General features: G+C 35.0%; 48 protein-coding genes, 1 tRNA gene, 2 pseudogenes and 2 riboswitches (2 of these 53 running past the window's edge). Of the genes and pseudogenes, 17 read left to right on the top strand and 34 right to left on the bottom strand.

What is annotated here, in order from left to right:
* From metH to AABM59_RS02710, 10 genes are all read right to left on the bottom strand, one after another.
* Window positions 1-1,815: the 5' portion of a methionine synthase gene (metH, locus tag AABM59_RS02755; protein WP_338407444.1), read on the bottom strand. The gene continues 864 nt to the left of window position 1, outside the view; 1,815 of the gene's 2,679 nt are visible here — the first part of the coding sequence; it begins with the start codon at window positions 1,813-1,815; its stop codon lies beyond the left edge, outside the window.
* Window positions 1,815-2,852: a homocysteine S-methyltransferase family protein gene (locus tag AABM59_RS02750; protein WP_338407443.1), complete on the bottom strand. Its 1,038-nt coding sequence runs from the start codon at window positions 2,850-2,852 to the stop codon at window positions 1,815-1,817. Before AABM59_RS02750 ends, metH begins: the two co-directional genes overlap by 1 nt.
* A 214-nt stretch (window positions 2,853-3,066) precedes the next feature.
* Window positions 3,067-3,171, bottom strand: a riboswitch (SAM riboswitch).
* 158 nt (window positions 3,172-3,329) lie between these two features.
* Window positions 3,330-3,662: a ferredoxin gene (locus AABM59_RS02745; protein WP_338407442.1), complete on the bottom strand. Its 333-nt coding sequence runs from the start codon at window positions 3,660-3,662 to the stop codon at window positions 3,330-3,332.
* A gap of 49 nt (window positions 3,663-3,711) precedes the next feature.
* Entirely contained in the window at window positions 3,712-4,764 is a 1,053-nt protein-coding gene (locus AABM59_RS02740; protein WP_338407441.1) for an NAD(P)/FAD-dependent oxidoreductase, read from the bottom strand.
* A gap of 3 nt (window positions 4,765-4,767) precedes the next feature.
* Window positions 4,768-5,349, bottom strand: coding sequence for a bifunctional precorrin-2 dehydrogenase/sirohydrochlorin ferrochelatase (locus AABM59_RS02735; RefSeq protein WP_338407440.1), 582 nt, complete (start codon window positions 5,347-5,349; stop codon window positions 4,768-4,770).
* Window positions 5,349-6,131 (bottom strand): uroporphyrinogen-III C-methyltransferase, encoded by a 783-nt coding sequence (cobA, locus tag AABM59_RS02730; protein ID WP_338407439.1) that lies wholly within the window; start codon window positions 6,129-6,131, stop codon window positions 5,349-5,351. Before cobA ends, AABM59_RS02735 begins: the two co-directional genes overlap by 1 nt.
* Entirely contained in the window at window positions 6,124-8,214 is a 2,091-nt protein-coding gene (locus AABM59_RS02725) for a nitrite reductase (protein WP_338407438.1), read from the bottom strand. The genes cobA and AABM59_RS02725 overlap by 8 nt, the downstream gene beginning before the upstream one ends.
* Before the next feature lie 88 nt (window positions 8,215-8,302).
* Window positions 8,303-9,547, bottom strand: coding sequence for a GTP-binding protein (locus AABM59_RS02720; protein ID WP_338407437.1), 1,245 nt, complete (start codon window positions 9,545-9,547; stop codon window positions 8,303-8,305).
* A 105-nt stretch (window positions 9,548-9,652) separates the two neighbouring features.
* Complete coding sequence (gene cysD / locus AABM59_RS02715; protein WP_338407436.1) at window positions 9,653-10,552, bottom strand: sulfate adenylyltransferase subunit CysD; 900 nt, start codon at window positions 10,550-10,552, stop codon at window positions 9,653-9,655.
* A gap of 58 nt (window positions 10,553-10,610) precedes the next feature.
* Window positions 10,611-11,348 carry a phosphoadenylyl-sulfate reductase gene (locus tag AABM59_RS02710; protein ID WP_338407435.1) on the bottom strand — a complete coding sequence of 246 codons (738 nt, stop codon included), beginning with the start codon at window positions 11,346-11,348 and terminating at the stop codon, window positions 10,611-10,613.
* Between the two features lie 199 nt (window positions 11,349-11,547).
* On the opposite strand from AABM59_RS02710, the gene AABM59_RS02705 reads away from it, so the two are divergent.
* Window positions 11,548-12,330, top strand: coding sequence for a sulfite exporter TauE/SafE family protein (locus AABM59_RS02705; protein ID WP_338407434.1), 783 nt, complete (start codon window positions 11,548-11,550; stop codon window positions 12,328-12,330).
* A 76-nt stretch (window positions 12,331-12,406) separates the two neighbouring features.
* On the opposite strand, the gene AABM59_RS02700 is transcribed toward AABM59_RS02705, so the two are convergent.
* From AABM59_RS02700 to thrA, 5 genes are all read right to left on the bottom strand, one after another.
* Entirely contained in the window at window positions 12,407-12,817 is a 411-nt protein-coding gene (locus AABM59_RS02700) for an Rrf2 family transcriptional regulator (RefSeq protein ID WP_338407433.1), read from the bottom strand.
* A gap of 117 nt (window positions 12,818-12,934) precedes the next feature.
* The gene (locus AABM59_RS02695; protein WP_338407432.1) at window positions 12,935-14,107 is read right to left on the bottom strand and encodes an aminotransferase class I/II-fold pyridoxal phosphate-dependent enzyme; all 1,173 of its coding nucleotides are present in this window, start codon (window positions 14,105-14,107) and stop codon (window positions 12,935-12,937) included.
* A gap of 67 nt (window positions 14,108-14,174) precedes the next feature.
* A complete protein-coding gene (locus tag AABM59_RS02690) occupies window positions 14,175-14,636 on the bottom strand; it encodes an OsmC family protein (RefSeq protein ID WP_338407431.1) in 462 nt (153 codons plus the stop codon).
* Between the two features lie 49 nt (window positions 14,637-14,685).
* Window positions 14,686-15,111 carry a hypothetical protein gene (locus AABM59_RS02685; RefSeq protein ID WP_338407430.1) on the bottom strand — a complete coding sequence of 142 codons (426 nt, stop codon included), beginning with the start codon at window positions 15,109-15,111 and terminating at the stop codon, window positions 14,686-14,688.
* A gap of 76 nt (window positions 15,112-15,187) precedes the next feature.
* The gene (gene thrA, locus AABM59_RS02680; protein ID WP_338407429.1) at window positions 15,188-18,577 is read right to left on the bottom strand and encodes a bifunctional aspartate kinase/homoserine dehydrogenase I; all 3,390 of its coding nucleotides are present in this window, start codon (window positions 18,575-18,577) and stop codon (window positions 15,188-15,190) included.
* Window positions 18,578-18,656: 79 nt separating this feature from the next.
* Window positions 18,657-18,763, bottom strand: a riboswitch (SAM riboswitch).
* A gap of 581 nt (window positions 18,764-19,344) precedes the next feature.
* Between thrA and metK the strand changes: the two genes are divergently transcribed.
* On the top strand, window positions 19,345-20,595 hold the full coding sequence (metK, locus tag AABM59_RS02675; RefSeq protein WP_338407428.1) for a methionine adenosyltransferase: 1,251 nt from the start codon (window positions 19,345-19,347) through the stop codon (window positions 20,593-20,595).
* A 71-nt stretch (window positions 20,596-20,666) separates the two neighbouring features.
* On the opposite strand, the gene AABM59_RS02670 is transcribed toward metK, so the two are convergent.
* Complete coding sequence (locus AABM59_RS02670) at window positions 20,667-23,339, bottom strand: carboxypeptidase-like regulatory domain-containing protein (protein WP_338407427.1); 2,673 nt, start codon at window positions 23,337-23,339, stop codon at window positions 20,667-20,669.
* Between the two features lie 140 nt (window positions 23,340-23,479).
* Window positions 23,480-24,379, bottom strand: coding sequence for a GLPGLI family protein (locus AABM59_RS02665; RefSeq protein WP_338407426.1), 900 nt, complete (start codon window positions 24,377-24,379; stop codon window positions 23,480-23,482).
* Between the two features lie 126 nt (window positions 24,380-24,505).
* On the opposite strand from AABM59_RS02665, the gene AABM59_RS02660 reads away from it, so the two are divergent.
* Both AABM59_RS02660 and AABM59_RS02655 read left to right on the top strand, forming a co-directional pair.
* Entirely contained in the window at window positions 24,506-25,297 is a 792-nt protein-coding gene (locus AABM59_RS02660; protein ID WP_338407425.1) for a hypothetical protein, read from the top strand.
* The gene (locus AABM59_RS02655; protein WP_338407424.1) at window positions 25,297-25,911 is read left to right on the top strand and encodes a deoxynucleoside kinase; all 615 of its coding nucleotides are present in this window, start codon (window positions 25,297-25,299) and stop codon (window positions 25,909-25,911) included. The genes AABM59_RS02660 and AABM59_RS02655 overlap by 1 nt, the downstream gene beginning before the upstream one ends.
* Window positions 25,912-26,166: 255 nt before the next feature.
* Here AABM59_RS02655 and infB read toward each other — a convergent pair whose 3' ends face one another.
* From infB to AABM59_RS02635, 4 genes are all read right to left on the bottom strand, one after another.
* Complete coding sequence (gene infB, locus AABM59_RS02650; protein WP_338407423.1) at window positions 26,167-29,025, bottom strand: translation initiation factor IF-2; 2,859 nt, start codon at window positions 29,023-29,025, stop codon at window positions 26,167-26,169.
* A gap of 90 nt (window positions 29,026-29,115) precedes the next feature.
* Window positions 29,116-30,369: a transcription termination factor NusA gene (gene nusA / locus AABM59_RS02645; protein WP_338407422.1), complete on the bottom strand. Its 1,254-nt coding sequence runs from the start codon at window positions 30,367-30,369 to the stop codon at window positions 29,116-29,118.
* Between the two features lie 13 nt (window positions 30,370-30,382).
* Window positions 30,383-30,847 (bottom strand): ribosome assembly cofactor RimP, encoded by a 465-nt coding sequence (gene rimP / locus AABM59_RS02640; protein WP_338407421.1) that lies wholly within the window; start codon window positions 30,845-30,847, stop codon window positions 30,383-30,385.
* Between the two features lie 198 nt (window positions 30,848-31,045).
* A tRNA-Gln gene (locus tag AABM59_RS02635) sits at window positions 31,046-31,116 on the bottom strand.
* Window positions 31,117-31,351: 235 nt separating this feature from the next.
* On the opposite strand from AABM59_RS02635, the gene AABM59_RS02630 reads away from it, so the two are divergent.
* Together AABM59_RS02630 and AABM59_RS02625 are read left to right on the top strand one after the other, a co-directional pair.
* On the top strand, window positions 31,352-34,627 hold the full coding sequence (locus tag AABM59_RS02630) for a DUF2723 domain-containing protein (protein ID WP_338407420.1): 3,276 nt from the start codon (window positions 31,352-31,354) through the stop codon (window positions 34,625-34,627).
* A gap of 81 nt (window positions 34,628-34,708) precedes the next feature.
* Window positions 34,709-35,333: pseudogene (locus AABM59_RS02625) on the top strand (polysaccharide deacetylase family protein).
* Here AABM59_RS02625 and AABM59_RS02620 read toward each other — a convergent pair.
* Together AABM59_RS02620 and AABM59_RS02615 are read right to left on the bottom strand one after the other, a co-directional pair.
* Complete coding sequence (locus tag AABM59_RS02620; RefSeq protein ID WP_338407419.1) at window positions 35,330-35,626, bottom strand: thioredoxin family protein; 297 nt, start codon at window positions 35,624-35,626, stop codon at window positions 35,330-35,332. The pseudogene AABM59_RS02625 and the gene AABM59_RS02620 sit on opposite strands and share 4 nt — an antisense overlap.
* Before the next feature lie 74 nt (window positions 35,627-35,700).
* Window positions 35,701-36,936: a metallophosphoesterase gene (locus AABM59_RS02615; RefSeq protein ID WP_338407418.1), complete on the bottom strand. Its 1,236-nt coding sequence runs from the start codon at window positions 36,934-36,936 to the stop codon at window positions 35,701-35,703.
* A gap of 238 nt (window positions 36,937-37,174) precedes the next feature.
* On the opposite strand from AABM59_RS02615, the gene polA reads away from it, so the two are divergent.
* Window positions 37,175-40,015 (top strand): DNA polymerase I, encoded by a 2,841-nt coding sequence (gene polA, locus AABM59_RS02610; RefSeq protein ID WP_338407487.1) that lies wholly within the window; start codon window positions 37,175-37,177, stop codon window positions 40,013-40,015.
* Window positions 40,016-40,073: 58 nt separating this feature from the next.
* Here the strand turns inward: polA and AABM59_RS02605 are convergent, their stop codons facing one another.
* Window positions 40,074-41,099 (bottom strand): LacI family DNA-binding transcriptional regulator, encoded by a 1,026-nt coding sequence (locus tag AABM59_RS02605; RefSeq protein WP_338407417.1) that lies wholly within the window; start codon window positions 41,097-41,099, stop codon window positions 40,074-40,076.
* A 303-nt stretch (window positions 41,100-41,402) separates the two neighbouring features.
* Here AABM59_RS02605 and rplM point away from each other — a divergent pair, with 303 nt between their 5' ends.
* The 5 genes from rplM (at window position 41,403) to AABM59_RS02580 (ending at window position 44,895) form a co-directional block, all read left to right on the top strand.
* Entirely contained in the window at window positions 41,403-41,858 is a 456-nt protein-coding gene (gene rplM / locus AABM59_RS02600; RefSeq protein WP_338407416.1) for a 50S ribosomal protein L13, read from the top strand.
* Entirely contained in the window at window positions 41,858-42,244 is a 387-nt protein-coding gene (gene rpsI, locus AABM59_RS02595) for a 30S ribosomal protein S9 (RefSeq protein WP_132005716.1), read from the top strand. Before rplM ends, rpsI begins: the two co-directional genes overlap by 1 nt.
* 167 nt (window positions 42,245-42,411) lie before the next feature.
* Window positions 42,412-43,311 (top strand): 30S ribosomal protein S2, encoded by a 900-nt coding sequence (gene rpsB, locus AABM59_RS02590; RefSeq protein WP_338407415.1) that lies wholly within the window; start codon window positions 42,412-42,414, stop codon window positions 43,309-43,311.
* Window positions 43,312-43,420: 109 nt separating this feature from the next.
* On the top strand, window positions 43,421-44,245 hold the full coding sequence (gene tsf / locus AABM59_RS02585) for a translation elongation factor Ts (RefSeq protein ID WP_338407414.1): 825 nt from the start codon (window positions 43,421-43,423) through the stop codon (window positions 44,243-44,245).
* Window positions 44,246-44,331: 86 nt separating this feature from the next.
* The gene (locus tag AABM59_RS02580; protein WP_338407413.1) at window positions 44,332-44,895 is read left to right on the top strand and encodes a DNA-3-methyladenine glycosylase I; all 564 of its coding nucleotides are present in this window, start codon (window positions 44,332-44,334) and stop codon (window positions 44,893-44,895) included.
* Here AABM59_RS02580 and aat read toward each other — a convergent pair.
* Complete coding sequence (gene aat / locus AABM59_RS02575) at window positions 44,892-45,533, bottom strand: leucyl/phenylalanyl-tRNA--protein transferase (RefSeq protein ID WP_338407412.1); 642 nt, start codon at window positions 45,531-45,533, stop codon at window positions 44,892-44,894. The genes AABM59_RS02580 and aat overlap by 4 nt on opposite strands.
* Before the next feature lie 101 nt (window positions 45,534-45,634).
* On the opposite strand from aat, the gene AABM59_RS02570 reads away from it, so the two are divergent.
* Window positions 45,635-46,372 carry a phosphatase PAP2 family protein gene (locus tag AABM59_RS02570; protein ID WP_338407411.1) on the top strand — a complete coding sequence of 246 codons (738 nt, stop codon included), beginning with the start codon at window positions 45,635-45,637 and terminating at the stop codon, window positions 46,370-46,372.
* Window positions 46,373-46,495: 123 nt separating this feature from the next.
* On the opposite strand, the gene AABM59_RS02565 is transcribed toward AABM59_RS02570, so the two are convergent.
* From AABM59_RS02565 to AABM59_RS02550, 4 genes and pseudogenes are all read right to left on the bottom strand, one after another.
* Window positions 46,496-47,674: an acyl-CoA dehydrogenase family protein gene (locus AABM59_RS02565; RefSeq protein WP_338407410.1), complete on the bottom strand. Its 1,179-nt coding sequence runs from the start codon at window positions 47,672-47,674 to the stop codon at window positions 46,496-46,498.
* A gap of 184 nt (window positions 47,675-47,858) precedes the next feature.
* Window positions 47,859-48,572: a methyltransferase gene (locus AABM59_RS02560; protein WP_338407409.1), complete on the bottom strand. Its 714-nt coding sequence runs from the start codon at window positions 48,570-48,572 to the stop codon at window positions 47,859-47,861.
* Between the two features lie 44 nt (window positions 48,573-48,616).
* On the bottom strand, window positions 48,617-49,141 hold the full coding sequence (rimM, locus tag AABM59_RS02555) for a ribosome maturation factor RimM (protein WP_338407408.1): 525 nt from the start codon (window positions 49,139-49,141) through the stop codon (window positions 48,617-48,619).
* Window positions 49,142-49,284: 143 nt separating this feature from the next.
* A pseudogene (locus tag AABM59_RS02550) lies at window positions 49,285-49,890 on the bottom strand (30S ribosomal protein S16); the annotation flags it as partial.
* Between the two features lie 198 nt (window positions 49,891-50,088).
* Between AABM59_RS02550 and AABM59_RS02545 the strand changes: the two are divergent.
* The 3 genes from AABM59_RS02545 (at window position 50,089) to AABM59_RS02535 (ending at window position 51,080) form a co-directional block, all read left to right on the top strand.
* On the top strand, window positions 50,089-50,283 hold the full coding sequence (locus AABM59_RS02545) for a DUF6252 family protein (protein ID WP_338407407.1): 195 nt from the start codon (window positions 50,089-50,091) through the stop codon (window positions 50,281-50,283).
* Window positions 50,280-50,558, top strand: a complete 279-nt coding sequence (locus AABM59_RS02540) for a DUF6252 family protein (RefSeq protein WP_338407486.1) — start codon at window positions 50,280-50,282, stop codon at window positions 50,556-50,558. Before AABM59_RS02545 ends, AABM59_RS02540 begins: the two co-directional genes overlap by 4 nt.
* Before the next feature lie 159 nt (window positions 50,559-50,717).
* Complete coding sequence (locus AABM59_RS02535; RefSeq protein WP_338407406.1) at window positions 50,718-51,080, top strand: RNA-binding protein; 363 nt, start codon at window positions 50,718-50,720, stop codon at window positions 51,078-51,080.
* A gap of 73 nt (window positions 51,081-51,153) precedes the next feature.
* Here the strand turns inward: AABM59_RS02535 and leuB are convergent, their stop codons facing one another.
* From leuB to leuC, 5 genes are all read right to left on the bottom strand, one after another.
* Entirely contained in the window at window positions 51,154-52,215 is a 1,062-nt protein-coding gene (gene leuB / locus AABM59_RS02530) for a 3-isopropylmalate dehydrogenase (RefSeq protein WP_338407405.1), read from the bottom strand.
* Between the two features lie 42 nt (window positions 52,216-52,257).
* Complete coding sequence (locus AABM59_RS02525; protein ID WP_338407404.1) at window positions 52,258-53,781, bottom strand: alpha-isopropylmalate synthase regulatory domain-containing protein; 1,524 nt, start codon at window positions 53,779-53,781, stop codon at window positions 52,258-52,260.
* Between the two features lie 51 nt (window positions 53,782-53,832).
* Complete coding sequence (locus AABM59_RS02520; protein ID WP_338407403.1) at window positions 53,833-54,342, bottom strand: GNAT family N-acetyltransferase; 510 nt, start codon at window positions 54,340-54,342, stop codon at window positions 53,833-53,835.
* 99 nt (window positions 54,343-54,441) lie between these two features.
* Window positions 54,442-55,038 (bottom strand): 3-isopropylmalate dehydratase small subunit, encoded by a 597-nt coding sequence (gene leuD / locus AABM59_RS02515; RefSeq protein WP_338407402.1) that lies wholly within the window; start codon window positions 55,036-55,038, stop codon window positions 54,442-54,444.
* Between the two features lie 111 nt (window positions 55,039-55,149).
* Window positions 55,150-56,544 (bottom strand): 3-isopropylmalate dehydratase large subunit, encoded by a 1,395-nt coding sequence (leuC, locus tag AABM59_RS02510; RefSeq protein ID WP_338407401.1) that lies wholly within the window; start codon window positions 56,542-56,544, stop codon window positions 55,150-55,152.
* Between the two features lie 604 nt (window positions 56,545-57,148).
* Here leuC and dnaE point away from each other — a divergent pair.
* Window positions 57,149-57,671: the beginning of a DNA polymerase III subunit alpha gene (gene dnaE, locus AABM59_RS02505; protein ID WP_338407400.1), read on the top strand. 4,016 nt of this gene lie beyond the right edge of the window; only the first 523 of its 4,539 coding nucleotides appear in the window; the start codon lies at window positions 57,149-57,151; the stop codon falls past the right edge of the window.

Raw genomic sequence — 57,671 nt, 5'->3', positions numbered from 1 at the left:
ATCGACTTCGATAGTTTTTGTACCAATAAAATTGGGTTTCATTGGATTGTAATTTTTCCAATCTAATTTTAATTTATTGACACGCGCTTGCTCAATTGTCAAGAAATTCTTGTCACGAGAACGGTTCAAAAAAGTTTCTCTGAAAGCATCATATTCGGCACGAATATAACTTGCATATATTTTTCGATTCTGATCCAATAAATTTCCCGCAACAGTAACAGCTCTCGAAGCATCGTTTACGTGAATTACGGTTTCTCTATATTGAGGTGCGATTTTCACGGCTGTATGCGCACGAGAAGTGGTTGCGCCACCAATCATTATTGGAATTTTAATATTTTGCTTGTCTAATTCTTTGGCCAAATAAACCATTTCGTCTAAGGATGGCGTGATTAATCCGCTTAATCCAATGATATCTACGTTGTGTTCTATTGCGGCTGCAATGATTTTCTCTGGAGCAACCATTACGCCAAGGTCAATGATTTCATAATTGTTGCAAGCCAAAACAACTGAAACGATATTTTTTCCAATATCGTGAACATCTCCTTTAACGGTTGCCATCAGGATTTTTCCATTCCCTTGCTTGTCGCCAACTTCTTTAGAAGCTTCAATATAAGGCAACAAATAAGCCACGGCTTTTTTCATAACACGTGCTGATTTCACTACTTGTGGTAAAAACATTTTCCCGCTTCCGAATAAATCGCCAACGACATTCATTCCCGCCATCAAGTTGATTTCGATAACTTCGATTGGTTTATCCGCAGCTAATCGGGCTTCTTCAATGTCTAATTCTATAAATTCGTCAATTCCTCTTACCAAGGAATGCGTTAATCGTTCTTGAATCGTACCTGAACGCCATTCCTGAATTGCTTTTTCATTGACTTTAAAATCACCTTTTACATTTTCGGCGAAGTCTAATAATCGTTCAGTGGCATCTTCTCTTCTGTTTAATAAAACATCTTCAACGTGTTCTAAAAGATCTTTTGGAATTTCATCATAAATAGACAACATTTCGGGATTTACAATTCCCATTGTCATTCCGTTTTTGATGGCGTGATATAAGAAAGCCGAATGCATTGCTTCACGAACTGTGTCATTTCCTCTAAAAGAGAACGAAACATTACTCACACCGCCACTTACGTGTGCATAAGCAAGATTTTCTCTAATCCATTTTGTAGCTCGGAAGAAATCTAAAGCGTTTAATTTATGTTCGTCCATTCCTGTGGCAACAGGAAAAATATTTGGGTCAAATATGATGTCTTCGGCTGGAAAACCAACCACGTTTACCAAAATATCATAAGAGCGTTTGCAAATTTCGATACGTCTTTCGTAGTTATCAGCTTGCCCTTTTTCGTCGAAAGCCATAACAATTACAGCAGCTCCATAACGTTTTACCAATTTGGCGTGATGAATAAATAGTTCTTCTCCTTCTTTCAAAGAAATAGAATTCACTACACTTTTACCTTGAGCCACTTTCAAACCGGCTTCGATAATTTCCCATTTCGAGCTGTCGATCATCAAAGGAACTCGAGAAATATCCGGTTCCGAAGCGATTAAATTCAAGAAAGTGGTCATTGCATAAACGCCGTCAAGCATTCCTTCATCCATATTAATATCGATGATTTGTGCGCCACCTTCTACTTGATCACGAGCCACAGCAAGTGCTTCGGCATATTTCTCCTCTTTGATAAGACGTAAAAATTTTCGCGAACCAGTTACATTCGTTCTTTCACCAACGTTTACGAAGTTGGTTTCCGGCGTAATGATTAACGGTTCAAGACCTGATAATTTTAAATATTTATGTTTTGCTTCTGCCATTATATCGTTTCTGTAATTTTTCTCGGTTTATAATCCTTCGCCACTTCTGCAATTAATCGGATGTGATCCGGATTTGTACCGCAACAACCGCCAATAATATTGATTAAATTTTCGTCTAAATATTCCTTGATTTGCCCTTGCATTTCTTTTGGTGTTTCGTCGTATTGCCCAAAAGCGTTTGGCAATCCAGCATTGGGATGCGCCGAAATATTGAAAGATGTATTTTGTGATAATTGTTTCAAATACGGTTTCAGTTGGTGCGCTCCAAGAGCACAATTGAAACCTACACTCAACAACGGAATATGCGAAATCGAAATCAAGAAAGCTTCCACGGTTTGTCCTGAAAGTGTTCTTCCTGAAGCATCAGTAATCGTTCCTGAAACCATTATTGGAATGTCGATTTTGCGTTCGTCTTTGACTTCTTCGATGGCGAAAAGTGCTGCTTTTGCATTTAATGTATCAAAAATAGTTTCGACCAAAAGTAAATCTACGCCACCATCAAGTAGCGCTTCGACTTGTTGTTTGTATGCAATCCGTAAATCGTCGAAAGTTACGGCTCTGTAACCCGGATCGTTTACGTCCGGCGACATACTTGCCGTACGGTTTGTTGGCCCGATAGAACCGGCAACAAAACGGGGCTTTTCTGGATTTCGTGCGGTAAATTCATCGGCTACTTCGCGAGCGATTTTTGCCGATTGAAAGTTTAATTCGTAAACAATATCTTCGAGATGATAATCCGCCATTCCGATTGTGGTGCTTGAAAAAGTATTGGTTTCGACAATATCAGCTCCCGCTTCGAAATATTGTGCGTGAATAGCTGCAATGGCTTGTGGTTGTGTTATGGACAACAAATCGTTATTCCCTTTTAAGGAATAGGGAAAATCTTTGAAACGTACCCCTCGGAAATCTTCTTCGGAAAAATTATAGCGTTGCAACATCGTTCCCATTGCTCCGTCGAGTACGAGAATTCGTTTTTGAATAGCCCCCCTAACCCCCGGAGGGGGAGTTGTTGCAATATCTTTTGTGTTGTTTGACATTTTAGTTTTTTAAAATTATAAATGTTCATCGTGTTTCCTGATTAGCCCTGATTACTTCACTTCGCTTTTATTTTAATCGGAGTTCAGTGAACTTCGTTTGCAGCGGTATCCCACGCTTTTGGGCGTGGATAAAGCGAATAGCAGGAATTAGCTCCTAAAAAAGTACTGTTTCAAAAAATTGTAATGTTATCGTAAAAAGGGAGAGGATTTCTCGTGGTTATCTTTTCCCGATAATCGGGATAGAATGTAGCACCTTCTTTACAGATAAAGGGTTGCTAAGGTTTCATTGGGTCTTTCCCTCCGCCTTTCGTGATAACAATCAATAAATATAGGAACACTGCAAATGTAATACTAAAAACTATAATATGAAATAATTTCTAATCTTGCTTTAATTTAAAATTAGAATCAACACCAAGAACAGCTCAAAAGCGAGGACATATTTGCTGTTTAGTCAAAATCAAAAAAGAATTGTGCTCTTTAAGATTCTGGTGCTAGCGCAATTTCTAAACCTTCTAAAGCATTTGTTATATAAATTTGGCAACCCAATCGGCTGTTGTCTTTTACATAAAAAGCTTCTGAAAGCATGGCTTCTTCATCGTCGTTCCTTTCCGGCAAAGTCACTTCGTTTAAAACATAACATTGGCAAGATGCACACATCGCCATACCACCGCAAGTTCCAATAGTTCCTTCGGGAGCTAATTCATAGGCTCGTACGAGTTCCATGATATTCATATTCATGTCGGTAGGTGCTTGAACAATATGAATTATCCCGTCTCTATCGGTAATTTTTAGGGTAACATCTTGTGCCATATTAAATAATTTATAGGAATATTGAGGGCTTATCGAATCAACACATGTTCTAGGTTATCGCTTTTACCACTGTTTTTGGAGCTTCTTTACGAGTGCCATCAAATCCATCTACTCCTGAAACCGTAGTATATTTCATAACATATTTTTTGCCTGGATTGATAATTTGATACGCTGCTTGACACATCATCGTAGCTTCGTGGAAACCACAAAGTATCAATTTTAATTTTCCAGGATAGGTGTTTACGTCCCCAATAGCGAAGATTCCGGGAATATTAGTTTGATAATCTAAAGCATTATTTACTTTGATCGCGTTTTTCTCGATTTCCAAACCCCAAGTTCCAATGGGACCTAATTTTGGTGTAAGTCCAAAAAGTGGAATAAAATAATCCGTTGGAATATTTCGATGTGCACCATCGATATCAACATCTACAGATTCTAAATGTTCGGCACCATTCAAACCTACTACTTCGCCTGGAGTGATCATTTTGATCTTTCCTGCATTTTTCAATTCTTGTACTTTTTCTACCGAATCTAAAGCGCCACGGAATTCATTTCTGCGGTGAATCAAAGTTACCTCTGAAGCTATGTTAGACAGAAAAATACTCCAGTCCAAAGCAGAATCTCCACCTCCAGAAATTACAACTCTTTTGTCTCTGAATTTCTCGGGATTTTTGATAAAGTACTTTATTCCTTTGTCTTCGTAGAATTCGATATCTTCTATTAATGGTTTTCTTGGTTCGAAACTTCCTAAACCACCAGCAATAGCTACAACTAGAGCGTGGAATTTTTCCCCTTTATTAGACGTTACAATAAAACTTCCGTCTTCTTGTTTTGCTATCGTTTCTGCGCGTTCGCCAAGTGTAAATCCAGGTTGAAATTGCTTAATCTGCTCCATCAGATTATCGACCAAATCTCCTGCCAATACTTCTGGAAATCCAGGGATATCATAGATCGGTTTTTTGGGATACAATTCTGATAATTGCCCTCCAGCTTGTGGCAAGGCATCAAGAATATGACATTTCAATTTTAACAATCCTGCTTCGAATACAGTAAATAAACCTGTTGGTCCTGCGCCTATTATAAGTATGTCTGTTTTAATCATTTTTTATTCTTTATTTTTTAATGCTTCTGTAATTTCATTCATCTTTTGAACTTTTTCTTCGAAATCTCCTTTTAGGGTTTTTCGGTATTCGTTCAAGTTCTTTAACATCTCGTTTATGTCGGCTGGAATCACTTCTTCAAAAAACTCCCGCAATCGTTTGGCAGTTGTAGGTGATTTCCCGTTGGTGGAAATGGCGATTTTAACGTTTCCTTTGGTCACAATTCCACCCAAATAATAATCACATAATGGCGGTGTATCAGCAATATTACAAATCAGGTATTTTCTTCGACACAAATCATAGATTCGTTTATTGACTTTCAAATCATCTGTACAAGCAATAACCATGTGACGTTTGCGAAGTATCCAGCGATTGAATTTTTTGTAAGTCAGTTTTACCGAAGGATGTTTTTGTGCTAAAGCTTCTAATTCTGGGAGAAACTTTGGGGCAACTACCTCAACATTCGCATTGGGACTGGACTTGAGCATAAACGACAATTTTTCTAAACCTACATTTCCTCCGCCTACAATGAGTACATTGAGGTTGTGTAATTTTAGGAAAATGGGGTATAATTCATTTCTTTCCATTATTCTCTGGCGTAGACTCTATTCGACGCAAATTCATTGTAAAATCCTTTCAAGTTGTTTCGTTCTCTAACCACTTCACCAATGACAATTATTGCTGGATTGCTTAATTTATTCTCGGCAACAACTTCTTGAATGGTATTTATGGTTCCAATACCAACTGTTTCATTTTCCAAAGTTCCGTTTTGAATAATCGCAATGGGAGTTTCTCCCTTGGATTCTTTTTGGAATAAGGAAACTATTTGCGAAAGTTTACTCATTCCCATCAAAATCACTACGGTTGCTGTTGACTTTGCCGCAAGTGCAATATCAGCAGATAAATTCCTTTCCGAAGTTGTTCCGGTGATTACCCAAAAACTTTCGGAAACTCCTCTTTTTGTCAATGAAATTCCTTGATTTGCAGGAACGGCAATCGCCGACGATATGCCGGGAACCACAAAGGTAGGGATTCCAAAACTTTCTACAAATTCTATTTCTTCGCCACCACGACCAAAGATGAATGGGTCGCCCCCTTTTAACCGAACCACATTGCCATATGTTAACGCATTATCGACGATTAACTGGTTGATTTGGTCTTGAGAATAGCTGTGACAGCCTTTTCTTTTCCCAACAAATATTAGAATCGCGGATTTAGGAGCGTGATTCATTATTGCTTCATTTGCCAATGCATCATACAAAACCACGTTCGCTTCAGCAAGTGCTTTTACGCCTTTGAGCGTAAGCAAGTCTGGGTCGCCAGGTCCTGCGCCGACTAAAGTTACTTTGGGTAGTATTTTATTATTCATTTGCTAAATCTTTGGCTCTATAACTTTTTAATTTTTCGAAAAAATCAATTGCTTCTTGAATGTATTTTTTTGCAAATGACTCAGAAGGTTCGTTTTGGTTAATTTGGTATACCAATTCCCTGAAAGTAGATTTCAATTCGATTTTGTTTGTCGCCATAAAAACAGTGTCAAACAAATCGATGATTCCTGCGTGATGATTTGTTTTTTCATTTTCGGCAAGCAATAATGCTTTGGCACCATTTACAAAACCTGCATAGGCTAAATAAATAGCATCTGACCATTTTTTATCATCAAAAGCTTCTTGGGCAAAAGTTAATTTGTCTTTGGCTTCAAAAATTAGAGTAGCCACCAAGTCAATTACAACACCTGCGCATTCTCCTACTCCAATGGCTTTTACATAGTTGTCAGCATTTCCCCAATCTACAAAATCAGCTTCGGTGAGATTCGTGATATTAGCTAGTGGTTTTAATAATTCAAAGAAATAATTTTCTCCTTTGTCATCATAGTACCCTAAGAAAGATAATCCGTTTGCATTCGCTTCGAAATCATTTAATATAAAACGCAAAGCATCCGGTCCTCTTCGACTTGGGATTTTGATTACTTTATCAGAAAAACGACCTTGGCCATTTCCTAAATTTCCTCCACCTAATAAAACTTGTAATGCTGGAGCCACTAATTTTCCTGCATTGATGGACATTCCTTGAAAACCAATTTCGGCCATATTGTGTTGTCCACAAGCGTTCATACAACCACTGATTTTAATGGTGATTTCTTGATTATTGGTATATTGTGGATATTCTGCATTTAAAACGCGTTCTAATTCTACTGCGATTCCGGTGCTGCTTGCGATTCCTAAATTACAAGTATCGGTTCCGGGACAAGCGGTAATATCAGCAGTAGAATTATATCCTAAAGAAACGAAATCTAATTTGGATAATTCTTGGTAGAAAAAGGCTAAATTTTCTTGTTTTATATGACTAATAAGTATGTCTTGTCTTAATGTAAAACGCAATTCATCCGCTGCGTAATTTTTGATTAATTCTGCCAATAATCTTGCTTTGTCCGTGTAAAAATCCCCTAATGCAACTTTGATTCCAATGGCTACATATCCGGCTTGCTTCTGTGGAATAACATTCGATTTTTTCCAAGCTTCAAAAGCAGCTGTATCTTCAATAACCACTTTTGGCGCTACCAATAAAGGAGCTGGAATTCCACCATCAAAAGCAGTCGTATCAATTTCAACGGTTTGGTAGGACAAGGCGCGTTTCTCTTCATCTACCAATCTTAAAAACTCATCTCTACCAATATCTTTGATTAAGAATTTCATACGCGCTTTCAAACGTTTCGCTCTTTCGCCATATCGGTCAAAAATTCTCAAAATGCCTTCTGTTGTTGGGATAATTTGGTTTACCGGAATAAATTCTGATAATAATTCGGCGTGGTGTGGCTGCGAACCTAATCCTCCACCAAGCATTACTTTAAATCCTCTTTTGCCATTTACAATTTTTGGAATAAATCCTAAATCGTGCAAATAACTCAAAGCGGTATCTTTATCTGACGACGAGAATGAAATCTTTACTTTTCTACCCATTTCTTGGTTGACGGGGTTTCGCAATAAAAACTGAAACAAAGCGTGCGCATAAGGTGATACATCAAAAGGCTCATCGATATCGATTCCTGCATTTTCACTGGCAGTTATATTCCGAACTGTATTGCCACAAGCCTCGCGAAGGGTAACATCATCTTTTTCTAATTCAGCCCAAAGTTGAGGAGTTCTATCTAAACTTACATAGTGAATTTGTATGTCTTGACGTGTTGTAATATGCAAGCGTCCAGTAGAATATTCATCTGATACGATGCAAATACGGTGCAATTGTTTGCCACTTACTTTTCCGAAAGGCAATTTGATACGTATCATTTGAACGCCTTCCTGACGCTGACCATAAACTCCTCTAGCCAAACGAAGGCTACGAAAACGTTCATCATCAATTTTTCCGTCGCGAAATAAAGCAATTTTTCTTTCTAAATCGATAATGTCTTTTTGGACAATCGGATTTTCAATTTCTGTTCTAAAACTTTCCATATTTTTTAGCTTTATGCTATTAGTTTTTGGCTTCTAGCTGTTTATGATTATGGTTTTTTACTAAAGGCTAAAGGCCAATGGCTAAAAATTATTTAATAAATCCGACTCCCGCCGTTGTGTTTGTAGCAGCATCTATTAATATAAAAGCCCCATTTGATTTATTGTCATTATAAGTGTCAAAATAAATGGCTTTGCTCAATTTGATATTAACTTCTCCAATTTCGTTTATGGCTAATTGAGACGCTTCTTTTGTTCCTGAAAAATCAGTTGCAATAACATTTTTCACGCTGTCAATTTTTGCTAAAACTCTGTTTGTGTTGTGTTGTACCAAATATTTTGTACCAGCAACTAATTTTTTACTGTCCATCCAGCAAACGGTGGTTCTGATGTCTTTTTCAACTTTAGGCAATTCGTTTGATTTTACAATCATATCGCCTCTAGTCACATTGATGTCATTTTCTAATTCGATTGTTATGGAAGATCCCGCAGTTGCTTCATCAAATAGTTTATCAAAAAAGTGGATGTTGGTCACAATAGATTCAGTCAAAGAAGGCAATACCGTTACGGCATCTCCTACTTTAATAGTATTCCCATATAATTTTCCTGCATATCCTCTAAAATCGTGGTATTGCTCTGTTTTTGGTCGAATTACCGTTTGAACTGGAAAACGTGCTTTCCCTTTTTCATAAACATCAGCTGGTTCTAATGCTTCAAGATGTTGTAAGATCGTCTGACCAGTGTACCAAGGCATTCCACCTAAGGACTCTACCACATTATCTCCAGTCAAAGCACTCAACGGAATGTAGCTTACGTTTTGTTCTTTGAAAGTACTTTTAGCATTTAATGCTTGAAAATCAGCTTTGATTTTATTGTACACTTCTTCTGAATAATCAACCAAATCCATTTTGTTTACGGCAACAATCACTTCTTTGACACGCAATAAATTATTGATGAAAAAGTGACGATAGGTTTGCTCAATAACTCCTTTACGTGCGTCTATCAAAATGATGGAAACTTGCGATGTCGAAGCTCCAGTAACCATATTTCTAGTATATTCAACGTGACCAGGCGTATCAGCAATGATGTAACTTTTCTTAGCAGTCGAAAAATAAATATGCGCTACATCAATGGTGATTCCTTGCTCGCGTTCGGCAACTAAACCGTCCGTAGCCAAAGAAAAATCAAGATAATCATATCCTTTTTGCTTACTACTTTTTTCGATTGCCTCTAATTTATCGGTAGTTAACGATTGGGTATCATATAATAATCTCCCGATTAATGTGCTCTTTCCGTCATCTACACTTCCTGCTGTTGCTATTTTTAAAACTTCCATTTTATATTTTTTGTTTCAGGTTTGAAGTTTAAAGTTAGAGCAACTTTGAATATAAACCATTCTGTTTTTTTATTTTTATATCAATACCTTTGAGCATTGTGAATTCTAAAAGTATCCTTGTTGTTTTCTTTTTTCCATTGCGGCTTCAGAACGTTTATCATCAATTCTGGCGCCTCTTTCTGAAATTGTCGAAGTCCTGATTTCCCCAACTACTTCTGCAATTGTTGCAGCATAAGAATCAACCGCTGCAGTGCAACTCATATCGCCAACGGTTCTAAAACGAACAATTCGTTCTTCGACTGCTTCGTCTTCTTCTTGATAAACAAAAGGAGAGTGTGACCAAATCATTCCGTCCCTTAAGAATACTTTACGTTTGTGCGAAAAGTAAATCGATGGAATTTCAATTTGCTCTGATTCGATATAACTCCAAACGTCTAATTCTGTCCAGTTCGAAATTGGGAAAACACGAACGTTTTGACCATTTTCTATTTTACCGTTCAATAAATCAAATAATTCTGGTCGTTGATTTTTTTCATCCCATTGTCCAAAATCAACACGAACCGAAAAAATACGTTCTTTGGCTCTTGCTTTTTCTTCATCGCGACGGGCGCCACCTATGCAAGCGTCAAATTTAAATTCTTCTATTGCATCCAAAAGTGTGGTAGTTTGCAAACTATTTCTACTGGAATATTTACCAGATTCTTCCACTACTTTTCCTTCGTCGATAGCATCTTGTACATTTCGAACGATTAATTCCAGTCCTAATTCGGCAACTAATCTATCTCTAAATTCAATAGTTTCAGGGAAATTATGTCCCGTATCAACGTGTAATAATGGAAAAGGAATCTTTGCTGGAAAGAATGCTTTTTGCGCCAAACGCACCAATGTAATGGAATCTTTTCCGCCAGAGAAAAGCAAAACTGGTTTGTCAAACTGAGAAATTACTTCTCTAAAAATGTAAATCGCTTCGCTTTCGAGAGCGTTTGTTTTTAATATGGAACTCATAATATTAGCCCCCTAACCCCCGAAGAAGTAACTGTTGGGGTATTTATTGGTTAATAATTTAATTTTTCTCTTTACTAATTTCCCCTTCGGGGGTTAGTGGGCTATGTAAACCACATTCTTTATGACTCGATTCCCACCACCATCTTCCAGCCCTAATGTCTTCGTCTGGCGCGATCGCTCTAGTACACGGTGCACAACCAATACTTACAAATCCTTGTTTGTGAAGTACGTTTTGTGGCACGTTGTTTTCTTCTAAATAAACTGACACTTCTTTTAAATTCCATTTTAATAATGGATTGAATTTTATGATTTCGGATTTTTCGTCATATTCAAAAAATGCTAAATCATTTCTGTTTTCAGATTGATCGGCTCTTAAACCCGTAATCCAAATTATATTTCCTTTCAAAGCTTTAGCCAACGGCGCTACTTTTCGAATGAAACAACATTCTTTTCTGTTTTCCACTGAATCATAAAAGCTGTTTGGTCCTTTTTCATCAAGCAGTTTTTCTATTGCCGAAGCTTCCGGAAAACAAACTTTGATTTCTTTCTTGTATTTTTTTAAGGTCTTGTGAAAAACATCATACGTTTCTTGAAATAATCTTCCTGTGTCCAAAGTAAAAATAGAAATTGGCAAATCGTTTGTAACGATTAAAGCTGTAATCACTTGGTCTTCCTGTCCAAAAGAAGTTGAAAACACCACTTTTTCCTTGTATTCATTCGCTAAAAAAGTCAAAGTTTCTTCTATGGAAAATCCTTTGGTTTTTTTTATTAATGTATTTACTATTGCTGTACTCATTTATTTCTATTTTTAATAAACCCATTATCCTATCGGAATAGTAGATTATTTTGCAAAAGTACTATTATTTTTTAAACAACAAAATAATATTTATTGTTTTTTAGACTTAAATAATTTATTTTTTTAAATAAACTTAAATAGTCTATTTTGTCTATAGGATAATCGTTTATTAGTGTTATTTTTGTCCAAATTTTATTTTATGGATTTTCAAATAGGATTAGTAATTGCCGGTTTAACAGTTGGATTTGTAGTAGGATTGACTGGTGTAGGAGGTGGATCTTTGATGACTCCTGTTTTATTGTGGTTTGGCATCCCCCCAACAACGGCAGTTGGCACCGATTTGTTGTATGCGGCTTTTACTAAATTAGGCGGTGTGTATGTGCATCATAAAAAAAGGACTATTAACTGGTCTGTCACGGGCTGGCTTTCTTTGGGAAGCATTCCTGCTGCATTACTGACTTTATGGATTCTTCATAACCTGAAAACCGATACAGCTGCTATGAATGCAACAATAAAATACAGTTTGGGTTGGGCGCTAGTTTTCACTTCGGTGGCCATTTTATTCAAAAAGAAACTCTTGGTGTTTTCTCAAAAACATGCTGGTGATGCGTTTCATAGTAAAAGTAAAACTCAGAATATTCTAACCGTCGCTATTGGCGTAATGCTAGGAATAACTGTAACTCTGACTTCGATAGGAGCAGGTGCTTTAGGCACAGTTACTTTATTTTTCCTTTATCCCCTTTTGTCTACTCCAAGATTGGTTGGAACCGAAATCGCTCATGCCGTTCCATTAACTCTTGTTGCTGGATTAGGGCATGCCACTATGGGAAATATAGATTTTGGATTATTAATACAGCTATTAATGGGATCGCTTCCCGGAATTGTTATAGGAAGCTTGTTGAGTGGAAAAGTACCCGATTTGTTTCTTAGGAATGCAATCGCGGTAATGTTATTTATCGTGGGATATAATTTGATTTTTTAGATCCTCTTCCCAAACCGCTCCAAAGGAGAGCGAGTCGAAACTGGAAAAAATATAGGTTCCATTAAGTCCGAATAGACTAAAATGCAATATCGGCAAGAGAATTATTATCCAATATCATTAAAGTATTGTCCCGAACTTCGATCATTAGTTTGCGAACCGCACAAGCAGCTTCATCGGTACAATCGTCGCATTTTTCATAGAAATTTTTACTAGCACAAGGCAACAAGGCAATGGGTCCTTCGAGAATGCGATAGACTTTTGCCATATTAATATCTTTAGGGTCTTTGATCAAATAATAACCTCCACCCTTTCCTTTTTTTGCTCCCAAAAAACCAGAATGACGTAAGAGTAACAAAATACTTTCGAGAAACTTAATCGAAATGTGCTCTGCTTTAGCTATCTCTGCAATTTGAACAGGTGTTTGATCTTCTCGGCGTGCCAAAAAAGTCAAAGCTTTTATTCCGTATTTTGTTTTTTTTGAAAGCATTTTTTATGTTTAATATTTGACACCTAAAATCCAATATTTGTGAATTGTAAATCAAATATCGTGAATTATTTTGAAAGCATTGTTAAAGTTTAAAACTTTGACAATGCTAATAAATTTTTACGACAAAGCCTGCTCCAAATCAGCAATTACATCTTTCACGGTTTCTAAACCTACTGAAACTCGCACCAATCCATCAGTAATACTTACTGCCAAACGCTCTTCGACAGATAATTTGCTATGGGTTGTAGAGGCTGGATGCGTTACAATGGTTCTGGTGTCGCCCAAATTTGGAGACAACGAACACAATTTTATTTTATCTAAAAAGTTTCTACCCGCTTCGAGACCGCCTTTAATTTCGAAAGCCACAATATTACCGCCTAACTTCATTTGCTTTTTGGCAATTTCATGTTGAGGGTGTGATTTTAAGAACGGATATTTTACCTTATTTACATTTGGATGTTGTTCTAAAAACTCGGCTACTTTCATTGCATTTTCACAATGTCTGTCCAATCGAATTGCCAAAGTTTCTAAACTTTTCGACAATACCCAAGCATTAAACGGTGACAAAGAAGGTCCAGTAAGTCGAGAAAATAAATAGATTTTTTGAATCAATTCGGCATCGCCTACTGTTATACCTCCCAAAACTCTACCTTGACCGTCCATTAATTTTGTTGCGGAATGCACAACCAAATGTGCGCCCCATTTTATAGGTTGTTGTAAATAAGGTGTTGCAAAACAGTTGTCGATTATCAAAATCAGATTGTGTTTTTTGGCAATAGCCCCAAGCAATTCCAAATCAATAATATCTATTGCTGGATTCGTTGGTGATTCGGCAAAAAGAATTTTGGTGTTTGGCTGGATACAACTTTCAATAGTTTCTGGCTTGTTAATATCAAAATAGGTAGTTTCAATTCCCCATTTCGGAAAATAATTAACAACCAAAGAATGCGTTGCGCCAAATACACTCCCGGCCGACACCACGTGATCGCCTGAGTTTAACAAAGCAGCCAAAGTCGAATACACCGCAGCCATTCCTGATGCAAATGCAAAACCAGACGCCGCTCCTTCCATTTGGCAAACTTTATATATAAACTCGTTAGTGTTCGGATTGCTGTAACGGGAATAAATATTCCTGTCTTTTTCTTCGGCAAAAGAAGCACGCATATCTTCAGCATCTTCAAATACAAAACTAGAAGTTAAGAACAAAGGCACAGAATGTTCTAAATATTGAGTGCGTTCTAATTGATTGCGTATTGCATTGGTTTCAAAACCAAATTCTTGTTCGATCATTTTTTTTATTTTTCCTCACCCCAGCCCTCTCCAAAGGAGGGGGAGCCGAAAGTGGATTGTTAATGTTTTATTTGTCTTGACTCCCTTCCCTTTGGGAATGGTCGGGGATGGGATTTCCGTTTAAAACTACTTTGTAATGAATTGTTGCTGTTGGTTCCAATGTTTTAGAAACCGAACAGTATTTTTCGAAAGAAAGTTGGGCTGCTCTTGCCGCTTTCTTTTCATTTATTGGACCTTCCAAAAAGAAAACTACATAAATATCTTTAAATGGCTTTGCTTCGCCCACTTGAACACGTACGCCTTCGACCTCAGCTTTGAAAGAAGTAATTTCCTGACGTTGCTTTTTTAATATCGAAATCATATCAATTCCGCTGCAACCAGCAACTCCCATCAATATTAATTCCATTGGGCTTGGCCCCATGTCATTACCGCCAAAATCAGATCTGGCATCTACATTTACAATATGTCCCCGATCATTTTTTAGTTGAAAGTGGAAGTTTTCGTTTACTCTGTTTAATGTTATTTTCATTGTATTTTTTTTTGGACACAGATGGCGCGGATTTTCAAACGCTATTTTTTTATTTTATTAAAGTCAAAAGACCCTTTTCTTTCTTTTCAAAATTGGCGTTTTCTTCCTTTATTAATATTTTATAATCTACAAAATCTCCATTTACTCTTGGTAGTTCTGATATTTTAATTGATTTGTTATTTTTTAAAAAAACTAAAAGATTAATATCGTCCGATGAATGAATATTATTTTCACTTATATTTGATAAATCTACTTTTAGCTCTTTTTCAGTTTTTTCAATATTTGAATAGGGCTCCAAAATTAATAATTTATCATAATCCAAGTCTTCTATATTTGATAAACTGATTTTTTTTGGATTCTCTTTAATTTTTGTTTCTATAATTTTTGTCAAATCGTTGTCTGAATTCAATTGAAATAAATAATTACAAGCCGTCAAGCTTAAGATAAAAAATACAGACAATACTTTTGTCTTCATAATTTGCTTTTTGGCGCTGATGATACGGTTTTTTAAACGCAGATTCAACGGTTTTTTTATTTTTTACTAAACACTCTTACCCTTTCTCTGACAACCTTAAAATATCTCCAAAAACGCCTCTCGCTGTAACTGCCGATCCTGCGCCAGCTCCTTGAATTACGATGGGTCTGTCGCCATACGATTCGGTGTAAATTTCGAAGAAAGAATCAGAACCTTTCAATCCGCCTAAAGCGGTGTCCGAAGGTACGGAAACTAACTTTACTTCGAGGTTTCCTTTATCATTTTGCAAATCTCCTGACAATTCGCCTATGTATCTCAAGACGTGATTGGGTTGTTGTTGTTCTTTTATTGTAGCATAAATAAGATCAAATTCTCTTAATTTATGCAAGAAATCGGTAACGCTTCCTTCTCTTAAATGTTCTGGAATCAGGTTTTGAATATTAATTTCTTCAAACTCATTTTGCAAGTCTAATTCTCTTGCCAAAATTAGCAGTTTTCTACCCACATCGTTCCCGCATAAATCTTCCCTTGGATCGGGTTCCGTGTAACCGTTATCAACGGCTTCTTTCAAAACTTCGCTAAACGGAACTTCTTTTACAGAGAAATTATTAAATAAATAGCTCAATGTTCCGGAGAAAACTCCTTTTATTTTAGTGATATTTTCACCTGAAAGATGCAATAATTTAATGGTGTCTATTAATGGCAAACCTGCACCAACATTTGTTTCATACAAATATGTCTTCTGATTATCGGCCAATACTTTTCGCAAGTCTTTGTAAAATTTATAACTCAAGGTATTCGCCACTTTATTGGACGAAATCAAGTCGAAACTACTTTCGGCTAATCTGACATAATTTTCTACAAACGCAGTGCTTGCTGTGTTGTCAACAGCAATTAAATTTTCAAGATTGTTGTCATTGGCATAAGCGATTACATCCTCAATTGTATAGGAAAATCCGTTGTTTTGAATCTCGTTTTTCCAATTTTGTGAAACCCCATTTTTGTTTAAAAGTACATTTTTAGAATTGGCAACCGCAAAAACATTCAGTCTGATGTCTTTTCTTTTTTCGATGGTTGCTGCTGATTCCAAAATTTGATTAATCAAAGTTCCGCCCACTAATCCGTGACCGAAAATGGCAATATTTATTTTCTTAGAAACCCCGAAAATTTCTCCGTGAATTACATTTAACGCTTTATGAAGTTGTGCTTTTTTAACCACTAAACTCACGTTTTTCCCTGTAACTGTATTGTTGAAAAGAATCGGAATCACTTTGTTTTTAATCAAAGCGGCATACGGTTTATGAAAAGTGCTCAAATCTTGTCCAATGATCGAAATCACTGAAACGTCATCGGTAATCGAAATCTTATTGACGTCTTTCGAATAAAAATCATTTTCGAATTCTTTTTTGAGTTCAATCATCGCTTTTGTCGCTTGATCGGCGGCTACCACAAGCCCAATTCCCCGTTCAGAAGAACCTTGTGAAATGATGCTCACACTAATATTATTGTCGCCCATAACCTTGAAAATTCGAGCGTCAACACCAGTTTTACCAAGTAATCCTCTTCCTTCCAAGTTTACCAATGATACATTTTCTAAAACCGAAAGTGTTTTTATTCCTTCCTTATTTGATTTCGATGTGATTAAAGTGCCTTGATTTTCGTAGTTAAAAGTGTTCAAAATTCGCAAAGGAATGTTTCTTTCCAATAATGGAATAATGGTTTTTGCGTGCAAAATAGTTGCTCCGAAATTGGCAATTTCATTCGCTTCATTAAAGGACAAACGGTCAATTTTTTTGGCATCAGGAACTAAATCTGGGTTTGCTGTGTAAATTCCATCAACATGCGTGTAGTTTTGCAATTCTTCAGCATCTAGAAAATTAGCAATCAAAGAAGCCGAATAATTACTGCCATTTCTGCCTAAAGTGGTGGTTTCGTGATTTGCATTCGAACCAATAAAACCTGTAATAATAATAACTTTGTCGGTATTTTTCTTGAAATAGTCAACCACATTTTTCTTTGAAATTTGTTCTAAAGGTAGGGCATCTCCAAAATTGGAATCTGTTTTTATCAATTCACGCGAATCAGCAAATTGGGCATTTATCCCTTTTTCATTTAAAAGAGACGTTACTATTTTGGCTGAAATTACTTCACCTTGCGACAAAACCTGATCCTTGATTTTTTCGCTATAATCTCCAATCAAACTTATGCCTTCAAAAAGCTTGTCTAATATTGCAAATTCTTGCGACAAATCAATATTTGTGAAACCATTTTGTTGGTAGCTCTTGAAACTTTCTAGTAAGGGTTTGTAATTTCCGTTTTTACCAGCAATCATCAAAATATCTTCCAATTCATCAGTTGCATTTCCTCGAGCAGAAACAACGACAGCGATGTTTTCGTCTTTGCTTTTTTTGTCGATAATAATATCCAAAACTTTATTTATTCCTTCACCGTTGGCCAATGATTTTCCGCCAAATTTTAATATTTTCATTTTATTCTTTTTATTTTTAAAAACAACATCCAGTAAATTGCTTAGTTGGTCGTATTCCATTAAAAATGCATCGTGACCGTGTTGCGAATCAATTTCGCTATAAAATACATTGTTCTTAAATTTTTTTATTTCGTGGTAGGTTTCTCTATTTTCATTCGCGGTGAAAAACAAATCCGAGTTAATTCCGATAATATAAATGTTAGCTTCCACTTCGGAAATTATTTTTTCCAATGAAGTTCTGCCTCTGGTAATATCGATGGTTTTGAGCAACTGATTCATCGTTTTGTACGCCGAAAGCTGAAACCTTTTTTGCAGTTTTTCTCCGTGATGATTCAGCCAACTTTCCACTTGAAACGACTCCAAAGATTCGGTCGAATTTCGCTGGAATTTTTCTTTGAATGATTCGGGTGTTCTATAGCACATCATGGCGTGAATGCGGGCATCTTCGATGGGATGAGAAGAATTATTTAGAATTTTCTCTTGCAAATAACAATTTGCGATCAACCAATCGGTAGATTTCCAATCGGTAGCAATAGGAATCAAGTTATGCGTTAATTTTGGCTCCAAAGCCACCATTTCCCAAGCAATTCCTCCACCTACAGAGCCTCCGATTATTGCAAACAATTCTTTTATTTTTAAAAATCGAATGCCTTCCAAGAAAAGTCTGGCGATGTCTCTGGCATTAAAATCCAAATAATTGTCGATTATGTTTCCATCGAAACCATTTCCGGGAACATCGAAAGCAAGGATTGTGTATTTACGGGTGTCGATTGTTTTATCGATACCCATCAAATCATTCCACCATCCATTTTCGCCAACTATTTGGGAATTTCCCGTCAATGCGTGATTGACCAATACTATAGGGGCGGTATTTAGAGCTGGTCCAAAAACCTGAAAACTTAAGTTTAAGGATGCATAAAATACGCCACTTTCGGTGGTGAAATTTTGTAATATAATATGTAATAATTTATTTTCCAATTTTCAAATCTTTATGATTTAATGATTTGTATTTGGAAATATTAGAAAGAAGGCTAGAAGTAAACTAGAAGAATTCTTTGAGTTATCTTTCCACGCTGGGTGTGGTAGAATGCAGCACCTTCTTCGTTTACCGAAGGGTTGCTAAGGCTTCATCGGGTCTAATCCCTCTGCCTTTCTTTATAACATTTCAATACGTTTGTGAACTTAAAGGCACAAATTAACTACATTTTTTTTAAATAACCAAACTTAAAGTAAGTTGGTTTTTGATTGTAAAATTAAAAAAAGCATTGAAAAGAGTAAAAAAACACACTAAATACTTTGTTTATTTTAAAATTAAATTGGCTTTTCGCTCAATGGTTTTTTAGATGAAAAACGGTTAATTCTCTTTAAAATACATTTGGTGAACCAAAGAATTTGGCACTTTACCTATAGTCGAGTTTTGCATTAAATTTACTCCTATTTTGGTAAGTATGAATTCGAAGTCATCTTTATCTGTAGCAATTACTTTTGTTTCTTTATTTAAACTTTTAAAAACGGAAATAATTTTAAGATCTCCTTTAGCTTTTTCATAATGTTTAGATTTTTTTTAAAATAAAACAAAGAATAATTTGCAATTCAAATTGGTTTCATACATTTGCATTCGAATATTAGAGGAAAAATTTGAACTGATTGCAACCTCGTTAAAAAAATGCTAAAGCAGAATTCTTCTTTAGCCTTTACACGCAATCCTCCATTTTTTATCTAAATTAATTTAAATAATTTTAATTATGGCTTATTTATTTACATCAGAGTCAGTGAGTGAAGGACATCCAGACAAAGTAGCTGATCAAATCTCAGATGCATTAATTGATAATTTCTTGGCGTTTGACCCAGAATCAAAAGTGGCTTGCGAAACATTAGTGACAACTGGATTGGTAGTTTTGGCGGGAGAAGTTAAATCTGAAACTTATTTAGATGTTCAAACAATTGCAAGAGATGTTATCAAAAAAATTGGTTACACTAAAAGCGAATACATGTTTGAAGCCAACTCCTGTGGGGTTATTTCTGCGATTCACGAGCAATCAGCCGATATTAACCAAGGAGTTGATAGAGCGAGTAAAGAGGAACAAGGAGCTGGAGACCAAGGCATGATGTTTGGTTACGCAACGAACGAAACTGAGAATTTTATGCCGTTGGCGTTAGATTTATCACATAAATTATTACAGGAATTAGCCGTTATACGTCGTGAAAATAATGAAATTACTTATTTGCGTCCTGATGCAAAATCACAAGTAACTTTAGAATATGACGACAACAACAAACCGACTCGTATTGATGCGATTGTAATATCGACCCAACACGATGATTTTGATGAGGAAGCCACAATGTTAGCAAAAATTAAAAGTGATTTAGTTGGTATTTTGATTCCAAGAATCATCAAAAACAATCCACAATATGCCCATTTATTCAACGATAAAATCACCTATCATATCAACCCAACCGGGAAATTTGTTGTTGGGGGACCTCACGGAGATACTGGGTTGACTGGAAGAAAAATTATTGTGGACACTTACGGTGGCAAAGGAGCTCATGGTGGCGGTGCTTTCTCTGGAAAAGATCCAAGTAAAGTAGATAGAAGTGCGGCTTATGCAACACGTCATATCGCAAAGAACCTAGTTGCAGCTGGTGTTGCCGATGAGATTTTGGTGCAGGTTTCGTACGCTATTGGAGTGGCAAAACCAATGGGGATTTTTATTGAAACTTACGGGACTTCAAAAATAAAATTGACCAATGGTGAAATTGCCAAAAAAGTGGAATCTCTTTTTGATATGCGTCCTTACTTTATTGAGCAACGTTTAAAATTAAGGAATCCGATTTATAGCGAAACTGCGGCTTATGGACATATGGGTCGTAAACCCGAAACAGTAACAAAAACTTTTTCTGCACCTGGAGGAATCGCAAAAACTGTTACCGTTGAATTGTTTACTTGGGAAAAATTAGATTTTGTAGATCAAGTGAAAGCAGCTTTTGGACTATAAAATTTAACCGTAAAGTTTGCAAAGAAAAACACAAAAACCTGACTATTGAATTAGTCCGGTTTTTTTATAAACTACAAATTATACTTTAACGAAAATATCAAATACCTTGGTTGTACAAAGTATTGAGCGGTTCTTGTAGAAAATTGAGAAAAACTGTCATCGTTTAAAGTGGTTGTATTTAAAAGGTTTGTTGCTGCAATTTTGTATTCCCATTTGCTGTCTTTTTTTTGATAAATCAAACTTGTGCTCAAAAAATCATATTCGTTATCTACGGTTTTATCGTTGTTTGTATAATGATAAAATTCGTACTCGGTTACAAACGAAAAACTTTTTAGAAAGAAATAATCAAGTCTTGCCGAAGGCTTTTCGGTGTAAAATTTTGTCCCTTGATAATCATTTATGGATTTGTTATATCCAAACTCTATGTTAGGCATGTTTTTGAAATTTGTTGAAGCTTTGAAAGTGTAACTTTTTGTAAAACTCTCTGTCGTTGCAGCCAAATTATTTTGGATATTATTGAATTTTGCCCAATTAAAATTCACATTTACTGATGCTTTATAGTTTTTCAAAAAAGAACGACCATAACTTCCCATTCCTGAGAAAGTCTCATCGGCAAAATTTGAATTAAAAGGTGTTGATGATTGATTGACACCTACAAAATTTGCTCTAGTCTTTATAGCATCTACCTTTTTGCTGTAATTCATGTTGGCAAAAATATTTTCGAAATTGAACATGTTGTATTTAAAATACCGCATGGAATGAACTTGCGATGTAGCGTTTTCTAACAATCTATTTCCGCGAAACAAATTGCTGTAACTTGATAAAACATACCCATTGGCAAGCTGGTTTATATCCGTAAAATCATTTGTCATCGAGAAATTATAGGTTAGCGTTTCTGCTTTTTTCATTTGATACAATGCAAAAAAATCAGGTAAAACTTTGAGAAAACTTTGAGAAAAACCCGAGCCTAATTGCTGATTGTTTGTATTGTAAGAATGAATACTTACCCCTGGTGTGAACGTAAATTTTCCGGATAAAATTTTATAATGCATTCCTAAAAACACATCATTAAAACTATATTTTACACTATTGTTATTCTCAGGATTACCCAAATCGTTTATGGTATTATTGTCTAAAATCTGAAAAATGTGGGAGTTAAAATTTTGATAAGAGTAAGTGTTTCCAATGGTAATATTAATATTGCTTTTAGGCGTTAGCATGTAATAATAATCTAGTTTTGAGTCTATTTTATTGGTTTTAACAAAACGGTTTTGGTTCAAATCATTTCTATTTTGACCTGAAATATAGCCTGATAAATTAAACGGCTGGTTTTGTAAGTTGGCATTATAAAATGGATTTTCGTCTTGGTATAAATGTTGCATTTCAAACGCGAAAATATTTTTATCACTTTGGGTATAATACAAGCTAAGGCTTTGATTTACTGATGTTGGATCTTGATTTTTCTGAGTAAAAATGTCTTCGGTTGCTGTTGCATTTTCTATTATAGTTTGTCGAATTAAATCATTATTCTCGTTTTGTTTAGAAAGTTTTGTTAACACATCATAATCAAACTGAAACTTAGCGTTGGGTTTGTAGGATGAACTCAACTTAAACAATCCTAGATTATTTTTTTGCCTTGCCATTTCTTGGCTATTCTGTTTTACTCCACTTGATAAAATGGTACTTTGCGATTTAGTTTCAATATCATTTAGAGACGAAGAGAGAATCCCAAAACCCGAAACGCTCCATGCTTTAGTAACATTATAAGTAAAGTTTGTAGCGCCAAACTGGGTCTCGATTTCTTTGGCTCTGTTGTTTCTCAGAAGCGAAATTCCTAAATTATTTGAAGAAACATTAAAATTAGAACCGCCTTTTTGATTAGGATTTCTAAAACCGCCTGTAAGTTTAAAATAATCTTGAATAGTAAGGGGTAATTCACCAATATTATTAAAATTGGTGATAAAATTCACACTGTATTTTGGGCTGTAGTAAAATAATTTTGGGTTTACGATATAGCGCTCGTTAGGTCCAGCTCCAGCAGTAATATCGCCAAACCAAAAGTTTTTCTTTCCTGATTTTAATTTGATATTCAGGGCAAGATTATCTTGGTCGTTTCCTAACCCTTTCAATGCACCAACTTCATTGTAATTTCTTAATACTTGAACTTTATCGATAGCATCGGCAGGAATGTTTTTTAAACCAAGTTTTGTATCACCATCAAAAAAATCTTTGCCTTCAACCATTAATTTTGTTACTTTTTTGCCTTCTACTTCGACTTCCCCATCGGCATTAACTTCGACTCCGGGTAATTTTTTAAGGATGTCTTCGAGTTTGCGTTCTGTTCCAGTTTTAAAAGAGTCTGCGTTGTAAACAATCGTATCACCTTTTATTGAAACCGGCATTTCTCTAACAATTTCAACTCCTTGCAATTCGATACCGCCTTCTTCTAAGGCAATCGTCCTGGATATGTTTTCGTTAGTAGTTACAACGCTAATTTCTTTGTTTTGCATACCTAGATAGCTCATCTTAATACTGTAAGTTGTCTTTTGTTTAAGTGTAAGAAAGAATTTTCCTTTGTCATTTGTAATTGCATAGGAATCCATTGTTTTTGTGTCAAGATTTACGGCCATTACATTAGCCATTTCTAGGGGAGCGGCATTTGAATCTTCAATAATTCCTTCAAATTTTATGGATTGAGAAAATGAAATCGAAGTAACGAAGAATAATAGTAGAAATTTTTTCATTTAATTTATTTGCTAACGATGTTTAACTTTTATAATTAATTAGAAGTTGCATTTAATTTATAACTCCATTTGCTGGAATCAAACCAATAAAGTAATTAAAAAGGAAATATTTAATTTATGAAAAAGCTAAATTTAGAGTTCTAATGTCCCATTCTTATTTGCATTCCGCCATTCCCTCCTCGTCCTTGATTCATTTGTCTAAATTCTTCCATTTTTTTAACAATGGTTTCATCATATTCTTTTTGAGAGATAACTTTCCCGTTTGATGATTCTTTTATATTTACTTTGTCTTTTGGATTTAAAATTATTTTAGAACATAAAATAATAGTCTTTCCATCATTAACTTCTAATATTAATCCTGGTAAGCCCCAATATCCTTCTGGACCTTGATTTACAGGGATTTCGGGTGTGTACCACGCAGTAACGGAAATGTCTTTAGGCATCTCGATTTCGTCCATAAAATTAGTTTTCTTTTCTTTAGAATTATTAAGGGAATCATTTGCTTTTTTAGCTTCTTCTTTTTTAGGGCTAAAATTTCTAAAATCAGTTTTACTTGCGGGAAGAATAGCGGTAGCTTTGAAACAATTATAACCACCAATAACTCTGGTTTCGCCTTCCATTTTCCACTTTAAATTAGGAAGAGAGTCTTTTATAAGGAATTCTTTACCCATAAATTCTTTGTCAACGGTGTAGGTTTTATATTTGACATTTTTGTAATAAGTTCCACCACCACCCATCATACTGCTCATTGTTCTCATTCCACCACCATTTTTACCAGGAGCGTCTAGTTTTTCTTCTTCTCTATAAATAGATGTTGATTTGTCGAAGTTAAGAATAAATGTTTTTTCAAACATTTTTATCATTCTTTCCTCCATATTCTTTTGCATCTCAGGAGTGAAATTTTTATTGCCTTCAAATCTAGATTTGAAATCTGCAGTACTGGTTTTCGATTCATACACTGCCATTCCTTGAAACTCTTGTGCCCTCAGTTCTAAATGTCCAACCAAAATAAATATTAAAGTGAAAATGACTTTGTACATAGTAATTAATTTAAATTGTAATGTAACAAATATGTATACCTTAAAGTGTTTTTGTTACCAAATTTTTGTTAAAATTTACAGTTAGACAAAAGAAAGTTTAAAAGGTTTAATGTAATTTAGCAAACCATGAAAAAAACAATTTTAGTATTACTATTACTATTTGAATTTGCTAGTTTTTGTGAAGGCCAAAATTTAGCCCTCGAGCTGCTGTCTTTTAAACCATTAAAAGCAGAGTCTTTTATTGGTATTGATGGTTTAAAAAACATGTATTTCATTAATAACAATATATTAAACAAGAAAAGCGCATCCGAATCGTGGCAATATAAAAACATTTCACTTGGTAAAATTACTAGTGTTGACATTCAAAATCCTTTAAAAATTGTACTTTTTTATGAAAACTTCAATACAATTGTTTTACTTGATAATCAATTAAATGAAATAAAAAATATAAATTTTTCGGAAAATAATGTGCCAATAATAGTTGGTGCGACAGGAATTGCTGCTCAAAACAAACTATGGATTTATAATAGTTTGTCTCAGCAAATTGGCGTTTTTGATTATTTTAAAAATACGTATCGGTTTATAACGCCCTCGTTTCAGGGAAATATAAAACAATATCAATCTGATTTTAACACATTTTATTGGATAGACGAAGCAAAAAGTGGGTTTTCTTGTGATATTTTTGGAAAAATAACCGATTTAGGAAAGATTCCAGATTACGACCAGATTCAAGTGATGTCAAATATTTCCGTGCTTTACAAGAAAAATGATTTACTCTATTATTATAGCTTACTTGACAATAAAACCTATTCAATTGATTTTGATAAAAAAACCTTTGATTATTTTTATTACAAAGACAAAATTTTATCTATTTTTACATCAGAAGGAATTACAAATTATAAAATCACAATACCATAATGCACATAGCGATAGCGGGAAACATAGGAGCGGGAAAAACGACATTAACGCGTTTGTTGGCAAAACATTTTAAATGGGAACCTCATTTTGAAGACGTAGTTGACAATCCGTATCTAGACGATTTTTATCACCAAATGGAGCGTTGGTCATTTAATTTACAGATTTATTTTCTGAATAGCAGGTTTCGCCAGGTTTTGCAAATTCGCGAAAGCGGTAAGAAAATAATTCAAGACAGGACCATATACGAAGATGCGCACATTTTCGCCCCCAATCTTCATGCAATGGGCTTAATGACTAACCGTGATTTTAAAAATTACACTTCGCTTTTTGAACTAATGGAATCAATGGTTGAAGCCCCGGATATGCTTATTTATTTAAGAAGTTCTATTCCTAATTTAGTTGGACAAATTCACAAACGTGGTCGCGAATATGAAAACACGATTTCTATTGATTACCTCAACCGATTGAATGAGCGTTACGAAGCCTGGATTCAAACTTATTCAAAAGGAAAATTGTTAATTATTGATGTGGACAATATCAATTTTGTGGATAATCCCGAAGATTTAGGAATGATTATCAACAAAATTAACGCTGAATTAAACGGGTTGTTTTAGATAAATACTGCATTTTATTTTTTAAATCCTTATTTTCCATACCTTTGAATATCAATTCATTAAAATCATAATTGATTTTAAATTGAATGTTTTTCTATTTCCAAAAATATATAATTCTCTGCTATTCATTGGTTTTCTGATTATTAATTTAAAAATATAAATTACAAAAAAATGATGTTTTTATCAATAAATTAATTTTAAATTAAATAAAAAATCCCGACGAATCGGGTTTTTTTATTTAAAAATATTAAAATTTTATTTCAATTTCTTTTTGATAGCCACTTCATGGTAGGATTCAATAACATCTCTTTCTTCAATGTCGTTGTATCCTTTAACTTGAATACCACAATCATATCCTTTAGCGACATCTTTAACATCGTCTTTAAATCGTTTCAATGCCAATAATTCTCCTGTAAAGACAACAACGCCGTCTCTAATGATTCTCATTTTGGCATTTTTAACAATTTTACCATCCATAACCATACTTCCTGCAATAGAACCCACTTTCGATATTTTGAAAATCTCTCTAATTTCAGCAGTTCCAAGAATTTCTTCTTTCATTTCAGGTGCTAACATTCCTTCCATTGCATCTTTCAAGTCGTCAATAGCGGCATAAATAATGGAGTAATAACGGATATCAATTTCTTCTTTGTCTGCTAATTGTCTTGCATTTCCAGCAGGACGAACATTAAATCCGATAATAATTGCATCTGATGCAGAAGCCAACATTACGTCAGTTTCTGTAATTGCTCCAACACCTTTATGTATAATATTGATTTGGATTTCTTCGGTAGATAATTTAGAGAACGAATCCGACAATGCTTCAACAGAACCATCCACATCCCCTTTCAAGATGATGTTCAATTCTTTAAACTGACCTAAAGCAATTCTACGTCCAATTTCGTCAAGCGTAATATGTCGTTGTGTACGAACCGATTGTTCACGCATTAATTGAGAACGTTTTGAGGCAATTTGTTTCGCTTCTTTTTCGTCTTCAAATACGTTGAACTTGTCACCAGCAGTAGCTGCTCCATCTAATCCCAATACAGATACTGGAGTTGAAGGACCTGCTACGGTTACTATATTTCCTCTTTCATCGTGCATGGCTTTTATTTTACCATGGTGTTTTCCAGCCAACATGTAATCCCCAATTCTTAGAGTTCCATGTTGCACTAATATGGTAGAAACATATCCTTTTCCTTTATCTAAAAACGCCTCCACAACAGTTCCTTGTGCTGCTTTATCTGGATTAGATTTCAAGTCCAAAAGTTCTGCTTCTAATAATACTTTTTCTAATAATTCTTTTACTCCTGTTCCAACTTTCGCCGAAATATCATGAGATTGAATTTTTCCGCCCCAATCTTCAACAAGTAAATTCATACCTGCTAATTTTTCTTTTATTTTCTCAACATTAGCATTTGGCTTATCAATTTTATTGATTGCAAAAATGATTGGCACGTTTGCTGCTTGAGCGTGAGAAATTGCTTCTTTAGTTTGCGGCATTATATCGTCATCCGCAGCAATAACAATAATTGCAATATCGGTAACTTGAGCTCCACGGGCACGCATTGCAGTAAATGCCTCGTGACCTGGTGTATCTAAAAATGCTATTTTTTGTCCGTCGTCCAATGTAACTCCATAGGCTCCAATATGTTGGGTAATTCCTCCAGATTCACCAGCGATAACATTTTCTTTACGAATATAATCTAGCAAAGATGTTTTACCGTGATCGACGTGACCCATTACAGTAACAATAGGGGCTCTAAAAACTAAATCTTCCTCTTTGTCTGGTACAACTTGGATCGCTTCTTCAATATCTACTGTGATAAATTCGACTTCGTATCCAAATTCATCGGCAACAATTGTCAATGTTTCTGCATCCAAACGTTGATTTTGGGTTACCATGATTCCTAAAGACATACAAGTTCCAATTACTTTTGTAATTGGCACATCCATCATGATGGCAATTTCACCAACAGTAACAAATTCCGTAACTTTTATAGTTTTACTTCCTTCGTCTATTGCTTTTTGCTCATCATCCGATTTTTGACGGTGCGTATCTCTTTTGTCTCTTCTATATTTAGCAGCTTTAGATTTACCTCCTTTACCTTGTAGTTTTTCTAAAGTCTCTCTAATTTGATTTTTTACTTCTTCCTCTGTTGGCTCAACTTTAGCAACAATTGCGGGTCTGGCTCCTTTTACAAAACCAGGTCTAGCTCCTCTGTTAGCATTAAATCCTCCACCTCCAGCATTTGGAGTAATTTTATTTGGGTTTGGCGCACCCGGAACTCCAGGAGTCGCAGGTAGCCTTGGAGCGCCCGGTTTTGGAGCAATCCTTTTTCGTTTATTTTTATTAGCATTACTAGCCGCACTTCCAGGAGCACCAGGTGTTCCGGGTTTGTTTGGCGTAATTTTAGGGTCTTCTTTTTTCTTTTTTGGTTTATTAAACTGAGACAAATCGATGGTTTGACCCGTCAACGTAGCTCCAGATAATTTATGGTATTTTGTCGAGATAGATTCCTCGGCAGGAGTGGTAGCCTCTTCGTCTTTTTTTGGCGTTGCTTTTGGAACTTCAACCACTACTTTTTTGGATTCTTTTGTTTCAACATTTTGTTTAACCTCTTTTTTGTCTAAAACAATTTTTTCTGGTATAGTTTCTTTTTGAATTGGTTTCTCTTGAGGAATTTTAGCAATTGGAGTTTCTTTAATCTCAACAACTGGAGGAGACAAAACTGAAGCTGGTTTTTTGGGATTAAGATCAACGTTTCCAATATGAACGGGCCCCGTTACAACAGCTCTCGCTTTGATAACTTCTTGAATTTTTAGGCGTTCTTCGTCTTGTTTTCGTTTGTCATCAATTTCTTTTTCACGTTCGACACGTAATGCTTCTTTCTCTTTTCTTTTCTCTTCTCCCACCTCTTTTGAAGCCTCTTTTTTTCCCTTATCTCCCGCAAACTGATCACACAGAACATTATATATATCGTCAGAAATTTTTGTGTTTGGGTTTGACTCAACGGCAATGCCCTTATCTTTTAGATAATCCACAGCTCTTTCTAACGAAATGTTTAATTCCCTTAAAACTTTGTTTATTCTAATAATTTTCTCTTCAGACATAAAACCTTTTTAATATTACCTTCTTTATTGTTCCTAACATAACTCTCAGTGGGAGAGATATAAGGTTTAAAATTTATTTGAAAAAATTGACTAGCTATCAAATTCTTCTTTTAGTATTCTCATTACATCTAGAATTGTTTCCTCCTCTAGATCTGTTCTTCTAACTAAGTCATTCACATCTTGTTTCAATATACTTTTTGCAGTATCTAAGCCAATTTTTGCAAATTCCTCGATAACCCATTCTTCAATTTCATCTGAAAACTCTGTTAATTCAACGTCATCTTCATCTGCTGCAGCACCGGCAACATCTCCTTCACGAATAACGTCAAGCTCATAACCTGTCAATAGGCCCGCCAATTTAATATTGTGTCCTCCTCTACCAATTGCTTTAGAAACCTCTTCTAATTTCAAAAACACTTCTGCTCTCTTTGTTTCTTCATTAATCTTAATAGAGGAAACTTTTGCTGGGCTTAATGCTCTAGTAATGTACAATTGAATATTACTAGTGTAGTTGATAACGTCAATGTTTTCGTTTCCTAATTCACGAACAATTCCATGAATACGAGATCCTTTCATTCCTACACAAGCACCTACGGGGTCAATTCTATCGTCATAAGAATCAACGGCTACTTTTGCTTTTTCACCTGGAATTCTCACTACGTTTTTTACCATAATCAAACCGTCAAAAACTTCTGGAATTTCCTGTTCGAACAATTTTTCCAAGAACGTTTCTGATGTTCTTGACATAATAATTTGAGGTTTGTTTCCTTTCAATTCAACACTTTCAATTATTCCACGAACATTATCTCCTTTTCGGAAAAAGTCAGATGGTATTTGTTTTTCTTTTGGAAGAATGATTTCGTTTCCGTCATCATCAATCAAAATAACAACTCTTGGTCGAACGTGATGCACTTCAGCAGTGTATATTTCACCTATTAAATCTTTAAATAATTTATAAAGATTCGTATTATCGTGTTCGTGAATTTTCGAAATCAAATTTTGGCGCAAAGCTAAAATAGCTCTTCTTCCTAAATCAATTAACTTCACTTCTTCAGAAACTTCTTCTCCAATTTCAAAATCGGGTTCAATTTTTCTCGCTTCCGTTAATGTAATCTCTTCATTCTCCAAATCTAAATCATCATCGGCAACGATAACTCTTCTTCTCCAGATTTCCATATCCCCTTTGTCAGGATTGATAATAATATCAAAATTATCATCTGAACCAAATTTTTTCTTCAATGCATTTCTAAATACATCTTCTAATATCGCCATAAGCGTCACACGATCAATAAGTTTATCATCTTTAAACTCTGAAAATGAATCGATTAATGCTAAGTTTTCCATGCCAACTAATTAATTAAAATGTTACTGTAACGATTGCTTCTTTTATTTCTGTATAAGGTATTTCTTGTTTTTTTTGAACCGTTTCTTTTCCTTTTCCAAGTTTTTTCGGTTCTCTTGCTTTCCATGACAAAACTATAAAATTATCATTAGCTTCAACTAATTCTGCCTCAATAGTTTCGGTTGCTAATTTTACTATTAATGTTCTTCCAACGTTTTTTTTGTATTGACGAACCATTTTTAATGGCGACCCAACCCCTACCGAAGCCACTTCTAGAGAAAAATCTTGTTCTTCCCGGTCTAAATTAGCATCAATCGCTCTGCTGATATCAATACAATCTTGCAAAGCTACTCCGTTGTCACCATCTAAAGATACAATTACTTTAAAAGCATCAGTAATTGTCAAGTCTGTCAAAAAAACCGAAGGTTTTTCTAGAAGGCTATCGGTTAATAATGTGTTTATTTTATCTTTAAATGTCATATTTTATAAAAAGAGGCACGCTATGCGTGCCTCATTATCTAGTTTTTTTAGTAAATAACAGCGCAAATATAGTGTTTTTTTATAAATCAAAAACCATTGTTTTTTTATATTACACTATTTTCTACCAATGTTCCGATTAATTTGATGGTTTTAGCTAACTGATAAAAAAATCCCCCCAAAAAATTGAGGGGATTTTCGTTGGTCTACCAGGACTCGAACCTGGAAAGACTGCACCAAAAACAGTTGTGTTACCATTACACCATAGACCAATTCCATTGCCGTAAAGCGAGTGCAAATTTAATACAAATTTTAATTTTCACAAATTTTTAATCTCTTTTTATCAAAAAACTTTTAATTGGCGGTTTTACAATCTGAGAAGTCTTTAAAAACAAGCTATTACCGATAACGGTCTGTTTTTTAGAAAATTTTGTTAATGCTCGTGTCGTTACACAAAAAAACATTTTCTTTGTATTTTAAAATAAAACTAAATTTTAGCATATAAATATGGCAAATTTCAATTTCAATAAATGGAATACGATTACCGGTTGGTTTGCATTTGCAATTGCATTAACTACATACACACTAACCGTTGAGCCTTCGATGAGTTTTTGGGATTGTGGCGAATATATTGCCACTGCAGCAAAACTACAAGTTGGACATCCACCAGGGGCTCCCTTATTCCAGATGATTGGCGCTTTTTTTGCTATGTTTGCTATTGATGACAATCATATTGCATTGATGGTAAATATGATGTCTGTTTTTTCGAGTGCGTTTACCATTTTATTTCTGTTTTGGTCTTCATCGATGATTTTGAAGAAAATAATTTCTCAGTATTCTGAGGTAAATAAAAACAATTCTATCGTTATCCTTGGAAGTTCGCTTGTGGGTTCATTGGCTTATACTTTTTCCGATAGTTTCTGGTCTAGTGCAGTGGAAGCCGAAGTTTATGCAATGGCTTCGTTATTTATTGCTTTGCTTTTTTGGCTGGGTTTGCGCTGGGAACAGGACATGGACACACCAAGAGGCAATCGATGGTTGTTGATGATTTCACTGGTAGTTGGACTTACTTTTGGCGTCCATTTTATGGCGTTATTGACTATTCCTGCTATAGGTTTTCTTTATTTTTTCAAACATTATAAGGAAGTTACAATCAAAAAATTTATCATTGCCAATGTTGTTGTTATAGCTGTTTTACTGTTCATTTTTAAATTACTTCTCCCACTGACTATGGCTTTCTTTGGGAAGACCGAAGTTTTTATGGTCAATAATTTAGGACTGCCGTTTGACTCGGGAACAATTTTTGTTGTTTTACTTCTAGTTGCTTTCTTTTATTTCAGCTTAAAATTCACCCATAACAAAGGATATGTTAACCTCAACACTCTTGTATTGTGCATTTTATTTATCTTAATAGGGTTTTCAACTTGGATGATGTTGCCTATTCGTGCCAATGCAAATACGGTAATCAACGAGAATAAACCATCAGATGCACGAGAAGTTTTGGCTTATTACAACAGGGAACAATATGGCTCAAATCCATTATTCTACGGACCACAATATACCGAAGCGTTTGCAGGTTTAGATATAAACAACCCTTATTTAGATAAGGCTCCAAACTATGAAAGAGATTATAAAACTGGCAAATATATCATTGTAAACAACTACAAAAATGCCGAACAAAACAGTGATGATGCCCAAAAAACGATTTTACCCAGATTATGGAGTGGTGATAATATAGAGAATTACATCAGCTTTACAAATCCACCACAATTTAAAATAAACAATAACTATCCTTATGAAGACGATTTGCAAAAATATGGAGTAGATCCTAGCCAACTTTCCGAGGAGGATTACAATAAGGCGTTAGCACAGTTGAAAAATGAAATTGAAAAGACAGTTCAAGAGTTCAGACAAGCTTATGCTCAGAAACAAATTGATAATGAAGGTTATATTAAATTCCTGAAAAGTTATGGCGATTATTTAATTGTCGAAAAACCAACAACTGCCGATAATTTACGATTTATGGTCGAATACCAATTTGGCTATATGTATTTCAGGTATTTAATGTGGAATTTCGTAGGGCGTCAAAACGACATTCAAGGAAGATATGACTATCAAGACGGAAACTGGCTTAGCGGAATCACTTTTATTGACGAATTGCACCTAGGCTCACAACAAAACCTTCCCTCGGATGTGTTGAATAACAAAGGCCGAAATGTATATTTCTTTTTACCGCTAATACTAGGTCTTATTGGTGTTTTTTATCACGCCAGCAAGGATCGGAAAAGTTTCTACGTGCTTTTGGTTCTATTCCTGTCTTTGGGAATTGCCTTGAAGATTTACCTCAACGAAAGACCGTTTGAACCCCGCGAAAGAGATTATGCCTTGGTAGGTTCTTTTTACGTATTCGCTATTTGGATAGGTTTTGGGATTTACTCCTTATATGAAACTTTCCAAAATTATTTGGCACCAAAAATAGCCGGACCAATAGCTATTGCCACCAGTTTATTGGCTGTGCCGGTTTTAATGGCTTCGCAAAACTGGGATGATCACGACCGTTCAGAAAGATATACTGCAGTGGCTTTGGCAAAATCCTATCTCACATCGTGCGACGCGAATGCTATTTTATTTACCATTGGTGACAACGACACCTTCCCGCTTTGGTACGCCCAAGAAATTGAACACGTAAGAACAGATGTCAAGATTGTCAACACAAGTCTTTTTATGACCGACTGGTACATTGATCAAATGAAGGCGAAAGCTTATGATTCAGAACCTTTACCAATTTCATTTACACACGACGAATATGTGGGTGACAAACTCGATTATGTGGCGCATATTCAAAAAATTGATAGTCGTTGGGATATCAAAGATTTTATCAATTTTATAAAAAACCCAAAATCGACCGTTGAAATGCAAAACGGACAAACTATTCATTTTTATCCAACAAATAAAATTAGAATTTCTATAGACAAAAATAGCATAATCCAGAACAAAGTGGTTTCCACAAAATACAACGACTCCATTATTCCTTTTATCGACATAGACATCAAGGGGAATGCATTATACAAGAACAGGTTGATGATGCTTGATATTGTGGCAAACAATAATTGGAAAAGACCCATCTACTTTAGTCCAGGAGCATTTGATGCTGACGATTATTTGTGGATGAAGGACTATCTGCAATTAGAGGGAATGCTCTACAAATTAGTTCCCATAAAAACAAAGTTCGAAAAAGATACAAGTCCAATGGATATGGGAGGTCTTGATGCCGATAAAATGTATTCCATCGTTATGAAATGGGACTGGGGCAATAGCGACAGCAACAGCATTTATCATGATGTTGAAACCAGAAGAAACAGCATTTCCTATCGATCCATTCTTTCTAGATTGATGGATAAGTTAATTGCCGAAGGAAAAACAGACAAGGCTAAAAACATTATCAACTTAGCGATGACAAAAATGCCTTTAGGCAAATTTGGCTATTATTCAATGGTAGAGCCTTTTGCAACGGGATATTATGAAGTGGGCGAAACGGCAAAAGCACGTCAGCTTCTCGAAAAATTAATTATAAAATACCAAGAAAATCTTAACTATTATGCCGGTCTAAGATCGTTTGAACAATCCGATTTGGCTATTGATATTATTACCGACATTGAACGTTATCGTAGTTTGTTGCAAGTGATGAAAGAAAACGATGATGTCCAGTTTTATAATAAAAACAGAGCTCCATTTAATACTTATATAAAAATGTTTAGCCGTTTTGAAAGAGATCAAGAGTAACAAATTAAAAAAGTAGGAGAATTAAAAAAGTAGCGATGTTGAAAATACCGCTACTTTTTTTTAATTTATAAAACTTGGATTATGAGCTTTTACTGGATAAAAACAAATCCACTCCTAAAAAAAATATTTCAAAATTACATTTGGGACATTCCTAATAATGAGAATAAAATCTATCTCACTTTTGATGATGGCCCAACTCCAGAAGTTACCGAATGGGTTCTTGAACAATTACAAAAATACAATGCCAAAGCGACCTTTTTCTGCATTGGTAACAACATCAAAAAATTTCCTGAGGTTTTCTCAAAAGTAATTAACGAAGGACATTCCATCGGGAATCATACTTTCAATCATTTAAATGGTTGGAAAACTTCGACCGATGAATATTTAGAAAATGTTAAACGCTGTGAAAGTGAAGTCAGCAAACTGCACCCTGTTTCGCCCTCCTTATGGCAAAATAAAGCCCTCACAGTCAGAAAAATTACTTCAATTAGGCTATAAAATAATAATGTGAGACGTTTTGAGCGCTGATTTTGATACAACAATTTTCCCCGAAAGATGTTTGAAAAACGTTTTGAAAAATGTAACATCTGGAAGTATAATCATTTTTCACGACAGTGCAAAAGGATTCCCTAGTTTGGAATATACATTGCCAAAAATATTAAAAATCTTAAGTAAAAGGGGATTTGTTTTTGAAAAAATTGACTAAATATGCTCTTGAACCAAGCCAATAATTGTATTGGCATCTAATTCGCCAGATTGTCTCCAAATCATTTGGCCACCTTTGTAAATCATCAAGGTAGGTAGGCCTTTAATGCGCAAAGCATCGGCTAGTTCTTGATTTTTATCGACATCTATTTTTATCACTTTAGCTTTATCTCCCAAAGCTGCGGCAACATCCCTAATTACAGGATGCATCGAAACGGATGATTCGTTCCAATCTGTGTAAAAATCAATTAACACAGGGACTTGAGTGTTTATAAGTTCTCCAAATTTTGACATAAAATCAACGAATTTAATTTTCTAAATCTACTGAAAAGAGATATTTATTTTACAAATGTAGTATTTTAAACGAATTAAGCCACATTCTTGCCTTTTTTTAGTTCGATGACTGTAATCTCAGGCATAATTCCTACTCTTCCAGAATAAGCGTGAAACCCAAAACCTCTATTTACATATATGTATCTTCCCAAGTTTTCATACAATCCAGCCCATTGTTTATAAATATATTGAATAGGGCTCCATCGAATGACTCCTGGAATTTCTATTCCAAATTGCATTCCGTGGGTATGCCCCGAAAGCGTTAACTGAAAGTTTTTTTTATGATTTTTCACTTCATACTCCCAATGACTTGGATCATGACTCATTAATATTTTAAAATCTTCCTTTGTCAAATTGGAGGAAGCTAAATTAATATCGCCCACTTTTTTGAAATTTTTACCCCAATTCTCGACGCCAACCAAAGCAATTTTATCCGTTCCTTTTTTGATAAAAATATGCTCATTCAACAACAATTTGAAATCAATTTGCCCATGTAAATCTTTTATCGCTTGAAAATTCTCTTCTTTGGCAGCTTCTGATGGCCAAGTCACATATTCTCCATAATCATGATTTCCAAGTACCGAATATTTTCCATACTTATGTTTCTTGATTCTATTGAAAGTTTCTAACCAAGGGTGCATTTCCTTAGCATCAGTATTAACGATGTCACCAGTAAACAAAATCATATCTGAATTTTGTTCATTAACCAAGTCAATCGCATAATTAATTTTTTCTGGATTATCGAAACTACCGCTGTGAACGTCCGAGATTTGAGTTATTGTAAAACCGTCGAAAGCATCAGGCAAATCAGAAAAAAATATACGTTGTTTAATTACTTTATAATTATATTTACCTATGGTAATCCCATAAATAAGCGACAAAAACGGAACCGCCGCTAGCCCTAATCCTATTTGACTAACAAACTTTCTCCTCGAGGCAAGGAAATCAATACTGTCGTTAAGCTTTGTAAAATGATTGATAGAACCGGCGCCAATTCTGAAAATATCTTCCCCAAACAACACCAAAGTCAATATAATTTTGGGAATGTAAATTACAAGAAGTAATCCCATCGTTCGCATAGTTTGACTAGTTTGCCCCACTGAACGGTCAAATTTTGTAAAAGAATAAACAATAAAAACTAAAAGCAGTAAGCTTATTCCTAAATACGCAAGTAAAACCCATTTTGATTTTACTAAAGTTCTTAATGCCTGATAGGCATATAGTTCAATAATGAAAAGGACAATAAATAATATTAACAAACGGGAAATCATTGTGATCTATTTTTTGTGCAAAATAACAAATTAAATAAGTGAAAAAGATTCATATTAAATCAAATTTAACTAAAATCGCACCAAAATTATTTCGAGTCATGCTTTTATAGAAAGGGTGAAAAAACAGTAGTCAACACCTCTTTTATAAAATAATCAAAATAATTTCAGTTGAAACTACATTAAAAACATTACAAAAAGTTTTAAACTTTCGTTACTTTTACGTTTTTAAATTTATTTCATTATGTCACAAAAACGTCTTTTCCTTCTCGATGCTTATGCTTTAATCTTTCGCGGTTATTATGCTTTTATAAAAAACCCACGAATCAACTCCAAAGGAATGGACACTTCAGCAATTATGGGATTTATGAATTCTTTAATGGATGTCATCAAACGCGAAAAACCAGATCATTTGGCTGTGGCATTTGACAATGGCGGAAGCCAATTGAGGAATGAAATTTTCCCTGAATACAAAGCACATCGTGATGCCACTCCCGAACCCATAAAAATCGCAATTCCATACATCCAAAAATTATTACAAGCAATGCACATACCAATTATTGAAGTAAAAGGCTATGAAGCCGATGATTTAATTGGAACCATTGCCAAACAAGCCGAAAAACAGAATTACAAAGTCTTTATGGTAACTCCTGATAAGGATTTTGCACAACTAGTTTCAGAAAATATTTTTATGTACAAACCCGCTCGAATGGGGAATGGAATTGAAATTTGGGGAATTCCCGAAGTTTTGGCAAAATTTGAAATCGAACGTCCTGACCAAGTAATCGATTTTCTTGGAATGATGGGTGACGCAGCCGATAATATTCCCGGACTGCCTGGTGTTGGTGAGGTAACCGCCAAAAAATTATTGAAGGAATTTGGCACAATGGAAAATCTTTTGGCCAATACCGACAAACTGAAAGGCAAAATGAAGGAAAACATTGAATCCAACAAGGGAAAAGGTATCTTATCCAAGACATTGGCAACAATTCTACTGGATTGTCCCGTGGTTTTCGACGAAACTGATTATGAATTATCGACGCCAGATGTTGATAAAACCGATGCCCTTTTTAACGAGCTGGAATTTCGAAGAATGGCAGAACAATTTGATGCTATATTCAAAAAAGGAGGAACGGCAACGACAAATTTTCCTGTAGATGAAGCTAAACTTTATAAAAAACCGCAGCCTAAAAATGAAGAACAATTTGATTTGTTTGGAAGTGCTATTTCCGATGACACTTCGGAAGATACAAGACATCAATATTACAATACTTTAGAAAACACCACGCATTCCTATCAAATTATTCAAGGAGATTTGGGCTTGAAATTGCTGTTGCAAAATCTGCAAAATCAATCTTCGGTTTGTTTTGATACCGAAACGACTGGCCTTGATGCTTTGCACGCCGAATTGGTCGGTATTTCATTTTCTTACGAAAAAGGGAAGGGCTTTTACGTCCCGTTTCCGAAAAATCAGGAAGATGCGCAAATTTTAATCGATAAATTCATCCCGTTTTTTGAAAATGAAAAAATTGAAAAAATCGGACAGAATTTAAAATACGATTTGAAAATTCTTTCCAATTATAATATTAAGGTAGAGGGAAAATTATTCGACACGATGATTGCACATTATCTCATCAATCCAGATATGCGACATAATATGGATGTTTTATCGGAAACTTATTTAAAATATTCGCCAAAATCCATAGAAGAATTGATTGGTAAAAAAGGGAAGAACCAAAAATCGATGCGGGATGTTGCGCTTGAAGAAATCAAGGAATATGCCGTTGAAGATGCCGATGTGACCCTGCAGTTGAAGGAAATTTTCACATTGGAACTAGACAAAACAGAAACAAAAAAATTATTTGAAGACATTGAAATCCCGTTGGTAAAAGTGCTTGCCGATATGGAAAAAGAAGGTATTCGAGTAGATACTAATTTTTTGAAATCATTGTCGAAAGATTTGGGCAACGACATCAAATCATTAGAAAAAACAATCTATGAAACTGCGGGTCATTCGTTCAACTTGGCTTCTCCAAAACAATTAGGGGAAGTTTTATTCGACAAACTCAAAATTGGCGGAGCCAAACAAAAGAAAACAAAAACCGGTCAATATGCTACTGGCGAAGAGGTTTTGAGTTATTTAGTAAACGAACATCAAATCGTTAAAGATATTCTTGAATGGCGCCAATTGATAAAACTACAAAATACTTATGTCGATGCTTTGCCCAATCAGGTCAACAAAATTACAAAACGCATTCACACTGATTATATGCAAACCGTTGCTGCTACAGGAAGGTTGAGTTCTAACAATCCGAACTTGCAAAATATTCCAATTCGTACGGAACGTGGACGATTAATCCGAAAAGCATTTGTTGCCCGTGACGAAAACTACACCTTAGTTTCTGCGGATTATTCCCAAATAGAATTGAGAATTATTGCGGCGTTATCTGGAGAAGAAAATATGATTGCTGCTTTTAAAAACCACGAAGACATTCACAAATCGACTGCTTCAAAAGTGTTTAATGTTCCACTGGAAGAGGTTACTCGTGAACAACGAAGCCATGCTAAAACGGTGAATTTTGGAATTATTTATGGGGTTTCGGCATTCGGTTTGAGCAATCAAACTTCCTTATCAAGAAGCGAAAGTTCGGCTTTGATTGAAGCTTATTACAAAACCTATCCGAGACTTAAAACCTACATACAGGAACAGATAGAATTTGCCCGAGAAAATGGATATGTTCAAACAATTTTAGGAAGGCGTCGTTATCTGAAAGATATTAATTCACAAAACGCAATGGTTCGTGGTGGCGCAGAACGAAATGCTGTAAATGCACCTATTCAGGGAAGTGCTGCTGATATTATTAAAATTGCAATGATTAATATTCACAAGAAATTAGTTTCAGAAAACTGGAAATCGAAGATGTTATTGCAAGTACACGATGAGCTTGTTTTTGATGTTCACAACTTAGAACTGGAAAGAATTCTGCCAATGATAAAACACGAAATGGAAAATGCGTTTATAATGAATCTTCCTTTAGAGGTAGATTTAGGTACTGGAAAAGATTGGTTAGAAGCGCATTAGAAGATTTTAAAAATCAGAAAAAGGAAAATTAAATTAATAAATTAACCTTTTTATATTATTATAGTTTCCTTGTTGATTCCCGCTGTCTCAATTCAGTTTTTATAACCGTTGTTTTATAAGGAAGATTCTCTTCTTTACTTTCCAGTCTCTCTATAAGCAATTTAGCAGCAGCTTCGCCAATTTCTGGACCGTGCTGACTCACTGTAGACAAACTTGGCGACAATCTTCTTGAAGCAAGAATACCGTCGGCAAAACCTATTATGGAAAGGGTTTCGGGTATCATATAACCCTTCTTAAGGCCAATTCGCAAAGCAGCGACTGAGTCATTTTCATCTAAAGCAAAAATTCCGTCAATTGAATTTTTATCAAATAAAACATCTGCTTTGTCTTTTAAATCTTCTTCTGATTCGGTTCTAAGAATTATATCCTGATTAATTGCAATATTGTTATTTTCTAAAGCTTTAAGATACCCGGCGGCTCTTAGTTTACCTACACTTAAATTATCTACAGAAGAGAATAAAGCGATGTTTTTACACCCTAAATTAATTAAATGTTGAGTTGCGTTTAGTGCTGAATCAAAATCATCAACTACAACTTTATCACATTCTACCCCATCGGCAATTCTATCGAACATGACAATTGGCGTTCCATCATTTATGATTTCTTTAAAATGATTGTAATCCTGTGATTTTTGAGCTTCCTCAGAAACTGATAAAATAAATCCATCTATCGTTCCGTTACTTAACATTTCCAAAGTATTAATTTCTTTTTCCAAGGACTCATTCGAAATACAAGTAATCACGTTATATCCTTTTTCTTCAGCAACTTTTTCAATTCCGGTGAAAACTTTGGCAAAAAAAGAATTCAGGATATTTGGAATAATAACTCCTATAGTTTTTGTTGATCTGTTTTTGAGATTCAGACCTATAACATTAGGTTTGTAGTTTTTAAGTTTTGCGTATTCTTTTATTCTGGTTTTTGTTTGTTCACTAATTTCAGGACTATCGTTTAGCGCTTTTGAAACTGTGGAAACAGAAACATTAAGTTCTTTTGCAATTTGTTTTAGAGTTGCTTTAGCTTTCATAAGTAGATATTTAACAGCATTTGATTTTTATAATAACCTTAACCTTAAGAAAAAACTCGGTTTTTCCTTTTAAAAATTGGAATTTACGATTTATTTTCGAAATCAGACAATGCAAATATATAAAGTCTACAATTAAGTACAATTTCAAAAAACACAAATAAATTTAACTTTAAATATCCATTTGATAATCAGCTAAAAAACATCCAAAAAATAATCTTTTCTGACAATTTGTATTTCAAGAAAATAATTGTACTTTTGCGCTCCCTTTATTGGGAATGGAATGTTTAATTAAAATAAATTATTGTGAACGCATTAAGCTACAAAACAGTATCAGCAAGCAAAGCAACCGTATCCAAAGAATGGATTGTGGTAGACGCTGACGGTCATAACTTGGGTCGTCTTGCATCAAAGGTCGCTATGATCCTTAGAGGTAAGTATAAGCCAAGTTATACGCCACACGTGGACTGTGGAGATAACGTGATTGTTATCAACTCAGAAAAAATCAACCTTACAGGTAACAAAATGGATGAAAAAACATACATCCGTCACACTGGTTATCCTGGAGGACAAAGAACTTTAACCGCTAAAGTATTGCAAAGCAAAAACCCAGCTTTACTAGTGGAAAAAGCAGTAAAAGGAATGTTGCCTAAAAACAAATTAGGAGCAGAACTTTTCAGAAATTTAAATGTTGTTGTAGGATCAGAGCACAAACAAGGCGCTCAAAAACCTAAAACAGTTAACCTTAACGATCTTAAGTAATGGGAGTAATTCACAAAATCGGGAGAAGAAAAACTGCTGTTGCACGTGTTTATGTTTCGGAAGGAACGGGAGTAATCACTGTAAACAAAAAAGAATTTGCAACTTACTTTCCAACAGCAACTTTACAATACAAAGTGATGCAACCTATGTCTATGACAGAAAATGCAACTAACTTTGATGTAAAAGTTAATGTTTACGGAGGTGGTTCAACTGGTCAAGCAGAAGCTGTAAGAATGGCATTAGCACGTGTTATGTGTGAAGTAAATGCTGAAAATAGAGCTATCTTAAAACCAGAAGGTTTATTAACAAGAGATCCAAGAATGGTTGAACGTAAGAAATTCGGTCAGAAGAAAGCTCGTAAGAGATTTCAATTCTCTAAACGTTAATAGTACCTGTCTTGTTCTATTTGAACAAGACATCGTTTATTTATTGAATTTAAAAACAATGTTGTTGTTGCCTACTGAGGTAGGAATTAGTTTAGCATCTAAATGTATTCAGCCGAGAAATCGCCATCCATACATTGCTAATCAACAGAACGTAAACTAAACAAAAAATGTCAAACAAAGTAGAAGTAAAAGAATTACTAGAAGCAGGTGTTCACTTTGGACACATGACTAGAAAATGGGATCCAAACATGGCTCCGTACATTTATATGGAACGTAATGGAATTCACATTATCAATCTATATAAAACTGCAGCAAAAATTGAAGAAGCGAATGAAGCTTTGAAAAAAATTGCTGCATCAGGTAGAAAAATACTATTCGTAGCTACCAAAAAACAAGCAAAAGATATCGTTGCTGAAAAAGCAAAAGCTGCAAACATGCCTTACATCACTGAAAGATGGCCTGGTGGAATGCTAACTAACTTCGTTACAATCAGAAAAGCTGTTAAAAAAATGGCCACTATTGATAAAATGAAGAAAGACGGAACATTCATGACGCTGTCTAAAAAAGAGCGTTTGCAAGTAGATCGTCTTCGTGCTAAATTAGAAAAAAACTTAGGTTCAATCGCAGATATGTCTAGACTTCCTGCAGCATTGTTCATAGTAGATATCAAAGCGGAACACATCGCAATAAAAGAAGCTCAGAAATTAAACATTCCAGTTTTCGCAATGGTAGATACCAATTCTGACCCAAGAGAGGTAGAATACGTAATCCCATCAAACGATGATGCTTCTAAATCAATCGATAAAATTTTAACTTTGGTAACTGCCGCTATAATCGACGGTCTAGCTAACAGAACTTCTGATAAAGAAGGTGATGCTCCAGCTGAAACGACTGAAGTAGTAGCTGCTCCGGCTCCTGTTGCTGAAGAAGTTGTAGTAGTTGCTGAAGAAGTAGTAGTTGCTGTTGTTGCCGAAGAAGTTGCTCCAGTTGAAGTGGTTGCACCAGCTGTTGAAGCAGAAGTTGAAACTCCTGCAACTGAAACGGAAGCTCCTGCAACTGAAGAATAACAAAAAAATTACGAATTATAAATTATGAATTATGTGTGTTATGCGCAATTCCTAATTTGTAATTCGTAATTTATTTTAAAATAATTTTTAATCTTAAAATAAAAACAAAATGGCAACAATTACTGCTGCAGACGTAAATAAATTAAGAACAATCACAGGTGCAGGAATGATGGACTGCAAAAAAGCACTTGTAGAATCTGACGGAGATTTTGATTTAGCAATCGAAAACCTTCGCAAAAAAGGACAAAAAGTAGCTGCAAACCGTTCTGATAGAGAATCTACAGAAGGTGCTGCAATTGCAGTTGTAAATGCTGACAAAACTGCTGGTGTTGTTATCACATTAAACTGTGAAACTGACTTCGTAGGAATGAACGAAAGCTTTGTGAAAATGGCTACTGATATGGCTAATTTGGCTTTGACCTTCAATACTAAAGAAGAATTTTTAGCTGCTGATTTCAATGGAATCTCTGTTGCTGAAAAATTAATCGAGCAAACTGGAGTTATTGGTGAAAAACTAGAAATTAGAACTTTCGAAAAATTAGAAGGTGCTTTTATTGGTTCTTACATTCACTCTGGAAACAAAATCGCGACTATAGTTGCACTATCTGCAAATATTGCCGGTGCTGACGAAGTTGCTAGAAACATCGCAATGCAAGCGGCAGCAATGGCGCCAATTGCTTTGAACGAAGCTGGTGTTGATTCAGAAATAATCGCAAAAGAAATAGAAATTGCAAAAGATGTTTTGCGTCAAGAAGGAAAACCAGAAGCGATGTTAGACAATATCGCAAAAGGTAAACTAGCTCGTTTCTTTAAAGATAACACTTTGGTAAACCAAGATTATATTAAAGACAACAAAATGAGCGTTGCGGCTTATGTGAAATCTTTAGATAAAGATCTTGTCGTTACCGGTTTCAAAAGAGCAGCTTTAGGATAATTTATTCTAAAACTAATTTCAAAATCCCATTTCGAAGCAATTTGAAATGGGGTTTTTGTTTACATTTGAAATTTAAATTCAATAAAATGGAAAACAAAACAAGATGCAAATGGTGCGTGGGAATTGATATTTACGAAAAATACCATGACGAAGAATGGGGGGTTCCAGTTTATGAAGATAAAAAATTATTTGAATTCTTGGTACTCGAAACCTTTCAGGCTGGCTTGAGTTGGATAACCATTTTGCGAAAACGAGAGAACTTTAGATTGGCTTTTGACGATTTTGATTATAAAAAAATAGCGCAATATTCCGAAGACAAAATTCAGGAGTTACTACAAAATACAGGTATTATTCGTAACCAATTGAAGATTCGTTCTGCCGTCTCGAATGCCGTTTCATTTATGAAAGTACAGGAAGAATTTGGTAGTTTCAGCAAATACATTTGGCAATTTACCAATGGAAAACCAATTAATAATAATCGACAAAAGCTAAAAGAAGTTCCTGCCACTACTCCCCTTTCGGATACAATTAGCAAGGATTTGAAAAAACGCGGGTTTAAATTTGTGGGTTCAACTGTAGTTTATGCTCATATGCAGGCGACCGGAATGGTTAATGATCACGTGGAAGATTGCTTTATAAAAAGTGTTTAGTTATCTAGTTTTAAAATTTCAATAAATTCCTCTCTTTCAATTTCCCTACACCCCAAACTTTCAAGATGTTCGTTATAAACTTGACAATCTAACACTTTATAATTATCTATTTTCAATTGGTTTGCCAAAGCAATAAAAGCCGCTTTCGAAGCATTCGAAACTTTAGAAAACATACTTTCACCACAGAAAACGTGTCCTAAATCGACACCATACAAACCGCCCACCAATGCGCCGTTTTGCCATACCTCGACTGATTTTGCTATTCCCAATTCATGCAATTTACAATAAGCTTCAACCATATCATTGGTAATCCAGGTGCCGTTTTGTCCATCGCGTTTAATTTTTTGGCAATTCGAAATCACTTCTCTAAAATTCTGGTTGAAAGTAACCGTGAAAATATTTCGATTTAGAATGTTTTGCATACTTTTTGAAATCACTAATTCCTCTAGAAATAAAACCATCCTGAGATTTGGCGACCACCATAAAATGGGATTATTATTTTCGAACCAAGGAAATATTCCGCTTTTGTAAGCCAGCATTAAACGCTCTGGAGACAAATCGCCCCCAACAGCCAAAACACCCTCTACATTAGCAAGGGAAACTGGAGGGAAAAATAATTCTTTGGATAAAAAATACATAGTTTTCGAACAAAAGTATAAATCTTTACTTGTAAATTTGACGAAGCTAATTTACATTTTAAAATTCAATCTTAACTCTTTTCTAAAAACCCTAAGACGGTATGAAAATTAAACTTTTAACGATTCTAATTTCTTCAATCGTTTTCTTGGGGAATGCACAAACTAACGACACGATTTCTTCAATAAAAAAGCAAAACAAAATCTCATACAAACAATTCATTGTTCCAGTCGCATTAATAACTGCAGGAACCTTGCTATTAAACACCAATATTAATACTGATTTACAAATAAATGCACGAAAATCGTTTGGCGAAAATTTTCATACTTCGGCTGATAATTACATCCCATTTGTTCCGGTTGCCCAAATTTATTTAGGAAAATCATTGGGATTCAAACCGAAAAACGATTTTTATCATCAAACCATCAATATTGCAATTGCCAATGTAATTATGGTAACCGTAATTTACTCTTTAAAGAATACTTTCGGTGCCGAAAGACCAGATCATTCAGATAATTTAAGTTTCCCTTCTGGCCATACTGCGACAGCTTTTACAAACGCTGCGCTTCTTTATTATGAGTATAAAGATTCGGATTTATGGTATGCAAGTAGCGGGTTTTTGTTTGCAACGGCAACAGGAATTCTCCGAATTGCAAATAACAAACATTACACTTCCGATGTTCTTGCCGGCGCCGGAATAGGATTAGCGTCGGGATTAATTATTTCCTATTGGAATCCTTTTAAGTCAGTAACTTTTGGAAAAAACAAAAAAACAACGGCTTTTGTTTATCCACAAATTGGAAATCAAATTGGAATGGGAGCAATTGTCATACTCAATTAGCACCACTAGTTTTATAAATTGGTCCAAAAAAAATTGACTTAAACCTATTAATAAATTGTATGATTTCATAAAAAATGAGTTGCCCTTTTGCAGGACTACTATAATACATAGCAATTTAAATTTTTATTTAAATGCCGGAATTCCTGTTATATCCATTCCAGTTATCAATAAATGAATGTCGTGAGTTCCTTCGTAGGTAATCACCGATTCTAAATTCATCATATGTCTCATAATCGAATATTCGCCAGTAATCCCCATTCCACCTAGTATTTGCCTAGCTTCACGTGCGATATGAATGGCCATATCTACATTATTTCTTTTTGCCATTGAGATTTGTGCTGTCGTGGCTTTTCCTTCGTTTTTCAAAACTCCCAATCGCCAAGTCAACAATTGTGCTTTTGTAATTTCGGTTATCATTTCGGCCAATTTTTTTTGTTGCAATTGAGTTCCAGCAATGGGTTTGTCAAATTGGATTCTTTCTTTGGCATAACGCAAAGCGGTGTCATAACAATCCATTGCAGCTCCAATGGCTCCCCAAGCAATTCCAAATCGTGCTGAATCTAAACAGCCGAGCGGCGCTCCAAGTCCTGATTTATTAGGCAATAAATTCTCTTTAGGCACTTTGACATTATCAAAAATTAATTCTCCCGTTGCCGATGTGCGAAGGGACCATTTATTATGCGTTTCAGGAGTTGAAAAGCCCTCCATACCGCGTTCTACAATTAATCCATGGATTCTTCCTTCTTCGTTTTTTGCCCAAACGATAGCAATATCTGCAAATGGCGCATTCGAAATCCACATTTTAGCACCATTCAAAAGATAATGGTCACCCATATCCTTGAAATTAGTAATCATACTTCCAGGATCTGATCCGTAATTGGGTTCGGTCAAGCCAAAGCAACCCATGAATTCTCCAGAAGCCAGTTTGGGTAAATATTTCATTCTTTGTTCCTCGTTTCCGTATTTCCAAATAGGATACATCACCAAGGAGGATTGAACCGAAGCTGTTGAACGAACACCCGAATCACCTCTTTCGATTTCCTGCATAATCAAGCCATAAGAAATATGATCCAAACCAGCACCGCCATATTCTTGGGGAATATAAGGGCCAAAAGCACCTATATCAGCCAAACCTTTGATGATTTGTTTTGGGAATTCTGCCCTTTGTGCATAGTCTTCTATGATTGGAGAAACTTCCCGTTTTACCCATTCACGAGCTGCATCACGAACTAATTTGTGCTCGTCTGTCAATAATTCATCAAGGTTGTAATAATCTGGAGATTGAAATAAGTCTGGTTTCATATTTTATTCATTGTGATTGCTTCAGTGTTTCTTCTCGCAAAGACAGCAACGCTATGAAGCGAAGCAAGCTATTAATAATTGTCTTGCAAATCTACATAAAGAAATATAACAAAACAACGTTAAAATGTTATATTTTTAAAATATAAAAAGAAGCTAACGAATACAAATATTGGATTAAAAAAAATTACATCTTTAAATAAAAAAACTTAGTCAATTCGATATATTCTGACGTATAAATATGTCTGGCAGTTTCGATAACCAATTCATCAACAGGAAAATCCTGATTATCATTTCGGCTAAAAGCCAATAAACTTCGCTTGGTTTCGGTAGTTGGAGTTCCTTTTACACGAGTAATTTTGATAGGGAATAATTCATGTTCTTTGGCAAGAGCCAAGAATTTTTCTTCTTCTTTGAAAGGTATAATAACGGAGAAAATTCCATTTTCCGAAAGTAACAAAGCGGCGGCTTCAATCAAATTCTCGAAAGGCATGGCATCTTGAAAACGAGCTAAATCTCTTTGTTCGTCATTTGATTTGTAATCTTCGTTATAAAAAGGAGGATTGGACACGATTAAATCATACTCGTCTTCGGGTTCTTCGACAAATTCATCCAAAGCGGCGTGAAAACAAAATAATCGTTCGTTCCATGGGGAATTTTCAAAATTATCTGTGGCTTGTTCGAATGCATTTTCGTCGATTTCGAAAGCGTCAATTTGGTTTGCAGAACTTCTTTGCGCCAGCATTAATGCGATGATTCCGGTCCCTGTTCCAATGTCAAGAATGCTGTTTGGATTGTTCTCGATAGGCGTCCAAGCACCTAGTAAAACACTATCAGTTCCAATTTTCATGGCGCAACGGTCTTGATCAAGAGTGAATTTTTTGAATTGGAATTTAGACATAATAATTTTAGATTTCAGAATATTTGATTATCCGAATAAATTTTCTAAAGATACATTTCAATCAAGCCTTCTGGCAAATCCATAATAACTTTTTTGTTTTCCCTGTCAATTTTTACGAGGAAATGATCAATCATTGGAATCAGTATTTCTACATCGCCATTCAAAACTTCGAATAACGGTTGAGCGGAAGAATCATTTATAGATTGTATTTTACCAACAACACCAAGACGTTTGTCTTCAACTTCAAAACCTATTACTTCATGAAAGTAGAATTTATTGCCAGTAAGTTTTGGCAACATATTTAAAGGAAGGTATAAATCGTTACCTAAGATGGCATCCGCTTCTTCTTCTGTATTCATATCTTCAAAACGAATGCGGAGAAAATCGTTTTTGTGAAGGGAACTGCTTTCAATAAAAAATGGAACCAAGTGTTTGTTGCATTCAACATACACTGATTCCAAATTTTCGTATAACTGTGGTTCGTCCGTGTCTAAATAAGCAAGAACTTCCCCTTTGAAACTAAATTTTTTTGCGATTTTACCTAAATAGAAACAATCTTCTTTACGCATCGTCGCTTGAAAAATTATACTTCTTTTGTTTCGTTGTTTTCTTCAGCAGCAGGAGTTTCTTCCGCCGTAGCTTCAGTTTCAACTTCTGGAGTAGCTTCTAATTCAGCAACTACTTCTACTTCAGGAGCAGCTTCTGTTTCTACCTCTGTAGTTTCAGCTTCAACTTCGGCAACAGGAGCTTCTTCAGCAACAGGAGTTTCTTCTTCTGTAACTTCTTTAGCGGCAGCTTCTACTTCTACTTCGGCAACAACTTCTTCTACTTCAGGAGCAGGAGCATTTGCAGCAATTAAATCAGCTTCAGCTTGAGCAGCAGCAGCTAAACGTTTAGCGTTTACAGCTTGTTCTGCTTTGAAAGCTTTGGCTTTGGCATCAGCTTGCGCTTTTGTTAAACCTTCTTTTTTAGAATCTACCGTTCCAGATTTTGCTTCTAACCAAGTAGCTAATTTTGCATCCGCTTGTTCTTGAGTCAAAGCTCCTTTACGGATACCTCCATCAAGATGATGTTTCAATAAAGCGCCTTTGTAAGAAAGAATTGCTTTGGCAGTTTCTGTTGGTTGAGCACCATTGTGCAACCATTTTACCGCGCTATCAAGATTTAAATCGATAGTTGCAGGATTCGTGTTTGGATTGTAAGTACCAATTTTTTCTAGGTATTTACCATCTCTTTTTGAGCGAGCATCAGCTGCTACAACCCAGTAAAAAGGTTTTCCTTTTTTACCGTGTCTTTGTAATCTAATTTTTACTGACATAATCTTATGATTAAATTTTGAGGTACTCGACCTCGATTAATTAAGGGTGCAAAGATACATTTTTTATCGATAAATACTAATACGATTTGTATTTTAATGAATAGCACTGTATCATGTCTGTTTTTGATGTGAATTTTAAGTTCTGTTTCCCTTTTTTAATCAAAAAAATTACTTCTGTGAAGATCAATAATACAAATTATGAAAAACCAGTTTTTATATATAATCGTATTATTTGCTTTTGTTTCTTGTCAAGAGGACGTTGAATTTAACAACCCTTCTTTTCAGGACCAAAAAGACAATGTGTTTTGGAGAGCCATTAATATTAAAGCTACACTTGCCGCAAATGCTTCTTTAAGTATTGAAGGGTATACCAGAAAAGAAAAGCTGACCTGAAAACTACTTCTAAAAATCCTGGATCTTATATTTTAGAAATCAACAATTTTAATACTGCAACTTATGTTTTAGAAGATGGTAGTCCTATAATCACTTTTAAGACTAGAACCGATAAAGAGGATGAGGAGATAGTTATAGGAAATATGATGAGGCAAACAAAAACTGATACAGGGACATTTAAATTTAATGCAGTAAATGTCGCTAATAATCCATTATCTGGACCTCTTTTGAATTTTCAATATGGATATTTTTATAAAGTTCCAGTGGCTAATTAGTTTTATAAATAGGGGAAAATCTATATAAAACGCTAGTAATCGCTACTATTATATTTTAAATTTGATTTTTTCGCGAAAATAAAACCATAAATTAGCTAATACATAGTAGATTATAAAAAATAAGACTACATTTGTCGCAATTATTTTAAATAAGTACATATGAATATTTTTGTTGGAAGCCTTCCATTCAGTATTGAGGAAGCAGATTTAAGAGAGTCTTTCGAGGCATACGGAGCAGTTGACTCTGTAAAAATTATTACTGATAAATTTACTGGAAGAAGTAAAGGATTTGGTTTTGTTGAAATGTCAAATGATGACGAAGCTCAAAAAGCAATTGATGAGTTAAACGGAGCGACTGTTCAAGGTCGTGCTATCGTAGTAAATAAGTCTGAGCCAAAACCAGAAGGCGAAAGAAGAAGTTTTAACAGCAACAGCCGTGGTGGAGATTCACGCGGAGGTTATGGTGGTGGAAACAGCCGTGGTGGAGACAACCGTGGCGGTGGAAACAGAGGAGGATATTAATATTTTTCTTTTAAACATAAAAAAAGGTGTCAATTTTCATTGACATCTTTTTTTATGTTTAAATAATCTAGGATTACAAATTGGCAACCAACCAATCTCCAACTTCGCTAGTTTTATAAGATTTGGCTCCTTTCGTTGCCAAATCTTCTGTGACAATTCCTAACTCTAGTGATTTGTTGACAACTGCTCTTATTGCTTCTGCTTCTTCTTTTAATCCAAAAGCATCTTCGAACATCATTGCTGCCGACAATACTGTTGCTAATGGATTGGCAATATTTAAACCCGTTGCTTGTGGATAAGAGCCATGAATTGGTTCATATAATGAAGTATGTTCTCCAACAGAGGCTGATGGCATTAATCCCATAGATCCTGAAATTACTGACGCTTCATCTGTTAAGATATCTCCGAATAAGTTTTCAGTAATCAATACATCATACGAATTTGGCCATTGTACTAATCGCATGGCAACTGCATCAACGAATTCATAACTTACAGTTACTTCTGGATAGTCTTTTTCCATTGCTTGTACCGTTTCTCTCCACAAACGAGAAGTTTCTAATACATTAGCTTTGTCAACACAACATAATTTTTTTGTACGTGTCATCGCTAATTCAAAACCTTTTTTTGCTAAACGTTGTACTTCTGCTCTGGTGTAAGTACAGGTGTCGAAAGCGGTTTCTCCGCCGTCTTTTCTTCCTTTTTCTCCAAAATAAATTCCGCCAGTAAGTTCTCTTAAGAAAATTAAATCGGTTCCCTCTATGCGTTCTCTTTTCAAAGGCGAATTGTCGATCAAAGAGGGGAAAGTAAATGTTGGACGTACATTGGCAAACAAACCTAATTTTTTACGCATCAATAACAAGCCTTGTTCTGGTCTTACAGTTGCTTTGGGATCATTATCATATTTTGGGTGTCCGATGGCTCCAAACAAAACCGCATCGGCTGCCATACAGATTTCGTGAGTTTCGTCAGGATAAGGAACTCCAACGGCGTCAATAGCACAAGCACCTGTTAATGCTGGTGTCCAAGTGATTTCGTGGTTAAATTTTCTTGCAATGGCATCAGAAACTTTTACGGCTTGACTGATTACTTCGGGACCTATTCCGTCTCCTGCTAAAAGGGCTATATTAAATTTCATTCTTAATTATATTGAGTTATTGATTGTTTTTGTTTTTTATGATTAGGAGCTAACGACATTCAGCATTTTTTGAGTTGCCTTGATTGCCGCAACGGTTTGATCTGAATCTAACCCTCTTGTTTTAAATTCTTTTTTACCATTTGTCCAAGTGATTATGGTTTCGCAAAGCGCATCTGAACTACTTCCTGGTGGAATACGAACGGCATAATCAATAAGTTTAGGCAACGTCATTTTTTTGCTCTTATATATTTTTGTCAAGGCATTCATAAAAGCATCAAATTGCCCATCGCCTTGAGCGCTCTCTTCAATCATTTCTCCGTCTATTTTTAAACAAAGCGTTGTCGATGGACGAATTCCTTTGGAGTGAACCAAGACATACGATTCAATGACAATTTTATCTTCATACGTATGACTGTCCAAAACATCAGAAATGATGTATGGCAAATCTTCTTTGGTAACGGTTTCTTTTTTGTCTCCTAGTTCGATGATTCTTTGGGTAACCAATTTTAAGTCTTCTTGATTTAGTTTCAATCCTAATTCTTGAAGATTTTTTTCTATATTGGCTTTGCCAGAAGTTTTTCCCAAGGCATATTTTCGTTTTCTGCCAAAGCGCTCTGGCAATAAATCATTAAAATATAAATTATTTTTATTGTCCCCATCTGCATGAATACCAGCCGTTTGCGTAAACACATTGTCGCCTACAATAGGCTTATTTGCAGGAATTCTATACCCTGTAAAAGTCTCGACTAATTTACTCACGGAGTACAATGAAGATTCTTTTATGTTGATTTTTACTTCCGGCATAAAATCATTTATTACCGCAACAACACTTTCTATTGGCGCATTTCCTGCGCGTTCTCCCATCCCGTTTACAGTAACATGCAATCCTTTGATGCCCGCTTTAATAGCTTCCATTACATTTGCAACACTTAAATCGTAATCGTTATGTGCGTGAAAATCAAAATGAATATTTGGATATTTGGTTGTGATTTTAGAAACAAATTCGAACGCATCCGAAGGAATAAGCACCCCTAAAGTGTCTGGCAAAAGTATTCTTTTGACAGGTTGAGTCGTCAAAAAGTCCAAAAATTGAAACACATATTCTGGAGAATTTCTCATTCCATTACTCCAATCCTCCAAATAAACATTGGTTTCAATATCGTTCTTTTTAGCTAAAGCTATCATTTCAGAAATTTCGAAAAAATGTTGTTCTGGAGTTTTTTTCAACTGGTGTGTCAAATGATTCATCGATCCTTTGGTCAATAAATTCTGGACTTTCGCCCCTGCTTTTTTCATCCATTCAATAGAGATTCCACCATCTACAAATGCCAAAACTTCAATTCGTTCACTATATCCTTTTGTTGTGGCCCAAGCCATGATGTCTTTTACTGCCTGAAATTCTCCTTCGCTCACACGAGCCGAGGCAATTTCTATTCTATCAATATTTAATTCTTCCAGCAACAATTGTGCAATGGTTAATTTTTCTGCAGCAGAAAATGACACGCCCGATGTTTGTTCCCCATCGCGAAGCGTCGTATCCATTATTTCAATTTTCCTTTTTCTCATATTGATTGTATAAATTCTCTTTGTATTATAATATTTCCTCCCGAAAGGCCATTACTTTTTTATCTCAATTTGAAATAAACTCAACGTGATTCCTTCGTAATGTTTTGGTAATCCTTTGTATTCAGGAGTTATAACACCTAAAAAATCAAACCCACATTTTTGATAATATTCAATTAACGATACGTTGTCGCCCCAAGTGTCCATTCTCAAAAAATCTAAATTTTTTTCTTTTGCAAAAGGAATTCCCCATTCGATAATTCTTTCAACAAAATGCTGCCCTCTAAATTTTGGATGTGTCACAATCCGGTGAAAATAAACTGCTTTATCCGTATTTTTTTCTTTCCAAATGCTTTCGTCATCAAATGTAATAGCAAAAACGCAGGCAACTTCATCATCAATTAGCATTTTCCATTGTCGGTTTTCTGAAATTTCTTCCTTAACCAAATCCCTTTCAAAACCTTTCCATTGCTTGTTAAATTTTGTTTTTTGATATTCAATAGCTAAATCATAAAATTTAAAAATTTCATCAATATCTTCTATTCTACTTGGTTTGAAATTCATTTATGGATTTATTTTAGCTTTTTTGTGGTTAAAAAAATTTTAAACCTCAAAGGTTTTGCAAAACCTTTGAGGTTTGGTTTCATTAAAACCTTGAATTTTTTAATAAGGCAATTTGTCAGCAAATGTTATCACTTCTGATTTAATGTTTTGTAAATAATCAATGTCGTCAAAACCATGAATCATATTGTCTTTTTTGTAACCAGAAATATCAAATGATTCTTTTTCTCCGGATGATTTAAGCGTAATTGTTTGTGCTGAAAGGTTGATTTCCAATTCTGTTTTTGGATCTGCTTCAATTGCTTTAAATATAGTTTCCGCAAATTCAGGACTCACCTGAACCGGCAAAACACCAATATTCAAGCAATTCCCTTTGAAAATATCTGCAAAGAAACTAGAAACAACAGCACGAAATCCGTAATCGTAAACTGCCCAAGCTGCGTGTTCTCTTGAAGAACCAGAACCAAAGTTCTTGCCACCAACAAGGATTTGTCCGCTATAAGTTGGATTATTCAAAACGAAATCTGCTTTTGGAGAATCGTCTCCGTTGTATCTCCAATCTCTAAAAAGATTGTCCCCAAAAGCCTCTCGTTTTGTCGCTTTCAAGAAACGAGCTGGGATAATTTGATCTGTATCTACGTTTTCTATTGGTAACGGCACTGCGCTACTCGTAAGGATATTGAATTTATCGTATGCCATTTGATTTTTGATTTTTGATTTTTGATTTTTGATTTTTGATTTTCCGTTGAGGAAAAATAAATCATATTCTTTAAAATCATTTATTTTTAATTTTTTTTGAGAAACAGTATTCTAAAATAAATCTCTAGGATCTGTTAATTTTCCTGTAACTGCTGCTGCTGCTGCCATAATTGGACTAGCCAATAAAGTTCTAGAACCTGGGCCTTGACGACCTTCAAAGTTTCTGTTGGAAGTGCTAACTGCATATTTCCCAGCAGGAACTTTATCATCATTCATAGCTAAACAAGCCGAACAACCTGGCTGACGTAATACAAAACCAGCTTCGGTAAGGATGTCTAAAAGACCTTCTTCTTTAATCTGAGCTTCTACAACGTGAGAACCTGGGACTAACCAAGCAGTAACATTATCCGCTTTTTTTCTTCCTTTTACAATTTCCGTAAAAGCTCTAAAATCTTCAATTCTACCATTGGTACAACTTCCCAAGAAAACAAAATCAATTGATTTACCAATCATTACGTCGTTTTCTTCAAAGCCCATATAGGCTAAAGATTTTTTATACGTTTCGGCGCCACCTTTAACTTGGTTAGCGTTCGGGATATTCTTTGAGATACCAATTCCCATTCCAGGATTTGTACCATAAGTAATCATTGGTTCGATATCAGCCGCATTGATGTTTAGTTCTGCATCAAAAATAGCATCCGCATCGGTTTTTAAAGTTTTCCAATAGCCAACAGCTTTTGTCCAAGCTTCTCCTTTTGGAGCGTATAATCTTCCTTCCAAGAAATCGAATGTTTTTTGGTCAGGAGCAATCATACCACCACGAGCACCCATTTCGATACTCAAGTTGCAAACAGTCATGCGACCTTCCATAGACATGTCTTCGAAAACATTTCCAGCGTATTCAGCAAAATATCCTGTACCTCCAGAAGTGGTTAACTGCGAGATTATATAAAGTGCTACATCTTTTGGACCCACCCCTTTACTCAAAGTTCCGTTTACGTTGATACGCATTTTCTTTGGTTTGGGTTGCATGATACATTGTGTAGACAACACCATTTCCACCTCAGAAGTTCCAATTCCAAAGGCAATAGCGCCAAAAGCACCGTGCGTAGAGGTATGCGAATCTCCACAAACTATAGTTGCTCCTGGCAAAGTAATTCCGTTTTCAGGACCTACCACGTGAACAATTCCGTTTTTTTTATGACCTAATCCCCAGTGAATAATGCCGTATTGTGCAGCATTGTCTTCCAAAGCTTTTAACTGATTGGCAGATAATGCATCTTCAACAGGCAAATGTTGATTTATTGTTGGTGTGTTGTGATCTGCAGTTGCAAAAGTGCGTTCTGGATACAAAACCGTGATTCCTCTTTCTTTTAAACCTAAAAAAGCAACAGGACTGGTAACTTCGTGAATGAAATGGCGGTCTATAAAAAACACGTCTGGTCCATCTTTAATTTTACGCACCACGTGCGAATCCCATACTTTGTCGAATAATGTAGTACTCATTTTTAACTATTTTTTTTAAGTGTATTTCATTTTTAACAATTATGACTGTTATACATAATTGTAACAATTAAGAGCAAATTTAAAAAAAGAAATAAAATTGTCAATTTTATTATTTACTTATATACGATGCCCAAAATGATTTTATAGTGCTCAAGGGTTTGTGATTGTTTATTAATGATTTAATGTTGGTTTTTTATTTTGTACTTGTTTTCTTTTTTTGATGATTAAATATTTGTTGAAAGCATTTTTAAAAATTATTGATTTGATATTTTATAGAGCTTTAAGTCCATTTATTCCGAATATTACTCAGCCAGAATCATTTATTTTTTAAAAATCAATAGCAATTAGCTCTTTTAAAATTTATTGAAGTAAAATTTATTAGATTGAAAATATTATAAACAAAGCGTTTTTAGAGTTAAATTTTTCTTCTTATTTTTTGATAAAATACTACGACATCCAAAAAAATGGATTTACAATTTTATTTCGTCTTCAGAGTTCGTTTTTTGTTAATAACTAAAATTGAAATTCAACCTCATAAAATGTATTTTTGTTTTTATCAAATTTGCCAACTTTTGCCTTATGGCCAAAATCTAACGCCTAGAAAATGTACTTAATATTCGATACCGAAACCACTGGATTACCAAAGCGTTGGGGAGCACCTATTTCTGACACGGACAACTGGCCAAGATGTATTCAAATCGCTTGGCAGCTCCACGATGATATGGGAAAACTCATCGAACATCAGGATTATTTGGTCAAGCCTGATGGGTTCAATATTCCGTATGATGCCGAAAGAATTCACGGTATTTCGACCGAATTGGCCGAAGCCGAAGGAATTCCTTTAGCCGAAGTTTTAGAAAAATTTAATATTGCCTTATCAAAAACCAAATTTATTGTGGGTCAAAATTTAGGTTTTGATGTCAATATTATGGGTTGTGAATTTTATAGATTGGGAATCGAAAGTCCAATGAATTCGATGCCAATTCTCGATACTTGTACCGAAGTTACGGCTTCTTTATTGAAATTACCTGGAGGTCGTGGAGGTAAATTTAAACTGCCAACGTTAACCGAATTACATTCTTACCTTTTCAATAAATCTTTTGGCGAAGCACACAACGCCACTGCCG

This window comes from uncultured Flavobacterium sp., from assembly GCF_963925185.1.
Classification (GTDB): domain Bacteria; phylum Bacteroidota; class Bacteroidia; order Flavobacteriales; family Flavobacteriaceae; genus Flavobacterium.
This window is presented reverse-complemented; position numbering and strand designations above follow the sequence as displayed.

Excerpts from the sequence above, each read along its gene's own strand:
- metK (WP_338407428.1), top strand. The coding sequence starts at position 19,345 with ATGGCTTATTTATTTACATCAGAGTCAGTGAGTGAAGGACATCCAGAC.
- AABM59_RS02685 (WP_338407430.1), bottom strand. The coding sequence starts at position 15,111 with ATGAAGACAAAAGTATTGTCTGTATTTTTTATCTTAAGCTTGACGGCT.
- aat (WP_338407412.1), bottom strand. The coding sequence starts at position 45,533 with ATGTATTTTTTATCCAAAGAATTATTTTTCCCTCCAGTTTCCCTTGCT.
- AABM59_RS02525 (WP_338407404.1), bottom strand. The coding sequence starts at position 53,781 with ATGAGAAAAAGGAAAATTGAAATAATGGATACGACGCTTCGCGATGGG.
- cobA (WP_338407439.1), bottom strand. The coding sequence starts at position 6,131 with ATGAATAATAAAATACTACCCAAAGTAACTTTAGTCGGCGCAGGACCT.
- AABM59_RS02735 (WP_338407440.1), bottom strand. The coding sequence starts at position 5,349 with ATGGAAAGAAATGAATTATACCCCATTTTCCTAAAATTACACAACCTC.
- AABM59_RS02665 (WP_338407426.1), bottom strand. The coding sequence starts at position 24,379 with ATGTACAAAGTCATTTTCACTTTAATATTTATTTTGGTTGGACATTTA.
- AABM59_RS02670 (WP_338407427.1), bottom strand. The coding sequence starts at position 23,339 with ATGAAAAAATTTCTACTATTATTCTTCGTTACTTCGATTTCATTTTCT.
- nusA (WP_338407422.1), bottom strand. The coding sequence starts at position 30,369 with ATGGAAAACTTAGCATTAATCGATTCATTTTCAGAGTTTAAAGATGAT.
- AABM59_RS02560 (WP_338407409.1), bottom strand. The coding sequence starts at position 48,572 with ATGTCTAAATTCCAATTCAAAAAATTCACTCTTGATCAAGACCGTTGC.
- AABM59_RS02705 (WP_338407434.1), top strand. The coding sequence starts at position 11,548 with ATGGATTTTCAAATAGGATTAGTAATTGCCGGTTTAACAGTTGGATTT.
- leuC (WP_338407401.1), bottom strand. The coding sequence starts at position 56,544 with ATGAGTACTACATTATTCGACAAAGTATGGGATTCGCACGTGGTGCGT.
- AABM59_RS02580 (WP_338407413.1), top strand. The coding sequence starts at position 44,332 with ATGGAAAACAAAACAAGATGCAAATGGTGCGTGGGAATTGATATTTAC.
- leuB (WP_338407405.1), bottom strand. The coding sequence starts at position 52,215 with ATGAAATTTAATATAGCCCTTTTAGCAGGAGACGGAATAGGTCCCGAA.
- cysD (WP_338407436.1), bottom strand. The coding sequence starts at position 10,552 with ATGAGTTCCATATTAAAAACAAACGCTCTCGAAAGCGAAGCGATTTAC.
- AABM59_RS02545 (WP_338407407.1), top strand. The coding sequence starts at position 50,089 with ATGAAAAACCAGTTTTTATATATAATCGTATTATTTGCTTTTGTTTCT.
- AABM59_RS02750 (WP_338407443.1), bottom strand. The coding sequence starts at position 2,852 with ATGTCAAACAACACAAAAGATATTGCAACAACTCCCCCTCCGGGGGTT.
- rimP (WP_338407421.1), bottom strand. The coding sequence starts at position 30,847 with ATGACATTTAAAGATAAAATAAACACATTATTAACCGATAGCCTTCTA.
- AABM59_RS02630 (WP_338407420.1), top strand. The coding sequence starts at position 31,352 with ATGGCAAATTTCAATTTCAATAAATGGAATACGATTACCGGTTGGTTT.
- AABM59_RS02725 (WP_338407438.1), bottom strand. The coding sequence starts at position 8,214 with ATGGAAAGTTTTAGAACAGAAATTGAAAATCCGATTGTCCAAAAAGAC.
- AABM59_RS02710 (WP_338407435.1), bottom strand. The coding sequence starts at position 11,348 with ATGAGTACAGCAATAGTAAATACATTAATAAAAAAAACCAAAGGATTT.
- AABM59_RS02535 (WP_338407406.1), top strand. The coding sequence starts at position 50,718 with ATGAATATTTTTGTTGGAAGCCTTCCATTCAGTATTGAGGAAGCAGAT.
- AABM59_RS02605 (WP_338407417.1), bottom strand. The coding sequence starts at position 41,099 with ATGAAAGCTAAAGCAACTCTAAAACAAATTGCAAAAGAACTTAATGTT.
- leuD (WP_338407402.1), bottom strand. The coding sequence starts at position 55,038 with ATGGCATACGATAAATTCAATATCCTTACGAGTAGCGCAGTGCCGTTA.
- AABM59_RS02660 (WP_338407425.1), top strand. The coding sequence starts at position 24,506 with ATGAAAAAAACAATTTTAGTATTACTATTACTATTTGAATTTGCTAGT.
- AABM59_RS02520 (WP_338407403.1), bottom strand. The coding sequence starts at position 54,342 with ATGAATTTCAAACCAAGTAGAATAGAAGATATTGATGAAATTTTTAAA.
- AABM59_RS02720 (WP_338407437.1), bottom strand. The coding sequence starts at position 9,547 with ATGGAAGTTTTAAAAATAGCAACAGCAGGAAGTGTAGATGACGGAAAG.
- infB (WP_338407423.1), bottom strand. The coding sequence starts at position 29,025 with ATGTCTGAAGAGAAAATTATTAGAATAAACAAAGTTTTAAGGGAATTA.
- rpsI (WP_132005716.1), top strand. The coding sequence starts at position 41,858 with ATGGGAGTAATTCACAAAATCGGGAGAAGAAAAACTGCTGTTGCACGT.
- AABM59_RS02655 (WP_338407424.1), top strand. The coding sequence starts at position 25,297 with ATGCACATAGCGATAGCGGGAAACATAGGAGCGGGAAAAACGACATTA.
- AABM59_RS02690 (WP_338407431.1), bottom strand. The coding sequence starts at position 14,636 with ATGAAAATAACATTAAACAGAGTAAACGAAAACTTCCACTTTCAACTA.
- AABM59_RS02700 (WP_338407433.1), bottom strand. The coding sequence starts at position 12,817 with ATGCTTTCAAAAAAAACAAAATACGGAATAAAAGCTTTGACTTTTTTG.
- AABM59_RS02570 (WP_338407411.1), top strand. The coding sequence starts at position 45,635 with ATGAAAATTAAACTTTTAACGATTCTAATTTCTTCAATCGTTTTCTTG.
- rpsB (WP_338407415.1), top strand. The coding sequence starts at position 42,412 with ATGTCAAACAAAGTAGAAGTAAAAGAATTACTAGAAGCAGGTGTTCAC.
- AABM59_RS02620 (WP_338407419.1), bottom strand. The coding sequence starts at position 35,626 with ATGTCAAAATTTGGAGAACTTATAAACACTCAAGTCCCTGTGTTAATT.
- rimM (WP_338407408.1), bottom strand. The coding sequence starts at position 49,141 with ATGCGTAAAGAAGATTGTTTCTATTTAGGTAAAATCGCAAAAAAATTT.
- AABM59_RS02745 (WP_338407442.1), bottom strand. The coding sequence starts at position 3,662 with ATGGCACAAGATGTTACCCTAAAAATTACCGATAGAGACGGGATAATT.
- AABM59_RS02695 (WP_338407432.1), bottom strand. The coding sequence starts at position 14,107 with ATGATCGAACAAGAATTTGGTTTTGAAACCAATGCAATACGCAATCAA.
- AABM59_RS02615 (WP_338407418.1), bottom strand. The coding sequence starts at position 36,936 with ATGATTTCCCGTTTGTTAATATTATTTATTGTCCTTTTCATTATTGAA.
- AABM59_RS02565 (WP_338407410.1), bottom strand. The coding sequence starts at position 47,674 with ATGAAACCAGACTTATTTCAATCTCCAGATTATTACAACCTTGATGAA.
- AABM59_RS02740 (WP_338407441.1), bottom strand. The coding sequence starts at position 4,764 with ATGATTAAAACAGACATACTTATAATAGGCGCAGGACCAACAGGTTTA.
- tsf (WP_338407414.1), top strand. The coding sequence starts at position 43,421 with ATGGCAACAATTACTGCTGCAGACGTAAATAAATTAAGAACAATCACA.